Annotated in this window: 56 protein-coding genes and 1 tRNA gene (2 of these 57 only partly in view); 37 read left to right on the top strand and 20 right to left on the bottom strand. The window is 54.6% G+C overall.

Translation table 11 applies throughout. The features are described 5' to 3' along the window. Both ACP9M6_RS05405 and ACP9M6_RS05400 read right to left on the bottom strand, forming a co-directional pair. Positions 1-572, bottom strand: partial view of a TVP38/TMEM64 family protein gene (locus ACP9M6_RS05405; protein WP_427454198.1) — the 5' portion only. The gene continues 181 nt to the left of window position 1, outside the view; the window shows 572 of its 753 coding nt (coding positions 1-572); the start codon lies at positions 570-572; its stop codon lies beyond the left edge, outside the window. A 34-nt stretch (positions 573-606) separates the two neighbouring features. Then, positions 607-1,560, bottom strand: coding sequence for a DUF547 domain-containing protein (locus ACP9M6_RS05400; RefSeq protein ID WP_427454196.1), 954 nt, complete (start codon positions 1,558-1,560; stop codon positions 607-609). 237 nt (positions 1,561-1,797) lie between these two features. Here ACP9M6_RS05400 and rpmH point away from each other — a divergent pair, with 237 nt between their 5' ends. From rpmH to ACP9M6_RS05365, 7 genes are read left to right on the top strand one after another with little or no spacing between them, the layout of a single operon-like run. Further along, entirely contained in the window at positions 1,798-1,932 is a 135-nt protein-coding gene (gene rpmH / locus ACP9M6_RS05395) for a 50S ribosomal protein L34 (RefSeq protein ID WP_427454194.1), read from the top strand. Positions 1,933-1,951: 19 nt separating this feature from the next. Beyond that, the gene (gene rnpA, locus ACP9M6_RS05390) at positions 1,952-2,359 is read left to right on the top strand and encodes a ribonuclease P protein component (RefSeq protein ID WP_427454191.1); all 408 of its coding nucleotides are present in this window, start codon (positions 1,952-1,954) and stop codon (positions 2,357-2,359) included. A 14-nt stretch (positions 2,360-2,373) separates the two neighbouring features. Then, positions 2,374-4,215 carry a membrane protein insertase YidC gene (gene yidC, locus ACP9M6_RS05385; RefSeq protein WP_427454189.1) on the top strand — a complete coding sequence of 614 codons (1,842 nt, stop codon included), beginning with the start codon at positions 2,374-2,376 and terminating at the stop codon, positions 4,213-4,215. Continuing rightward, positions 4,212-4,904: a ribosome biogenesis GTP-binding protein YihA/YsxC gene (gene yihA, locus ACP9M6_RS05380; protein ID WP_427454187.1), complete on the top strand. Its 693-nt coding sequence runs from the start codon at positions 4,212-4,214 to the stop codon at positions 4,902-4,904. Before yidC ends, yihA begins: the two co-directional genes overlap by 4 nt. Positions 4,905-4,918: 14 nt before the next feature. Next, entirely contained in the window at positions 4,919-5,779 is an 861-nt protein-coding gene (gene argB, locus ACP9M6_RS05375; RefSeq protein ID WP_427454185.1) for an acetylglutamate kinase, read from the top strand. A gap of 1 nt (position 5,780) precedes the next feature. After that, positions 5,781-6,839, top strand: coding sequence for a DUF1036 domain-containing protein (locus tag ACP9M6_RS05370; protein WP_427454183.1), 1,059 nt, complete (start codon positions 5,781-5,783; stop codon positions 6,837-6,839). A 22-nt stretch (positions 6,840-6,861) separates the two neighbouring features. After that, positions 6,862-7,548, top strand: a complete 687-nt coding sequence (locus ACP9M6_RS05365) for a pyrimidine 5'-nucleotidase (protein ID WP_427454181.1) — start codon at positions 6,862-6,864, stop codon at positions 7,546-7,548. Here ACP9M6_RS05365 and ACP9M6_RS05360 read toward each other — a convergent pair. Next, on the bottom strand, positions 7,545-8,513 hold the full coding sequence (locus ACP9M6_RS05360) for a hypothetical protein (protein WP_427454179.1): 969 nt from the start codon (positions 8,511-8,513) through the stop codon (positions 7,545-7,547). The genes ACP9M6_RS05365 and ACP9M6_RS05360 overlap by 4 nt on opposite strands. A gap of 343 nt (positions 8,514-8,856) precedes the next feature. On the opposite strand from ACP9M6_RS05360, the gene def reads away from it, so the two are divergent. The 4 genes from def (at position 8,857) to truA (ending at position 11,746) form a co-directional block, all read left to right on the top strand. Next, positions 8,857-9,375 carry a peptide deformylase gene (gene def / locus ACP9M6_RS05355; protein WP_427454178.1) on the top strand — a complete coding sequence of 173 codons (519 nt, stop codon included), beginning with the start codon at positions 8,857-8,859 and terminating at the stop codon, positions 9,373-9,375. Between the two features lie 165 nt (positions 9,376-9,540). Next, the gene (gene fmt / locus ACP9M6_RS05350; protein ID WP_427454176.1) at positions 9,541-10,458 is read left to right on the top strand and encodes a methionyl-tRNA formyltransferase; all 918 of its coding nucleotides are present in this window, start codon (positions 9,541-9,543) and stop codon (positions 10,456-10,458) included. Between the two features lie 12 nt (positions 10,459-10,470). Further along, positions 10,471-10,995, top strand: coding sequence for a hypothetical protein (locus ACP9M6_RS05345; RefSeq protein WP_427454175.1), 525 nt, complete (start codon positions 10,471-10,473; stop codon positions 10,993-10,995). A 13-nt stretch (positions 10,996-11,008) separates the two neighbouring features. Next, complete coding sequence (gene truA / locus ACP9M6_RS05340) at positions 11,009-11,746, top strand: tRNA pseudouridine(38-40) synthase TruA (RefSeq protein ID WP_427454173.1); 738 nt, start codon at positions 11,009-11,011, stop codon at positions 11,744-11,746. On the opposite strand, the gene ACP9M6_RS05335 is transcribed toward truA, so the two are convergent. Next, positions 11,743-12,303 carry a hypothetical protein gene (locus ACP9M6_RS05335; protein WP_427454171.1) on the bottom strand — a complete coding sequence of 187 codons (561 nt, stop codon included), beginning with the start codon at positions 12,301-12,303 and terminating at the stop codon, positions 11,743-11,745. The two genes, truA and ACP9M6_RS05335, sit on opposite strands and share 4 nt — an antisense overlap. 45 nt (positions 12,304-12,348) lie before the next feature. Between ACP9M6_RS05335 and ACP9M6_RS05330 the strand changes: the two genes are divergently transcribed. Continuing rightward, the gene (locus tag ACP9M6_RS05330) at positions 12,349-12,822 is read left to right on the top strand and encodes a cupin domain-containing protein (RefSeq protein ID WP_427454169.1); all 474 of its coding nucleotides are present in this window, start codon (positions 12,349-12,351) and stop codon (positions 12,820-12,822) included. A gap of 830 nt (positions 12,823-13,652) precedes the next feature. Here ACP9M6_RS05330 and msrA read toward each other — a convergent pair. From msrA to ACP9M6_RS05315, 3 genes are all read right to left on the bottom strand, one after another. Next, complete coding sequence (gene msrA / locus ACP9M6_RS05325; protein ID WP_427454167.1) at positions 13,653-14,255, bottom strand: peptide-methionine (S)-S-oxide reductase MsrA; 603 nt, start codon at positions 14,253-14,255, stop codon at positions 13,653-13,655. 2 nt (positions 14,256-14,257) lie between these two features. Then, complete coding sequence (locus tag ACP9M6_RS05320) at positions 14,258-14,983, bottom strand: N-formylglutamate amidohydrolase (RefSeq protein ID WP_427454165.1); 726 nt, start codon at positions 14,981-14,983, stop codon at positions 14,258-14,260. A gap of 67 nt (positions 14,984-15,050) precedes the next feature. Then, positions 15,051-16,178, bottom strand: a complete 1,128-nt coding sequence (locus ACP9M6_RS05315) for a carboxylate-amine ligase (protein ID WP_427454163.1) — start codon at positions 16,176-16,178, stop codon at positions 15,051-15,053. Positions 16,179-16,308: 130 nt separating this feature from the next. On the opposite strand from ACP9M6_RS05315, the gene ACP9M6_RS05310 reads away from it, so the two are divergent. From ACP9M6_RS05310 to ACP9M6_RS05300, 3 genes are all read left to right on the top strand, one after another. Beyond that, positions 16,309-16,399, top strand: a tRNA-Ser gene (locus ACP9M6_RS05310). A 42-nt stretch (positions 16,400-16,441) separates the two neighbouring features. Then, positions 16,442-17,011 carry an NUDIX domain-containing protein gene (locus ACP9M6_RS05305; RefSeq protein WP_427454161.1) on the top strand — a complete coding sequence of 190 codons (570 nt, stop codon included), beginning with the start codon at positions 16,442-16,444 and terminating at the stop codon, positions 17,009-17,011. After that, positions 17,011-18,183: an NAD(P)/FAD-dependent oxidoreductase gene (locus ACP9M6_RS05300; protein ID WP_427454159.1), complete on the top strand. Its 1,173-nt coding sequence runs from the start codon at positions 17,011-17,013 to the stop codon at positions 18,181-18,183. Before ACP9M6_RS05305 ends, ACP9M6_RS05300 begins: the two co-directional genes overlap by 1 nt. On the opposite strand, the gene ACP9M6_RS05295 is transcribed toward ACP9M6_RS05300, so the two are convergent. Then, positions 18,180-18,941 (bottom strand): sulfite exporter TauE/SafE family protein, encoded by a 762-nt coding sequence (locus tag ACP9M6_RS05295; RefSeq protein WP_427454157.1) that lies wholly within the window; start codon positions 18,939-18,941, stop codon positions 18,180-18,182. The two genes, ACP9M6_RS05300 and ACP9M6_RS05295, sit on opposite strands and share 4 nt — an antisense overlap. Positions 18,942-18,971: 30 nt before the next feature. Between ACP9M6_RS05295 and ACP9M6_RS05290 the strand changes: the two genes are divergently transcribed. The 11 genes from ACP9M6_RS05290 to ACP9M6_RS05240 all read left to right on the top strand — a co-directional run bounded on the left by ACP9M6_RS05290 (position 18,972) and on the right by ACP9M6_RS05240 (position 30,591). After that, positions 18,972-19,742: a 5-oxoprolinase subunit PxpA gene (locus ACP9M6_RS05290; RefSeq protein ID WP_427454155.1), complete on the top strand. Its 771-nt coding sequence runs from the start codon at positions 18,972-18,974 to the stop codon at positions 19,740-19,742. Then, positions 19,739-20,383 (top strand): 5-oxoprolinase subunit PxpB, encoded by a 645-nt coding sequence (gene pxpB, locus ACP9M6_RS05285; RefSeq protein WP_427454153.1) that lies wholly within the window; start codon positions 19,739-19,741, stop codon positions 20,381-20,383. Before ACP9M6_RS05290 ends, pxpB begins: the two co-directional genes overlap by 4 nt. Further along, the gene (locus ACP9M6_RS05280) at positions 20,380-21,315 is read left to right on the top strand and encodes a biotin-dependent carboxyltransferase family protein (protein ID WP_427454151.1); all 936 of its coding nucleotides are present in this window, start codon (positions 20,380-20,382) and stop codon (positions 21,313-21,315) included. Before pxpB ends, ACP9M6_RS05280 begins: the two co-directional genes overlap by 4 nt. Before the next feature lie 2 nt (positions 21,316-21,317). After that, entirely contained in the window at positions 21,318-23,018 is a 1,701-nt protein-coding gene (locus ACP9M6_RS05275; protein ID WP_427454149.1) for an aminodeoxychorismate synthase component I, read from the top strand. Between the two features lie 95 nt (positions 23,019-23,113). Further along, entirely contained in the window at positions 23,114-24,082 is a 969-nt protein-coding gene (locus ACP9M6_RS05270) for a zinc transporter ZntB (protein WP_427454147.1), read from the top strand. A 7-nt stretch (positions 24,083-24,089) separates the two neighbouring features. Beyond that, the gene (locus ACP9M6_RS05265) at positions 24,090-24,869 is read left to right on the top strand and encodes a hypothetical protein (RefSeq protein ID WP_427454145.1); all 780 of its coding nucleotides are present in this window, start codon (positions 24,090-24,092) and stop codon (positions 24,867-24,869) included. Continuing rightward, positions 24,866-26,392, top strand: a complete 1,527-nt coding sequence (locus ACP9M6_RS05260) for a hypothetical protein (protein ID WP_427454143.1) — start codon at positions 24,866-24,868, stop codon at positions 26,390-26,392. Before ACP9M6_RS05265 ends, ACP9M6_RS05260 begins: the two co-directional genes overlap by 4 nt. Further along, positions 26,389-27,369 carry an AAA family ATPase gene (locus ACP9M6_RS05255; RefSeq protein ID WP_427454141.1) on the top strand — a complete coding sequence of 327 codons (981 nt, stop codon included), beginning with the start codon at positions 26,389-26,391 and terminating at the stop codon, positions 27,367-27,369. Before ACP9M6_RS05260 ends, ACP9M6_RS05255 begins: the two co-directional genes overlap by 4 nt. 9 nt (positions 27,370-27,378) lie before the next feature. Continuing rightward, positions 27,379-28,725 (top strand): DUF58 domain-containing protein, encoded by a 1,347-nt coding sequence (locus ACP9M6_RS05250; RefSeq protein ID WP_427454139.1) that lies wholly within the window; start codon positions 27,379-27,381, stop codon positions 28,723-28,725. Then, positions 28,715-29,728: a stage II sporulation protein M gene (locus ACP9M6_RS05245; RefSeq protein WP_427454137.1), complete on the top strand. Its 1,014-nt coding sequence runs from the start codon at positions 28,715-28,717 to the stop codon at positions 29,726-29,728. Before ACP9M6_RS05250 ends, ACP9M6_RS05245 begins: the two co-directional genes overlap by 11 nt. After that, complete coding sequence (locus ACP9M6_RS05240; protein ID WP_427454135.1) at positions 29,725-30,591, top strand: RDD family protein; 867 nt, start codon at positions 29,725-29,727, stop codon at positions 30,589-30,591. The genes ACP9M6_RS05245 and ACP9M6_RS05240 overlap by 4 nt, the downstream gene beginning before the upstream one ends. 5 nt (positions 30,592-30,596) lie before the next feature. Here the strand turns inward: ACP9M6_RS05240 and ACP9M6_RS05235 are convergent, their stop codons facing one another. After that, positions 30,597-31,979, bottom strand: a complete 1,383-nt coding sequence (locus ACP9M6_RS05235; protein ID WP_427454133.1) for an L-serine ammonia-lyase — start codon at positions 31,977-31,979, stop codon at positions 30,597-30,599. Between the two features lie 35 nt (positions 31,980-32,014). Here ACP9M6_RS05235 and ACP9M6_RS05230 point away from each other — a divergent pair, with 35 nt between their 5' ends. After that, a complete protein-coding gene (locus tag ACP9M6_RS05230) occupies positions 32,015-33,025 on the top strand; it encodes a DNA topoisomerase IB (RefSeq protein ID WP_427454131.1) in 1,011 nt (336 codons plus the stop codon). Here ACP9M6_RS05230 and ACP9M6_RS05225 read toward each other — a convergent pair whose 3' ends face one another. The 3 genes from ACP9M6_RS05225 to ACP9M6_RS05215 form a co-directional block, all read right to left on the bottom strand. Next, a complete protein-coding gene (locus ACP9M6_RS05225) occupies positions 33,026-34,432 on the bottom strand; it encodes an AMP nucleosidase (RefSeq protein WP_427454757.1) in 1,407 nt (468 codons plus the stop codon). 140 nt (positions 34,433-34,572) lie between these two features. Further along, the gene (locus tag ACP9M6_RS05220) at positions 34,573-35,820 is read right to left on the bottom strand and encodes a NupC/NupG family nucleoside CNT transporter (RefSeq protein ID WP_427454129.1); all 1,248 of its coding nucleotides are present in this window, start codon (positions 35,818-35,820) and stop codon (positions 34,573-34,575) included. 127 nt (positions 35,821-35,947) lie between these two features. Continuing rightward, positions 35,948-39,265, bottom strand: a complete 3,318-nt coding sequence (locus ACP9M6_RS05215) for a TonB-dependent receptor (protein ID WP_427454127.1) — start codon at positions 39,263-39,265, stop codon at positions 35,948-35,950. A 276-nt stretch (positions 39,266-39,541) separates the two neighbouring features. Here ACP9M6_RS05215 and ACP9M6_RS05210 point away from each other — a divergent pair, with 276 nt between their 5' ends. Together ACP9M6_RS05210 and ACP9M6_RS05205 are read left to right on the top strand one after the other, a co-directional pair. Then, positions 39,542-40,180, top strand: coding sequence for a uridine kinase family protein (locus ACP9M6_RS05210; protein ID WP_427454125.1), 639 nt, complete (start codon positions 39,542-39,544; stop codon positions 40,178-40,180). Between the two features lie 32 nt (positions 40,181-40,212). After that, the gene (locus tag ACP9M6_RS05205) at positions 40,213-41,454 is read left to right on the top strand and encodes a NupC/NupG family nucleoside CNT transporter (protein WP_427454123.1); all 1,242 of its coding nucleotides are present in this window, start codon (positions 40,213-40,215) and stop codon (positions 41,452-41,454) included. Here the strand turns inward: ACP9M6_RS05205 and ACP9M6_RS05200 are convergent. From ACP9M6_RS05200 to purE, 4 genes are all read right to left on the bottom strand, one after another. Beyond that, a complete protein-coding gene (locus tag ACP9M6_RS05200) occupies positions 41,451-41,879 on the bottom strand; it encodes a hypothetical protein (protein ID WP_427454121.1) in 429 nt (142 codons plus the stop codon). The two genes, ACP9M6_RS05205 and ACP9M6_RS05200, sit on opposite strands and share 4 nt — an antisense overlap. A gap of 9 nt (positions 41,880-41,888) precedes the next feature. Then, complete coding sequence (locus ACP9M6_RS05195) at positions 41,889-42,932, bottom strand: hypothetical protein (protein WP_427454119.1); 1,044 nt, start codon at positions 42,930-42,932, stop codon at positions 41,889-41,891. Positions 42,933-43,402: 470 nt separating this feature from the next. Continuing rightward, positions 43,403-44,476: a 5-(carboxyamino)imidazole ribonucleotide synthase gene (locus ACP9M6_RS05190; RefSeq protein WP_427454117.1), complete on the bottom strand. Its 1,074-nt coding sequence runs from the start codon at positions 44,474-44,476 to the stop codon at positions 43,403-43,405. 6 nt (positions 44,477-44,482) lie between these two features. Then, on the bottom strand, positions 44,483-44,965 hold the full coding sequence (gene purE / locus ACP9M6_RS05185) for a 5-(carboxyamino)imidazole ribonucleotide mutase (protein WP_427454116.1): 483 nt from the start codon (positions 44,963-44,965) through the stop codon (positions 44,483-44,485). 141 nt (positions 44,966-45,106) lie between these two features. Here purE and ACP9M6_RS05180 point away from each other — a divergent pair, with 141 nt between their 5' ends. The 4 genes from ACP9M6_RS05180 to ACP9M6_RS05165 all read left to right on the top strand — a co-directional run bounded on the left by ACP9M6_RS05180 (position 45,107) and on the right by ACP9M6_RS05165 (position 48,261). Then, a complete protein-coding gene (locus tag ACP9M6_RS05180) occupies positions 45,107-45,730 on the top strand; it encodes a GGDEF domain-containing protein (RefSeq protein ID WP_427454115.1) in 624 nt (207 codons plus the stop codon). Between the two features lie 57 nt (positions 45,731-45,787). Next, entirely contained in the window at positions 45,788-46,858 is a 1,071-nt protein-coding gene (locus tag ACP9M6_RS05175) for a glutathione S-transferase family protein (RefSeq protein WP_427454114.1), read from the top strand. A 61-nt stretch (positions 46,859-46,919) separates the two neighbouring features. After that, positions 46,920-47,579 (top strand): glutathione S-transferase N-terminal domain-containing protein, encoded by a 660-nt coding sequence (locus tag ACP9M6_RS05170; protein ID WP_427454113.1) that lies wholly within the window; start codon positions 46,920-46,922, stop codon positions 47,577-47,579. Between the two features lie 160 nt (positions 47,580-47,739). Beyond that, the gene (locus tag ACP9M6_RS05165; RefSeq protein ID WP_427454112.1) at positions 47,740-48,261 is read left to right on the top strand and encodes a CIA30 family protein; all 522 of its coding nucleotides are present in this window, start codon (positions 47,740-47,742) and stop codon (positions 48,259-48,261) included. On the opposite strand, the gene ACP9M6_RS05160 is transcribed toward ACP9M6_RS05165, so the two are convergent. From ACP9M6_RS05160 to ACP9M6_RS05145, 4 genes are read right to left on the bottom strand one after another with little or no spacing between them, the layout of a single operon-like run. After that, positions 48,258-49,667, bottom strand: a complete 1,410-nt coding sequence (locus tag ACP9M6_RS05160) for an NAD(P)(+) transhydrogenase (Re/Si-specific) subunit beta (protein WP_427454111.1) — start codon at positions 49,665-49,667, stop codon at positions 48,258-48,260. The genes ACP9M6_RS05165 and ACP9M6_RS05160 overlap by 4 nt on opposite strands. Beyond that, complete coding sequence (locus tag ACP9M6_RS05155) at positions 49,667-49,996, bottom strand: proton-translocating transhydrogenase family protein (RefSeq protein WP_427454110.1); 330 nt, start codon at positions 49,994-49,996, stop codon at positions 49,667-49,669. Before ACP9M6_RS05155 ends, ACP9M6_RS05160 begins: the two co-directional genes overlap by 1 nt. Further along, positions 49,993-51,135 (bottom strand): Re/Si-specific NAD(P)(+) transhydrogenase subunit alpha, encoded by a 1,143-nt coding sequence (locus ACP9M6_RS05150; RefSeq protein ID WP_427454109.1) that lies wholly within the window; start codon positions 51,133-51,135, stop codon positions 49,993-49,995. The genes ACP9M6_RS05155 and ACP9M6_RS05150 overlap by 4 nt, the downstream gene beginning before the upstream one ends. Before the next feature lie 28 nt (positions 51,136-51,163). Beyond that, positions 51,164-51,466, bottom strand: coding sequence for an aa3-type cytochrome c oxidase subunit IV (locus ACP9M6_RS05145; protein WP_427454108.1), 303 nt, complete (start codon positions 51,464-51,466; stop codon positions 51,164-51,166). Between the two features lie 278 nt (positions 51,467-51,744). Between ACP9M6_RS05145 and ACP9M6_RS05140 the strand changes: the two genes are divergently transcribed. The 4 genes from ACP9M6_RS05140 to ACP9M6_RS05125 all read left to right on the top strand — a co-directional run. Further along, on the top strand, positions 51,745-53,214 hold the full coding sequence (locus ACP9M6_RS05140; RefSeq protein WP_427454106.1) for a sigma-54-dependent transcriptional regulator: 1,470 nt from the start codon (positions 51,745-51,747) through the stop codon (positions 53,212-53,214). Positions 53,215-53,236: 22 nt separating this feature from the next. Then, the gene (locus ACP9M6_RS05135) at positions 53,237-54,955 is read left to right on the top strand and encodes a hypothetical protein (protein ID WP_427454104.1); all 1,719 of its coding nucleotides are present in this window, start codon (positions 53,237-53,239) and stop codon (positions 54,953-54,955) included. 206 nt (positions 54,956-55,161) lie between these two features. After that, positions 55,162-56,361, top strand: a complete 1,200-nt coding sequence (locus ACP9M6_RS05130) for an endo-1,4-beta-xylanase (protein ID WP_427454102.1) — start codon at positions 55,162-55,164, stop codon at positions 56,359-56,361. 119 nt (positions 56,362-56,480) lie between these two features. Further along, positions 56,481-56,761: the 5' portion of a hypothetical protein gene (locus ACP9M6_RS05125; protein ID WP_427454100.1), read on the top strand. Its footprint extends 349 nt past the window's final position; 281 of the gene's 630 nt are visible here — the first part of the coding sequence; its start codon is at positions 56,481-56,483; its stop codon lies beyond the right edge, outside the window.

Raw genomic sequence — 56,761 nt, 5'->3', positions numbered from 1 at the left:
ATCCACGTATAGGCCACTGTGCCCGGAATAATCCCAAAGAGCGTGGAAATTAAATAGTCACGGAATTTCGCACCGAGGATAGCCGGCGCAATATTCACCACGGCAAAGGGGAAAATCGGAATGAGCCGAAGTGTGAAAAGATAGGACAACGGGCTTTCATTAAATCCGGCTTCCATCTTGCCAACAAAAGGACCCGCAATGCTCTTGAGGGCTTCCCCCACAGATGTCTTCGCCGCTGTAAACAGAATACAAGCACCAATCGTGGCGCCAATCACTGTCGCGGGCGCACCGACACCGAGGCCAAACAGGAATCCGCCGCCAATCGTCAGTGCACTGGCGGGGACCATGAAGGTCGTCGCCAGAATATAGATCACAATGAAAGCCAGCAGAACAAGAATGAAGTTTTCCTGCACCAGCGTGTTCAGATAGACGGCATTTTCCGCCAGCGAGGTCGGCGACAGATAGGTGTGCCATCCCTGCGAGATGGCGAGGCCGAGGCCTGCCAGAATAATGTAAATCGGCCAGAGTTTAATCCAGATCGGTTTGTCTTGTTTGACGTCTGTTTCGGACATGTCGGTATCTCTCTTCTTAGTCTTCTCTGACGGCTTACTGGTTCAGCGACCAGTTATAATCGTGACCGTCAATTTTGGCACCCGCATCAATGGCGGCGGCGAGGTCCGGTCCTGCGAATTCGCGAAGATGTTTCAGGGTCTCAGATTTCGATCCGCCGAAATCTCCCTTGAACCATTGATAGATGGACGAGACTTCCAGCGTATCGCCTTTTATTTTCACGCCGCGCGGGGAATTAATGAAATCACGAGCCGCTTGCTCACGATCCGTTTCCAGTGTTGCACCCGTCCAAAGTTTATCTGCCAAATTCGGGCAACCGATAGAGGCGCAATTCACCATATAATGGACATAGGATGGGTTCGGGTATTTCTTCCGTAAAATATCATGCTCAATATTATTAAGCGTCAATGTCTCACCATTAACAACCGTCGCATCACGGTCCCACGGCCCGATGGACAGAAGACCAGATTTAATCTTGCGGATGGATTTGACCGGATAATTCTCCAGCACGACCTTCAGGGTCAGCGCATTATAAAGATTAGCCCAATATGCAATTTGGTCATTCTCTGACATGGCATCCGGGTTCTGAGACGAAAGGTAATCCGTGTAAGCCGTAACCGTCGCCAGTTCTCCAGCATTATGCGCGGCTTCATAGTCAAACAAGTTCAAACCGCCCTCACCGCGCGAAATACGATTTTTGAGCAAGTCAGCGTAAGCGGCAACAGGTGCGGCGGTTTTCATCATCTTGTCTTGAGTTTTTTCGACCATCTTCACGTCTTCCACTTGGGCTGTCTTCACGACATCCACTGTTTGAACGTTTTGCGTCTCCACAACAACCGGAGCTTCTATACGTGATGCGGCCTGTTCGGGAGTCTTGATAGTATAGACAGCCTCTGCCGTTTTAAGGGGCGGGTTGCCACAATCCGCACCTGCAAAGGCGACGACGGGCATGAAAGCAGTGGACAATGTTAAAACTGTGAATGAGCGCATGATGCGATCTCCTATGTTAATCTTGTCCGTCTCCTATACACTGAATATGGCGGCGTCATTGAAAGCCTTGCTCACGCATCGTCACGTTTTTGTGCCTGCCCCGAGACCCGCGCGTGAGGTCGGTCAGAGTCTGAGAACACGGCTTGACAGTTTTAGACATCACGCGTAATTGCCGCCGCTTGAGATACCCAGCGGCATCTTTCGATTCCGTCTGACCGAAGATAAAAGAGAAAACCGATGAAACGTACGTTCCAGCCGTCCAACCTTGTCCGCGCCCGTCGCCACGGTTTCCGTGCCCGTATGGCCACGAAAAACGGCCGTGCTGTCTTGGCCCGTCGTCGTGCCAAAGGCCGTAAGCGCCTTTCCGCATAAATTCAGTTATCGCGCGGTTATGACCGCCGTGACGACGCCTAACACCAAACTCGGAATGCTGAAGAAGCGTTCCGAGTTTTTACATGTGCGGGAAGGGTTTTATTCCGCCAAAGGCGGCGTCGTCATCCAGATGCGCCAACACCCCACCCGAACAGACGGTATTCACGTCGGATTTACTGCCACAAAGAAGATTGGCAATGCCGTCAGCCGCAACCGCGCCAAGAGACGGCTTCGCGAAGTCGCCCGCGCGCTGCTCCCCGAATTAGGGATTTGTGGATATGATTATGTTTTTATCGCCCGAAGCTCCCATATGGGGAGAGATGGGACGACTGTGCGGATTTGGGATGACCTCCTTGACGACGCGCGCAAAGCCCTCATAACCCTCTCGCGCCGCGCGGAAAACGCGGCACGAGACACAAAAAAGTAAGAGACGGCCTCACAATGAACGAGCAGAAGAACCTGATCTGGGCAATGATATTGTCAGCCATTGTCGTGCTGCTCTATTTCACCTTCATCGAAGGCCCGACACAACAGGCCGCCCGTCTGGACGCGCAAGCCGAAATGGAGCGCCTCAATGCGGAATCCGTCGGTGAAACCAGCACGATGGTCATCACCGAGCCGAAATCCCGCGAGGAGATTATCTCCTCCGGCGATGCCGTGCGCATCAAGATCGACTCGCCCGGGATTACGGGGTCATTCTTGACAACAGGCTCACGCCTGGATGATCTCTCGCTTAAGCGTTATAATGAGACGCTCGACCCGGAAGACGGGCTCGTCAATTTGCTAAACCCGGAAGGGTCAGAGCGCGGCGCCTATATCGCCGATAACTGGACCGCCGTGGATGGTGGCTCCGGCACGCAGACGGCCTGGAATTTGATCGCAGGCGAAACCCTAACACCGACATCTCCCGTGACCCTGCGCAAATCCGTCGGGCCCGTCGAAATTGACCGCGTGATGAGCGTCGATGACAATTACCTCATCACCCTAACGGATACGCTGACCAATAAAGGCTCTGCCAATTTCAATCTGGAACGTAAAGGCGTCGCCCGCCAATATGGATTGTCTGATGACCTGACGAATTTCTTCATTATCCAAGAAGGTCCAATCTCCGTCATTGATGGCAAATATCACGAGCAGAAATATAAGAAGGTCAAGAAAAAAGGTGGCCGCACGGATACGGGCGAAGGCGGCTGGGTCGGCCTGACCGATAAATATTGGTTGCAATCCGCCATCGCCCCGCAAGGTAAATTGGTCACATCCGAGACGGGCTTTAAACTTCTCAATGATCAGGAAATCTATGAGGCGTCTTATACGACTTCCGCTCTGACCCTCACACCCGGTGCGAGCGTCACTTCCACGGGTCACATGTTTGCGGGACCGAAAGATTACGGCCTGCTGAAATCCTATGAGGATGCGGGAATCATGGACTTCACCAATGCGATTGGTTGGGGCCTGATGCGCGTTCTGGTCAAACCGATCAGTCGCGTTCTGTCCTGGCTGGGTGAGAAACTCGGCAATTACGGCTACGGCATTCTCGCGCTCACACTACTCATCAAAATCCTGATGTTCCCACTTTATAACAAGCAATATGCGTCACAGGCCAAGATGAAAAAGGTCCAGCCGATGATGAAAAAGCTTCAAACGCGGTACAAAGATGACCGGATGAAGTTGCAGAAGGAAATGATGGCCCTTTACAAAAAAGAGGGCGTTAATCCGGCGGCGGGCTGCCTCCCGATCATTCCAACGATCTTCGTGTTCTTCGCGCTCTACAAGGCCGTATTCATCAATATTGACCTTCGCCATGAAGGGTTCCTCGGCTATATTCAGGATCTCTCCGCGCGGGACCCGCTTTCCATCCTGAACGGTTTCGGTCTGCTGCCTTGGGGCATGAATCCAATTGGTATTGAGTTCCTCGCCATTGGTCCGCTCGCCATCCTCTACGGTGCCTCCATGAGCTTGATGTACACGCTCCAACCCGCACCAGGCATGGGCGCGTCCGAGCAAGCGGCGATGCAGGCGAAGATCTTCAAATTTTTGCCCTGGATGTTTATGTTCATCCTCGCGGGTTTCCCGGCTGGCCTCCTGATCTACTGGATCTGGAACAATATCCTGTCCTTCGGCCAGCAATATTACATCACCCGCAAGAATGGCGTGGACACACCCGTGGATGCCTTCTTCCGCAAGATTACGGGCAAACCCGACCCGATCGTGGCAGGCGAAGCGATTGAGGTTGAGCCCAATAAGGTGAAAAAGAACAAGAAAAAGAAAGCCGATAAGGAATGAGCGAGCGCGAAAACACGCCCGCCCCCAGTTCTGCACCTTTGGCCTCCGCGCCGGACTTTACAAAAGCGCAGATCGAGGAAGGCCGTTTGCTTTTCGCGCGGGATGTCGACTTCATGTTATCGGTCGTCAATCTTGAGTCACTCCCACCTGCGAACCGGCCGGAGATTTGTTTTGCCGGACGGTCCAATGTCGGGAAGTCCTCCCTCATCAATGCATTGACCAACCGCAAAGGTCTCGCGCGCGCTTCCAACACGCCGGGCCGGACGCGGGAATTGAACTATTTCAACGTCCATGACCGCCTGAACCTCGTCGACCTGCCGGGCTATGGATATGCGAAAGCGTCGAAATCAGACATTAAGAACTGGACCCAACTCACGCGGGCTTTCCTGCGCGGGCGCGCGGGATTACGGCGCGTCTTCCTGCTGGTCGACAGTCGCCATGGCGTGAAGGACTCTGACCTCGAGCTTATGTCCATGCTCGACGAAACGGCGGTCACCTATCAGGTCGTCCTGACAAAAGTCGACAAGAAAAAATCCGTCGATCTGGACAAAACCATGCGCAAGACATCGCGCATTATCGCCAAGCGCCCAGCGGCCCATCCCATCCTCATGGTGACCTCGTCCGAGAAGAAAACGGGGCTCGACATGCTCCGCGCTGAAATTGCGACCTTGGCGCTTCCCGCAAACTGATTATAACGCGTCTTATGCAACGCCGAAAAAATGAATCCGGATGGACCAGCGCGCAAGTGCTCTCCGAAGCCCTGCCTTTCATCCAACGCCATGCGGGACGCTGGGTTGTTGTTAAATTTGGCGGCCATGCCATGGGTGATGCGGATCTGACCGCAGCCTTTGCCAGAGACATTGTCATGCTGCGCCAGACGGGACTGCGTCCGGTCGTGGTGCATGGCGGCGGACCGCAAATCGGATCCATGCTGGAACGGCTTCAAATCAAGACCGAGTTTAAAGACGGCCTTCGCGTCTCTGACATGGAAACAGTCGGCGTCGCGGAAATGGTGCTGTCCGGGGCCATCAACAAATCCATCGTCAGCGCGATCAATGTCGCGGGCGGGAAAGCCGTCGGGATTTCAGGCCGCGATGCGCGTCTCATCACAGCTAAACCCGTCAATGCGGATCTCGGCTTTACGGGCGAACCCGTCAATATTGACGTGAGTGTTATCCAAACGCTCGCCCATCAGGATGCAGGCTTTATCCCCGTCATATCCCCCATCAGTGCGGACGCGAATGGCGACGGTTACAACATCAATGCCGACACCGCCGCAGGTGTCATTGCCAGCGCCCTCGGGGCCAGCCGCCTGATGCTGCTGACGGATATAGAAGGCGTCATGGACAAAGATAAAAACCTGCTCACCGACCTCTCCGTTGCAGATGCCAAGTCCCTGATTGCGGACGGTACAGCCATTGGTGGGATGATCCCGAAACTGACCACCGCCATTGATGCCGTTGAAACGGGTGTGGAAGCCGTTGTTATATTAGATGGACGGCGGGCCCATGGTCTCCTCGTCGAACTCTTCACCGATGTCGGTGCCGGGACGTTGATTCACTAATATGCGCGCGTTTGGTTTCATCTTTCTGTTTTGGCTCTGTGCAGGCCCTGCCTTTGCGCAAGAAGCCGAGGCCCCAATACCCGCGCCGCTGACGGGGCAAACGGCGGATTGGGATGTTTGCAACGAGACGAGCTTCGTCCTGCGATTTGCCTCGGCCTTTATCCGGTCAGACCGGATGCAAACAGTCGGCTGGACGACCGTTCAACCCGGAGCCTGCGTCGCCGTGGAAACACCCGTCTCCAGCCCGCGCTTTCTCTATGCAGAGAGCTTACCTGTCCATCGTGGCGGTATTCGCGAATGGAAGGGGAGTGTTGAACTCTGCGCCTCGGAGGAAGACTTCATCTCCGATTCCACGGATAATTGCGCGCTCAGCAATTTCGAAACGCGCGATTACTTCGCCGTCAAACCGACAGAACGCACAACCGCCTTTATCGAAGCGTCTGATTACGGCGTAAATGCGGAGGTCGCGGGCGTACAACGTATTTTACAGGATGCCGGCTATAACATCACCCGCGTGGACGGATTAACGGGGCGCCGAACCTTACGAACAATCGCGGAGGCCAAAGCGGATTTAAGTCTCGATAAAAACGCGACGACACAAAGCCTGATCGACGCGCTCATCCCCGTGGCGCAGAAAGCCCGTGAGGATGTTGGACTTGATATTTGCAATGATAGCTCCGCTCGTATTTTCGGCGCAATCGCTATTGAGGAAGACGGCAATTGGACATCGCGCGGTTGGTGGCCTGTGGAGATCGGGCAATGCGTCAAACCCTATGACAAAACCCTGACGGGCACACAGGCCCATGTCTTTGCCCTGCAGGAAGCTGAGAACGAGGACGGAACGGCGGCCCCCGATAAACGCCTCCGGTCTGAGACGGTTGTGCCAGCGCAGTTCTGTATTGCCGAGTCCCGCTTTTCGGCCTTGGGTCGTGAAAATTGTCAGGATAAGGGATATGCCGTTGCAGATTTCAGACCAGTTCCGACCGAGCTGGATGGGCAAATTCTACGTGTGACGGATGCCGACTTCACGATTGCTGACGGGGATGGGTTGCGGCGCTAATCAATTCGTCTATGCCCCCGCTATGAATAAAAAACTCGACCATATTGAAAATTGGATTTTCGATCTCGACAACACGCTCTATCCGGCGGATGTCGAATTTTTCGACCAAATCGTGAAAAAAATGAACGGTTTTGTGTCCCGCTATCTTTCGCTGGAGTCTGAGGCCGCGCTACATCTTCAGAAAGAATATCTGGCGGAATACGGGACGACCCTGTCCGGTATGATGGCCGTGCACGGTATGGATCCTGCAGCCTTCCTCGATTACGTTCATGATGTCGATTTGAAATTTCTAAAGCCCAATCCGACCTTGCGCGAAAATATCGCCGCCCTGCCCGGCCGGAAATTTATCTATACCAATGGATCGAAGGGTCATGCCCGCAATGTTGCGACGCATCTGAACCTGTTCGACCTCTTTGACGGTCATTTCGGGATTGAGGACGGGGATTACGTGCCCAAGCCCAAGCGGGCACCCTATGAGACGTTCCTCAAGGTCTTTGACATCGACTCGACAAAATCCGCCTTTTTCGAAGACAACCTCCGCAATCTAAAAGTCCCCAAAGATATGGGCATGGCGACTATCCTCGTCACGTCCAATGAGGATTGGAGCCACGAACCCGAAGCCGCCCGTCCGGCGGGGGCGGACTCGAAAGCCGATTTTGTCGACTATATCACCGATGATCTGGCGGGATGGCTGGGCGAGAACACCTAGCGGCTCAGATCCGCCTCGGTCAGCGTACCTGCTGAGATCAGAACCTCTGTCGGCAAGGTATAGACCTGCAATAGCCCGCCCTCACGCGTTGAGGTAAAAACAATATCGGATTTATCCGATGTCATCTTTGCCGCAATATCGGATGCGGGTCCGTTGAGATGCGGGCCGAGATTTTCCGGCTCCGTCCAAGTCCCGTCAATCTTGCGCGAGACAAATATATCCGCTCTGCCCTCTCCGCCACGTTCATTATAAGTGATGAACATCAGCTCGCCTGCGGGCGAGACCCAAGCATGGTTATCACGGCCCGTCGAGTTGATGGGCGCGGGCAGCGGTTTTGCAATGTCGTAATTCCCGTCATCTTCCTGAGGCAGGATAAATATGTCCCGCTCTCCCACAGCATCGAACCGTTCCGTCCAAAAATAGAGGTCACCGTCCAGCGTCATTTGGGGCGATGTCTCGTTATGCACATAACGCAACCGTTTGATCGCGCCCGAACGGGGACGGTTTATATCCCCGGCCTCTCCGTAAATAATATCCAGAGGTTCGGGCACGGCGTCTGCTTTGGTGAGGTCCAAACGATAGAGATCAAAGTCCTCTTCCACGTCTAAATCCGCATATTTCGCCCGGTCCGCCGACCATGAGATCAAGAGATATTTTCCATCCGGCGTAATACTCGGCCAGTCAATGCGGCCCATTTGCGGGAGGGGGAAGGCTTCTGAAACTTGCCAGACGCCGTCGATCTTTTGCGAGATGCGCAAGGTCTGTGGACAGGGGCTAATCTGCGCGCATTCACTTTGCGGGAAATAAGCCGTCAAACCATCGGGCGTGAAAGCCGGGGTGAGCGTAATCTGTCCCGGTTGATTGATCGCACCGGGCGCCAGTTTCACGGGCTGTGCCTGTCCCCCACTGGCGACCGCATGGGGCGCGAAAAGGAGCGAGGCTGAGAATGCGAGTAAATGTTTCATGGTCTGGCTACGCGGCGGCGCGTTAAAAAGTGTGTCGCCTCACCGTTTTGTCATCTTAATGAACGGCGCTGCGACGCCTTGACTATTGACCACAAGCTCCGCCCTCCCCATTTGTAAATCATGAAAGACCGCACAAAATCCGCGATTGCCGTAAATCTGAACGCTGTAAACTGCCCGCGTTGCAACACGCGTCAGCCAAAGTTTCGTTTTCCAAAAAATCTGCGCCAGTTCTTTTTTGGCGGCTGGACGTGCGAGCGTTGCCAGACGGAAATGGACAGTTTCGGGCGACCCGTTTTTAATCACTGAATTTGACTAATGGGCGTGGGGTTACTATCTCCCCACAATGACCATTCGACCCATTCTCACTGTTCCCAATCCTATTCTTAAGCAGGTCTCCAAACCTGTAGAGGCCGTCACAGACGAAACCCGTGCGCTGATGGATGATATGTTGGAAACGATGTATGCCGCGCCCGGTATCGGGTTGGCCGCCGTGCAAATCGGCGTTCCCGTCAATGTCATTGTGATGGACCTTGCCCGTGAAGGCGAAGATCCAAATCCACAATATTTCGTCAATCCGGAAATTCTGGAATCGGTTGAGGAGACCCAACCCTATCAGGAAGGCTGCCTCTCCATTCCCGATGTCTATGATGATGTGGACCGCCCCGAGCGCGTTAAGCTGACCTATCTGGATTATAATGGCGAACGCGTAACGGAATGGGCAGAAGGCCTTTATGCCGTGTGTATCCAACACGAGATGGACCACCTCAAAGGCGTCGTCTTTATCGACTACCTCTCGCGTCTGAAGCGCGAACGGGCCGTGAAGAAGGTCATGAAGGCTGAGAAATTACGGGCGGCGGGATAATGCGTAAAATTGCTACATGGTCCTTAGCCCTCTCTCAATTCATTGTTGGGTCAAGTTACGCTCTAAGCGATACTATTTTCCCTTGGATGGGCAGCAATGATTTCTTCGTTTGGGGCTGCATGATATCCGATTACGGATATACAGGATTATTTTTCCCTTTCTGATATGGCCCTCAACATCGTTTTCATGGGCACGCCGGATTTTGCCGTACCGTCCCTCGCCGAGATCATATCCTCCGGCCATAATATCATCCGCGTCTACACGCAGCCGCCTCGTCGGGCGGGACGCGGGAAACAACTGACCAAATCGACCGTTCATCAATTTGCCGAACTCATGGGTCTTCCGGTCGCGACGCCGGAGAGCTTTCGCAAATCGAAAGTCATTGACGAATTGGAAGAGCTAAACGCCGATGTCGCCTGCGTTGTGGCCTATGGTCAAATCCTACCACAGCGGGCCTTGGATGCACCGGAATATGGATGCTTGAACCTTCACGGCTCCCTCCTCCCGCGCTGGCGGGGGGCCGCACCCGTGCAACGTGCCATTATGGCGGGGGATGCGCAGACGGGTGTGCAGATCATGCAAATGGCTAAGGGCTTGGACACGGGCGACATCCTGCTCTCCGAAGCGACAGATATCCGCCCAACAGATACGGCAGAGACGCTTTCACAGCGCCTTTCCCAACTCGGTTCCCAAATGTGGCCGCGGGCACTTGGTGCCATTGAACGGGGCGCGCTGACTCCGACACCGCAATCCGGCGAGGCGACTTATGCCCATAAAATAGAGAAATCCGAGGCGAGACTTGACTGGAGCCGCCCGGCGCGCGACCTTGAGTGCCACATTCGCGGTCTTGCGCCCTTCCCGGGCGCGTGGTGCGACATCGCGGGCAAGCGAGTGAAAGTCCATTTCGCGACGGTCGAAGACGCGCAGGGTGACCCCGGCGAAGTGCTGGATGACCGTCTTTTGATTGGATGCGGAGAACAGGCGCTTCGCCTGACCTCCATACAGCCTGCGGGGAAATCCCGCATGACAGCGGATGACTATTTACGCGGTACGACCCTCGCGGTCGGAACGCGACTGGATTGAAAGAGAGATGACATGAAAATTCACGAAGAGGTCTATGAAGGCCACCTGATCCGCGCGAATGATACCGCCGCGATGGTATTTATTGACGGGTCCAAAAATCTGGAAACGAAATTCCGGGCGATTTCGCTCGAAGACGCCCTGACACAATCCAAGGCTTGGATTGACGAAAAAACGCAGGAACGCAAAGCGGACCGTCGCCAAGCTCATATCGGGACGGTCGAGGGCTATACCGAAATTCTGGGCATTACAAAGATGAGCAAGGCCCGTCGCCTGATGCTCGTCGCCCATCGCCGCGCAGAAGACCGCAAGATGACTCCGGCGGAATTAGCCGAAGCCGCGGGCTGGAAAACACAGGCCTCTGCCAATACGCATTATGCCAAATTAGGTAAGGAAGTGGCCGAACATCTCGGCCTTGAAATTGATGGCACGGACAAGGAAACTTGGACCTCCGCGCTTGCAAAACTCGACGAAGAAACGGGCGCGTTGCAAATGCACGAAGAAGTCGCCGAAGCCATGGATCGCCTGAATATCGGCTAATCCCAACTGCCCCATGGCCCGTTTCAAACTAAAAATCGAATATGATGGCGGGCCGTTTCAGGGCTGGCAGCGGCAGGACCATGCACCCACAGTGCAGGGCGAACTGGAAGCTGCGGGGGCCAAAATCAATGGCGGCCCCGTCACCGTCTATGGTTCCGGCCGAACGGATAGCGGCGTCCACGCCCTCGCCCAGATTGCGCATGTCGATTTCGACAAGGCCCTGCGCGCGGATCAGGTTCGCGACGCTTTGAACTTTCATTTGGGCAAAGCGCCAATCTCCGTGCTGGCGGCAGAAGAGGTCGACGACGAATTCCACGCGCGGTTCGATGCGATCGAGCGACGCTATCTTTTCCGGATCGTGGATCGCCGCCCCCGCCTTGCGCTGGATCGCGGGCGTGTCTGGCGTGTTCCGGTCAAATTGGATGTCGACGCGATGGAAGAAGCGGCGCAGGAACTCATCGGGCAACATGATTTCACGACATTCCGCGACCAACAATGCCAAGCCAAAAGCCCCGTCAAAACACTGGACGAAGCGCGGGTCATTCGCGCGGGTCATGAAGTCCACCTGCATTTCCGCGCACGATCCTTCCTGCACAAACAAGTTCGCAGCTTTACAGGCAGCCTCGTCGAAGTCGGGCTGGGGAAATGGGATGCGGAAGATATGCGACTGGCACTGGAGGCCCGTGACCGCAGAGAATGCGGGCCGGTCTCCCCACCGGACGGGCTCTACCTTGTCGAGGTCGTCTATTAGCGGCTGATTGACAATTGCACGAAGGTTAGACCGACCGCGACGATCACGCAGGCAATGAGAATGGCCGTGCCCCAATTAAATCCGGCGACCTTTTGTGTCAGGCGGATATCGATTGCCAAGAGACCGAGATAGGCCGAAAATGCGACGCCATTGGCCGCTGCAAAAGGCAGAATGTCCAAAACGACCAATCCAAAACAGGCGCCTGTTAGAACGGACAACCAGAACACCGCCCAGTTCCGCGTGATGATCCAAGGCCGCGTGCGGTCCATTTTCTCCAAAATCATCGCAATGAGATAGGCCATGGCGGGGAAAGAAAAGAGCCAGAGCCCGACCGTTATGACGAAAGGTAAGAGCTGCGGCGAGGCGACTTCGGCGTCCAGCACCCTCGCCCGTTCAATCTGGATACCTTGCGCGACCATCCAGAGCGGGAGCAGACTACCCGCCAGACAGATAAAACTGACCTTCAATCCCTTACGCGAGAGATCGAAATAACTTTCCCAATCCGGCCAGGTGCCGAGAACGGCAAAGGTGCCGAGGAGAGACTTGAACGGGTTCATGCCCGCCGTTTAAGGGAGGGACGGAACCACATCAAGGAGGGCGACATGCCGAAACTGGACTTGAACACAATTGAGCCACGCATTGGCAGTGATTATCCCGCGCCCTTTGACGCCCCTTGCAAAATTAGATCAGGCCTGCGCCTGTCTGATGCGGGCGGGCTGACGCAATTCGGGGCGAACCTCATCACGCTGCCGCCCGATGCGTGGAGTTCGCAACGGCATCATCATTCGGCAGAGGACGAAGTCGTCTATATTATCTCCGGGCGGCCAACCCTCTATGAAGGCGCCGAAGGCATACCCCTCTCCCCCGGTGACGTGACCGTTCACCCGATGGGCGACGGGATCGGACACCATATGAAGAACGAGACGGAGGCTGATGTCACCTTCCTCGTCATCGGTGGCCGCAATCCGGAAACGGATCATGCGGTCTATCCGGATATCGACCTGGACCTGCCCGCGAACGGAACGGCGAAACGGGTTTATCAGCGAAAAGGTGGGGCGGTTTATGAAGGTGGGTGAGATTGATGCTGTTTTTCGTCAATCCACTATTGCGGCAAACTTAATCCCCACCTTCGGCTTTACCACCAAACTGTCACCCCGGCCCCCGAGCCGGGGCCTTTGTAGAATGAGATGAATGCGGAGATCGCGTGTTAATGGGACTTTGCGCCGAGCGCAAAGCTAAAGGTCCCGGCTCAAGGCCGGGATGACATGGGAGAGTGGCGCAAAGACTGGGCCGTCAGTCCCCAATTATAAAGAGAATAATTCCCACCTGTAAAAGCTATGTCATATTAACTCTCGTTCTTTCAGACACGGGACAGATTAGCGCTTTCTGATCGGTCTGGAGGACGGTGGGGTTGAGCAGCTTGGATTTAAGTCCCAAGCCTGTGCCGGGCCTATCACTGTTCGAGAGCCGACCGGCAGGTCGGGCTGAATATTTCGTATTTACAACACGATCTGTTCAGTCAGGCACTGACTCCGGGGGCATAATACGGGCCGTCGTGATATAAACCACCGCCGCAGGGTCACACCCGCGTAAAACAGAGTTATTATCTTCGGTACTCCGTCGCGAGTGCTGACCCTGCGGGCCGTCCCGCTTAATAATTGAAGGCCTCGCTGACCCCCAGATGGGCAGTCGCAGATTATGCTTGGCTAAAGATTATCACTGTAAGTTTAGTTTTGTCATTGTCCGACTTGTTCGGACGACCCACTCGCATAGACTATCGTAAACTGACGAAGTTTTAGATCGCATCCGCCACTCGAATGCGAATGGATCCCCCCGGTCGAGCCGGAGGATAACAAAAAGAAACAGAGATAGGAGTCTTATTTAATTAAACACTCGCAGTGTCCAATTACTCCGCAGCTGCAACTTTCTCCGGCAACGCGCAGAAAATACCCGTTGGACCGTGCATGCAATAGCCTTGCGGGTTCTTGGCAAGATATTGCTGATGGCTGTCTTCCGCCGCATAATAGACATCCGGCACGGTGCGGAGTTCCGTTGTGATCGGGCGACCATAGGCCTCGCCGTAACGCGCGACTGCGTCTTTTGCCGCGCTCATCTGGGCGTCGGAATAGGTGTAGATCGCACTGCGATATTGCGGGCCGACATCATTGCCCTGACGATTGCCCTGCGTGGGGTCGTGATGTTCAAAAAAGGCTTTGAGCAATTCTTCGTAACTGACCACGGAGGGATCAAAGACGACATGGCACATTTCCGCATGACCCGTCCGGCCCGTGCAGACAGCGCGGTAATCCGGGTCCGCCGTGTGACCGCCGGAATAACCGACGCTTGTCACATGCACGCCGTCCAGTTTCCACAGGATGCGTTCCGCGCCCCAGAAACAACCAAAGCCGAATTGGGCTTCTTCCATCCCGTCCGGAACAGCCGCGAACATGTCGCGACCATTGACGAAGTGCTTGGAATTTTTGCAAAGGCGGGTGTTCATCGTGACCATTATCAGGCTCCCATCATCGGTTCGAGCGCGTCGCCCAGAATGGAGACCATTCGCGCAACACCCTGTTGATCACCGATGTGGTCCTGTCTTATCTCGATTGCAAGATGCGGCAGATCGCGCGGGGAAACATGCGTATCGACCGTATGGTTGAGGTCATAGGCGGAATAAGGTTTGTTCACGCCAATAGACAATTCGGGCGCCAGCTCGCTCAGCCGCGTCTGAAAAACCTCTGCTGTTTCAATATCATCTTTGACAAGCAAGCCAAAATTTACGGCGCGGAAGTCCCCCAAATTAGGCTTGGGTGTGAAGGAATGCACGGAAATGGTCAGCGGGTTGTCCTGCTGATCCAGTGCCGCGCTCAAGGCATTGTGATAGGGGCGGTACAGCGTCTCAATCCGTTCTTCCCTCACCGCCGCGGTGACGTTCGCATTGCTGGGAATGTCGGTGCCGTCGGAAAATTCGGGAATCAGGCTCTCATTCTCGAGGCCTCTATTCGGGTCAATCAGAAGGCGCGAGAAGCCCGCGACGATACCGGTATTTCCGAAACGTGCGCAAAGCCCGCGAATGACGGCTTCCGTACCGATATCCCACGCAATGTGCCGCGTCAGGTCATCGCCCGACAGGCCAAGATTATCGTAGCGCGCGGGAATAAACTTCGACGCATGATCCCCGAAAAGAAAGAGCGGCACGGATGTGTCGCCCGGAATGTGATGGAAAGGTTCGGACATAGAGGAGGCGGTTTAGTCGGGATTGTAACGAATGGCTAGTCACGGAATTGCATCGGATACAGAGGCGTTAAAATCCCATTTTCGTCTCTGCGACCAGCATATCGACGACTGCATTAAACGCATCGCGTTTGCGGAGGCCCGCCGTTCGGGCCTGCTCATAGGTTGCGAGCTGGCGGCAGGCGGAACTGCCACGTTCGAGAATATTGCGCGCGTTCTCGACCTCGGTCAGACAGCCCAGCGCATCCGCATCCTCGGATATCCACGCGATCAATTCTTCGAGAATTTCAGAATAGGGCACGGCCTTGCCGCTACCGAAATCGATGAGGTCCCCTGTCACACCATGCCGTTGCGCCATCCAGCGGTTTTCGGAAATCAGGAAAGCCGGATAGACTCGCCATTTCATATTATCTTCCTTCAGCCGCAGCAGCCTGCGCGTCAGGGATTGGTAAATCGCCGTCACGGTCATGGCATCATCCAGACGCGTGCAGACATCGCAGACACGCATTTCCAGCGTCGGGAATTTTGCGCTGGGACGGATGTCCCACCAAATTTTGGACGAATCCTCGATCGCGCCCGTCATAACGATGGCATCGATGAGGCGCTGATATTCGGCAAAGCTGTCAATCGCTTCGGGAATGCCCGTGCGCGGCATGCCGTCAAAGACCGAAAGACGGTAGGACTTCATCCCCATGGGCTGGCTCTCCCAAAAGGGCGAGCTGGTCGTCAGGGCGAGCATATGGGGCAGGAAATAGCGGATCTGGTTCTGCACATCGATCCGGTGTTCGGGATTTTCCAAACCGACATGGACGTGCATGCCGCAAATCATCATGCGGCGGATGGCCCCCTGCATATCATTATCGAGCTGCTCATAACGTTCGCCTTCCGTGGGGCGCTGACGCTTCCACGGGGTGAAGGGATGGGTCGACGCCGCCATGAGCGCCATGCCCATATCCTCGGCAATGCGCGAAATCTCGCCGCGCATATTCGCGATTTGATCTTTTGCATCGGCAACGGTGTCGCAAATATCGGTCGCGATTTCGATCTGACAGCGCAGAAATTCCGGTGTGACACGCTCGCCAATTGCGGCTTTGCAGGCTTTGAAAAAGCCCTTGGGCGGATTGCCCATCACATTCCGCGTAACGGGATTGACGAGGAGATATTCTTCTTCAACGCCAAGTGTGAGCTTATCAACCATAGTCCTGTCGGTAACAGGGAGTCAGAACCTATGTAAAGGGCGGACGAAAAGGGTTGCGCCCGACGCGGGGTGCGCTATATCGCGGCCCTTATCGGATACCGCTCATTCGATAGAACGTTTTGCCTGCTAGGGTGAGGTGGCCGAGTGGTTTAAGGCGCACGCTTGGAAAGCGTGTTTAGGTTTGTAGCCTAACGTGGGTTCGAATCCCATCCTCACCTCCAGTGGCCCTTCCCCCGACACAGTCAGACTGCTAACGGCGCAATATGAAACTCCCCCGCAAACCCTTCGCTTGGACGCTGCGTGAGCGTCGCTCGGCTTTTGAAAATCCGTGGATGGATGTGCAGGTCATCGACTCGTTGGACCCAAACGGTAAGCCTGCGGATTATGCGCTCGTCCATTTTAAAAATCTGGCGGTCGGCATCGTGCCTTATGAGGACGATCACATCTGGATTGTCGGGCAGAGCCGTGTTGGGTTCAAGAGTTATAGCTGGGAGATTGCCGCGGGTGGCGGGAGTTTTGATGACCCGCCGGAACTGGCGGCGGCGCGGGAATTGAAAGAGGAAACGGGATTTACGGCCAAAACATTCACGCCGATCATCAAGATGGAAACGTCTAATTCTGTCACGGATGAGCGCGCGATAATCTTCCTCGCGACAGGCCTCACCCCCGGCGAGACGGAGCATGAGAGCAGCGAGGATATTTCAGTGATGAAGATCAGTCTGGACGATGCTATTGCCGCCGTGGAAGCAGGCGAAATCCGGCATTCGCTCGGCGTAGCAGCGATTTACAAACTGGCGCTGATGCGGGCGGCGGGCGAGCTTGACGGTCTGTAATGGATTATGATGTCGTCATTATCGGCGCAGGTGCGGCGGGCATGATGTGCGGCGCAGTTGCCGGACGACGCGGGAAGTCGGTTGTCCTGTTGGACCATGCGAAAAAACCGGGTGAGAAAATCCGGATTAGTGGTGGTGGGCGCTGCAACTTCACCAATCTCTATTGCGGGCCGGAGAATTTCATTTCCGAGAATGAACATTTCGCGAAATCCGCCCTCGCCCGTTATACCCAATGGGACTTCATCGGGCTGGTCGAGAAATACGACATCAAATGGCACGAGAAAACCAAGGGCCAGCTCTTCTGCGATAACAGTTCCCAACAGATTATCGATATGCTCGTCGAGGAATGTGAAGACGCGGGCAATGAATTCCGCCTCGACACAGAGGTCATGGGCGTGGAAAAATTGGGCGATGGATTTGCTGTCACAACCCCCACACAGACAATCGCTTGCGCCAATGTGGTCATGGCCTGTGGTGGCCCCTCCATTCCAAAAATGGGCGCGACGGGATTTGGGTATAAGATCGCCGAACAATTCGGATTGAACATAGTCAGGACCGAACCCGCTCTCGTCCCGCTGACCTTTACCGATCAACTCAAGGAACCGATTGCCGCGCTCTCCGGCATGAGTGTTGACGCGCGGATTACCAATGACCGCGCGACATTTGATGAAGCGCTGCTATTCACCCATCGCGGATTATCAGGCCCCGCAGTCTTACAAATCAGCTCATACTGGCGGTCGGGCGAAGCCATTACAGTTGACATGAATCCGGGACGCGACACGCTGACAGAATTGCGAGAGGCGAAAGACACGACGCCCAAACTCTCGCCGGAAAAATGGCTCAACTCTCATATTCCCGCACGCCTCGCCGCGCATTTGGCGCAGGGCATTAATTACACACGTCTTGCTGATATGCCGGATCGCGAAATCCAGAACCTCGCGCTGCAAGTCTCAGCCTGGCACATCCGCCCTGCCGGAACGGAGGGCTACCGCAAGGCCGAAGTCACGCGCGGCGGTGTGGATACGGATGAGCTGTCCTCCAAAACGATGGAAGCAAAATCGGTGAGCGGGCTCTATTTCATCGGCGAGGTTGTTGATGTGACGGGCCATCTCGGCGGGCACAATTTCCAATGGGCCTGGGCCAGTGGGGTGGCGTGTGGGGAAGCGATTTAAATCAACCCATCCCAAAGCAGCTTCACGCCTGTCACAAAAATCAGGGCATACATGACGCGGTAAAAAGTCTGCTGGTCGATCCGTTTCACGAGCCAGACGCCGATTAACACGCCAATCGGCGCAAGCGGGATTAGGGCCGCCGATATGGTCAGATTTGTACGGTCGAACTGGCCCAGCATGGCATAGGGGATGAGTTTCACCGCGTTCACAACCATGAAGAACATGACCGCTGTGCCAGCATAAATGCGTTTATCAAGGCCTTGCGGCAGGGCGTAAGTCTGAAAAGGAGGTCCCCCCGCATGGGCGACAAAGCTCGTAAAGCCTGCCGCGATACCAGACGCCCACGCCATGGGGCGGTTGCCCTTGAGCCAATCTCCGCCCGTGCGAAATTTTGGCCCAAGGACGGCATAAACTGGAAAGGCTACGGCAATAAAGCCCACACAGACCCGTACGAAATCTTCACTGACGCGATCTGCCAGCAACCCACCAATGGCGATGCCAATCATCGCGCCGGGTAGCATCAGGAGGAGCAACCGCTTGTCCCAATGTTTCCGGTATGCCCAGATACTCACCCAATCCATGACGATCAATATCGGCAGGAGAATACCAGCTGCCTGAACAGGTGAAATACTGAGCGAAAGAATCGGTACCGCAAACAGCGCTAAGCCACCAAAGCCACCTTTGGAAATACCTGTAATGATGACGGCGAAAACAGCACTGATGAGGAATATCGGATCGGATAACATTTCGGGCTTCATGCCGTGTGCGGAAGCGGATAGGAAGCCCTTATGAAGAGTATTGATCTCAATGCGGATATTGGCGAGGCGGATAATCCCGATTGGGCGGAGTCTGAGTCTCAAATCCTGACCGCGATTAGCAGCGCCAATATTGCCTGCGGCGGACATGCGGGCGACACGGCCTCCATGCGTCGGACCGTGCGCAATGCCAGAGCTGAAGGCGTGACCATCGGGGCACATCCGGCTTATCCCGACCGCGTCAATTTCGGACGGACGAGTCTGGTCATTGGCGAGGATATTGACGCAAAAGCTCTCATTGAAACGCTCCGCGCTCAAATCCTGGATTTGACCGAAATTTGTACGGCGGAGGGCGCGGTCCTCAAATATGTGAAACCCCATGGCGCGCTCTATAACGACGCCGTCAGTGATGATTACAAATCCAAATTGATTTGCGACGTGATGGCCCGGTTGGAGATGAACCTTATCCTACTCGGTGGACCAAATTCGGAAATGACAAAGGCGGCCAAAGCCTTTGACCTACGCTTTGTCGCAGAAGGGTTTATTGATCGTCGCTATACGGATGATGGGCATTTAATATCCCGTAAAGTCAAAGGTGCCGTGATTGAGAATCAGGACGAACGGCTAGCCCAAGCCAAAAACCTTGCGACAACAGGTAGAGTTCAGACGGCATCGGGCAATTTTCTGACGCTGCAAACCGGGTCTCTCTGCGTGCATGGGGACAGTGCGGGTGCGGTGGAGACGGCAAAACAAGCCCGCGCCGTTATTGAAGCGGCGGGCCTCACCATAAAGGCCTTCGCATGACCCCTACGATTTCAAATTACGGGGATCACGCGCTTCTAATCCGGTGGCCGACAGATGGATTCTCAGAGCCCGTCAATGATGCGGTCCACCACCTCGCCGCGCATTTGCGGGAGAGCGGAAGATATATCGAGGTCGTGCCAGGATATGATTCCATCGTCTGCGTCTTTGATCTTGGGCTGCGTTCAATGAGTAGCGCAAAACGTCATGTCGAAGATGGCCTTGCGCGACACATCTCGAAAACAACCACAGCCGGCAAACTCGTTGAAATTCCGGTGAATTATGGCGGGACCTATGGTCCGGATATGCCAACAATCTGCGCGACGGCAAAACTGACAGAGGACGCCGTGATCGCTTTACATAGCGGGCAGATCTACCGCGTCTGCATGATGGGATTTATTCCGGGATTTAGTTTTCTCTCGCCCGCCCCAATAGCCCTCCACCATCCGCGCCACGCGACCCCTCGTGCCAAGGTTCCTGCCGGCAGTCTTGGGATTGCGAACTGGCAGACGGGCATCTACGGATTGGAAAGTCCCGGCGGCTGGCAGATAATTGGCCGCACGTCCTTCTCCATTTTCGATCCCGAACGGGAGGCGCCCTTCCTCCTCAATGCGGGTGATCGCGTGAGGTTTATACCACAATGAGTTTGACAGTCTTACATTCCGGAACGCAGACTCTGGTCATGGATGCGGGGCGTCCCGGGCACAGACATCAGGGCATTCCGGGTGGCGGTGCGGCGGATAGACTCTCCTTCGCAATTGCGAACCATCTTGTGGGTAACAGATGGGATACACCTACGCTGGAATGTGCGCTGGGGGGATTGCATATCCGCTTCGAACGGACGGCGACCATCGCGATTTCAGGCGCGCAGATGTGGGCGCAAAATCAGGGTATGAACCTGCCGATGAATAAGGCGGTGGATGTCGAAAAAGGCGACATCCTGACGATGAGTTTCACCCGCGCGGGCTGCCGCGCCTATCTCGCCATTGCGGGCGGTGTGGAAGCCACAACCTTTATGGACTCCGTCTCGACCTATCTTCCTGCCAGCCTCGGCGGGTTGGATGGTGGTGCGTTGAAAACAGGAGATATTGTTCGGGTTGGTGAGAAACAGGGCGAGCCGAACAGCCTGCCCAAAGGTCATGTGCCCGCCTTGTCCAATCATGTCGTCCTCCGCGCCGGCGCGGGACCCGAATGGGACACGCTCTCGGATGCGGGCAAACGCTACCTCTTCACGACACCCTTTTACGCGACGACTGCGACCGACCGGATGGGTACGCGGTTAAAGGGCGATAAAATTGCGCTTAATGCCCCCTTAAATATGACGAGCAGCCCGCTCCTGCCCGGTACACTGCAAGTGCCGCCCGACGGACAGCCCATCTTAGCGCTGGCCGATGGGCATTGTACCGGCGGCTATGCGCGGGCCCTGCAAGTCATTCAGGCGGACCTTTGGCTTTTAGGACAAATCGCGCCCGGCGCGGCCGTCAGTTTCCGGCGAAGTCTGGCGGAGGAAAGCTCGGCCATTCTGAAGGCCAAAAACTCCTATTATGCGGACCTGATTCCGGGTTTCCGCTTCTAATCATGCCATTCGTTTATCTCGACGATCAGGGCAGCGGGAAACAAATGGTTTTCCAAGACCCCAGCGCCATAATTCTAGCCGAGACACGAGACGAGCTCCCCACCGCCTTCGCCGAGATCAAAGCCGCACAGGCGAGCGGTAAATGGCTGGCCGGGTCGCTGGCTTATGAATTGGGTCACGCGCTGGAATATAAATTTGCGCCGCCTGAAAGTGCTCCCCTCATTCAACTCGGCGTGTTTGAAGCCCCGAAAGATCACGCACCAATAGAGTGGCTCTACACGCGGGATGTGCCCACCCTGTCCTTCAGACCTGACTGGTCGGAAGCGGATTATTTATCCCGCTTTGAGCGCGTCCAAAAATACCTTCGCGCTGGAGACTGCTATCAGGTTAATCTGACATTTCCGATGCGGGCGGAAAGCGACATTTCGCCGACACAGCTCTATGCAGCCTTCCGACGGCGGCAACCCGGACGCTATGGCGCCATTGTCAAATTGGGAAGTTCCGCCAGCGTAAGTTTTTCACCGGAACTCTTCTTCGAAAAACGCGGCCGGGAGATGCGGATGCGACCGATGAAGGGCACGCGACCGCGCGGACAGGATGATGCCGCGATCCTCGCCGAAATGCGGGCCGAGCCGAAATCACAAGCCGAGAACCTGATGATTGTGGATCTCTTGCGGAATGATCTTTCGCGGCTTTGCGAGGCAGGAAGTGTCAAAGTCCCCGAATTATTTGCGCTGGAAACCTATCCGACCCTGCACCAGATGACGTCGCAGGTGACAGGTCAGCTTCGCCATGATGTGGGATGGAACGAGATATTTGAGGGTTTGTTTCCGTGCGGCTCTGTCACGGGTGCACCCAAGATCCGGGCGATGGAAATTATCGAAGAATTGGAAAGCAGCTCGCGCGGAAATTATTGCGGCTCCGTCGGATATATCGCGCCCAATGGCGATGCCAGTTTTTCCGTCGCCATTCGGACCGTGCAGATGTCGAACGGAGAATTACGTTATGACGTAGGCTCCGGCGTTGTCTTGGATAGCGACGGGCAGGATGAATATCGGGAATGTTTATTAAAAGCGCAAATCTTCAAGCCACAAGACGAGGGCGCGATTGAGACATTTCGGCGATTACCGAGCGGCAAAATTCCCAGACGGGAGAGACATATCGCGCGTCTGTCAGACATCGTCGGGCATGATGTGACGCGGGAATTTCAAAAAGTGGAAACGCTTCAACCTAAATCGGATTTGAGAGTAAAACTGCAAGCTGAGTCCGGACGAATAGACATCACGGCGACCCCTTATGAAAGTCTGGAAACGCCCCTCCCCCTTGCGCTCTCCCGTTACCCTCTGACATCTGACGTTCAGAATACGCGTTTCAAAACAAGTTTTCGGGATTTTTACGACGGAGAACGCGCCCGCATTTCAGCGATAACAGAGGCTGCGGAGGTCATTTTTTTAAATGCAGCGGGATTAGTTTGTGAAGGCAGCTTCACATCTCTCTTCATTGAAAAAGACGGACGACTTCTGACCCCGGAATTATCCTCCGGACTGCTTCCGGGTGTTCTGCGCGCGGAGCTTGTGGAGACCGGAAAAGCGCATGAAACCTCCCTCACAATCGATGACTTAAAATCAGCAGACGCCGTTTATGTCGGAAACTCCCTGCGCGGACTCATACTCGCGACATTCATAGATTATTTGGAACATTGACCCATGCGCATTGACGCCTTCCTGTTGCACGTTAAGGTGACACTATCGACCCCTTCCACGAAGGTGGAACCTAGGGAAAGGGACGTCTGAACACCGTGGCATTCATACTCCATGCTTTTCATATTTCATCCGAGGGCAAAGCCGTCGCGCTTCCCAAAACGGAAATGGGCTTGCCGCGTGAAGCCGGAGATGGTTATGATTGGTACCATATCAACCGGAATGACAGCTCCATCCAGACCGTTTTTGAGGCGGATGAATGTCTTGATAAAATTGCGGAAATCACACTGCTGGCAGAAGATTCCCGGCCACGGACAATCCTGCGGGACCATGACGTCCTCATCAATCTGCGCGGCGTCAATCTGAATCCGGGCGCTGAACCTGAGGATATGATTGGGATTCGTTTTTTCATTCAACCGACACGCATTGTCTCGGTTGAAAAACGCCCGCTAAAAGCCACAGGTGACATCGCCGAACGGCTCCTCACGCAACCTCCCCCCGCGACGCCGGGCGGTTTCTTAGCCAATTTCGCACAGAGCATGATTGATCGGATGATCCCGACCATTACCGCCCTTAATGAACAAGTGGATGATCTGGAAGACAAAATAGAGACGGGAGATACAGAAACGGCGCGGCCGCTCGTCTCGGAACTCCGGCGGACGGCGATTATGCTGCGCCGTTATCTCGCGCCGCAGCGTGATGCGCTGAACTCACTCTCCCAGCAAAAACTGCCTTGGATTACGCAGGATGACCAATTGCGATTGCGTGATAGCGCGGACCAAGCGACACGTGTGACCGAAGAATTGGACGCTGTACGGGAACGCTGCGCCATTGTGAAAGATCAGCTGACCGATCTTCGCGCGGAACAGATGAATAATAATATGATGATTCTCGCAGTCCTGTCCGCCGTGTTTCTCCCGCTCGGTCTCGTTTCTGGCATGATGGGCATTAACGTTGGCGGGATGCCTTGGGTAGAAAATGGTATGGGGTTCTGGTTCGTAACCGCCATTGTCGTCGGAATTGGGGCATTACAATTATTGATCTTTCGTCTGATGAAATGGATATAGATCAGACGTGAGGTTCTTTCTTTCATTCTGGCTCGTTCTCGCGACGACTTGGCTGGTCCTCTCCAGCCCCGCTTTTGCGCAATCCACTACGCCGGTCGAAACGGGTGAAACGGTAACTGAAGACTATAATCCCTATCCGACTTATGACGAGGTCGTCATTCAAGACGGGTTCCGTGACGTCAAACGTGATGAGGCCTATCAGTTCGAATTGGCAGATCCCATTCCGCCCAAGCCTCAATCCGCTTTCTCCAAATGGTTATCAAAAGTGTTTGGCACCATATTTAGATTTCTCGCACCGCTACTGGAAATCGCGTTCTGGCTCGGATTGGGGGCCTTGGTCCTGGGGGCGCTCTACCTGATTGGCCGGGCGGTCTATGAGACACGCTTTGCGAAGCCGACCTCTAAGAAGAAAGACGAGACACCCGAAATTCCGCTTTATGAACCCGCCAAAGCCCAAGCCCGCATCCTGTTAGATGAGGTTGATCGACTGGCCGCAGAAGGCCGCTACGGCGAAGCCGTTCATACACTGCTCTTCCGTTCCATTCAGGATATTGATCGCAACCGTCCCAATGTTGTGCGCCGCTCACTGACGGCGCGAGAAATCGGGAAACTCCCCGTCCTGACCCAGAATTCGCGTCAGGCTTTCTCGACGATTGCGGGCGTATCTGAGCTCTCGCATTTTGGGGGCACGCCGATCGGTCAATCCGGATTTGAGGTCGCGCGAAAGGCCTATGCGGACCTGACCGGACAAACGCATGAGACCGCGGCGCGGAGGCGCAGACGGTGAATGCGCGCAGTAAACATCTGGCGCAAAGCCTGCCAGGTCGTCAGACGGGCCGGAAACGGCAGGGCCTGTCAAATGTCCTCTTTAAGCCGATGACGCTCTTCGCGCTCATGGCGATTGGCCTCTTCTCCTTTGGTGCATTTTTCGTCTTGGGTGGATTTGCGGATGATTTGCGGAAAACACCGCCCGGGCAAGCGACGCCGCGCTCCGTCTCCGCCGTCGGCTATAAGGCTCTGCAGGACTATATGAACCAAGTTGGCTATATCGCGCATGAAACGCGTGATGACCGCGATTATTATGCGCGACAAAGCCAGCTTGTCATTTATACGCCGTCCCGCACCTATTCCCGCCTATCCTCGACTCTCGAAAAAAATACGAATGAGATACGTTTGGTCGTCCTACCCAAATGGTCCGTCCGGCAATTTATTCCGCAGGAAAATGAACAAGGATCGACAGACTGGGCACGCAAGAACGGCGAGGACGGCTTATCCGGTTTGGGCGAATTTAATTATTTATTCGAGGATATCCCCGTCATCCGACGTGTCGACGATATCTCGCAAAATATTGACGTCAAATTCACAATGAATTTCCAGCGGAACCTACCGGACCTCTCCAATCTGGATGTTGAAGCTCTCCAATATTTTGATTTGGACACGCGCTGGTCCGAGCGCCAGGCAGAGTTAATGCGCATTCGAATGGAAGAAATTGAAGAATTCCGGAAACAACGCGCCGAGGAACGCGGCGAAGATTATATTCCCCTGTCAGAAGAAGAAGAAGCTGAGACAGAAGAAGATGAAGGCAAGGAAAATGAGGAAGAGGTTTCTGAACCAGACCCCCTTCCTGATTATACAGTGCTGATGCGCATTGACGAAAAGCCGGTCCTCATCCGGTTGGAAAATAGCCAGACCTATATCCTGTCGGAACCTGACCTGATCAACACAATGGCGTTTCAGACCCAGACGGGCGCGCGCTTTGCATTAGGTGTGATTGACGAGGTTCTCGTCGCGTCAGAGGCCGAGCTCTATCACGCCGATTTTGATGTCAGCCTGCACGGAATTGAGAATGGCCGGAACCTGATTAAACTTATGGTCACGCCACCTTTCCTCGCCGCTACGCTCTGTCTGCTGCTCGCGGGGGGGCTTGTCGCGTGGCAGGGCTTTAACCGCTTTGGCGATCCTGCGCGGGTCAGACCCGATTATGCGCAAGGCCCCGTCAGCCTGGCTGAGACCGCGGCGGAATTTATGGACGTCGCCAATCGCACGCATAAGACAGGCGAGAATTATGCGGCTCTCATCCGACGGCAAGTCGTGGACGAGTTGGGCTTTAAGGGCCGGACCGAGGCCGCGACGGATAAATTATTGGACGGACGCGAGAAACGCCGCGCGCTGTCTCCAACTTACGCAGAATTAAAAACGAAGATCAGCACAGCCACGCCTCAAAGCTATGGCCAATATGCCAAAGCCCTGACGGTTTGGCGCGAAAAGATGATCGACACAGGCACATTGCAAGAGGACCCGAAATCATGAGCGATTCCACTGTCACAGAGACCCAACTGGCCGAGGTTCAAAAACTCGCCGATAATATCCGCACGGAAGTAGCAAAAGTCATTATCGGCCAGACCGATACGGTAGACCTCCTCCTGACCGCGCTGCTCTCGCGTGGGCATATCCTATTGGAGGGTGTTCCCGGAACCGCGAAAACTTTTCTCGCGCAAGTTTTCGCCCATGTCACAAAGCTGGATTTCGGACGGATACAATTCACGCCGGACCTGTTGCCGGGTGATTTGCTTGGAACGAACCTGTTCTCCTTCCAGACGAATGAGTTCAGCCTTGTGAAGGGTCCAATCTTTTGTGACATGCTCTTGGCAGACGAAATCAATCGGACCCCACCTAAAACGCAATCCGCCCTGCTCGAAGCCATGCAGGAACGCCAAGTGACGATTGACGGGCAACGTTTCCCACTCGGTGAGAACTTCATGGTCGTCGCGACCCAGAACCCAATTGAACAACAGGGGACCTACCCCCTGCCCGAGGCGCAACTCGATCGTTTCCTGTTCAAACACATCCTGTCCTATCCCTCCCGTGACGAGGAAATCAAAATCGTCGAACAACATGGTCAGCGCAGCGGCACACCGGGCATGGCCGATCTCGGTCTGAAATCCGTGATGACAAAAGCGGCCCTCGCCAAAGTGCGTAAGGCGATTTCCGCGATCCACCTGAACGACGAAGTCACACATTATGTTGTCGACCTCGTACGCGGCACACGCGACAATCCTCTGTTTGAAACGGGCGCCTCGCCCCGTGCCGCAGCGATGATTGCCAGTTCCGCCCGCGCCTATGCCGCGTTACAAGGCCGCAATTACGTCATCCCCGATGATGTCAAAGCGATTGCCCTCCCCGCCCTGCGTCACCGCGCCGTACTCTCCCCGGCAGCAGAGATTGAAGGCCGGACAGCAGATGAGGTTATCACGGCCGTCATCGAACAAACCCACGCACCGCGTTAAGCCCAACAGTTGAAATTCCGTACCCAGACATATCCCACAAGACGGGCCGTTTTTACGGCAGCGCTTGGTTTGCCGGCGACACTTATTCTGGCGCTTGTCGTGCCAGACCTTTGGGTTTTGGGTGCGGGATGGGTCGCGGCCATTTTGGGATTGGTCGCGCTGGATGCGCTTCTCGCAACATCGGTCCCGCGCATGGAACCGTCCATTGATGCGCCTGGGTCCGGATATGTCGGGCATGACTATGATGTGCGTATCACGACGGAATTCGCAGCAGGCGTCCCGCCGCGTAAACCGGAATTACGCCTGACAGCTAATGACCGCCTGAGTGTAAGCCCCTCAACGGCACAGGCCGGATTGGGCGATGGCGGAATGTTGGCGCTCTTCAACATTCGTACGGAATTACGCGGCACGGCGGAATTGGAACGCCTATGGACGCGGTGGCAGGGCCCGCTCGGTCTCGTCTGGCGACAACGGATTGACCCGCTTTTGCGAGAATTTCCCGTCACGTCTGATACAAAAATGGTCCGCGATACGGCGGCGGAAATCTTCACGAAAGACGCGAATATCGGTCAAAAGCTCCAGCGCATGCGCGGCGACGGCACGGAATTTGACGGACTGACAGAATTTATGCCCGGCATGGATAAGCGCTCCATTGATTGGAAACATTCCGCCCGTCACGGCACGCTGCTCTCGCGCGAGTTTCGCACCGAACGTAATCATAATATCGTCTTCGCCTTCGACACGGGCCATATTATGGCCGAAGCGGCTGAAGATGTGGAGACGGGCGAGTCCATGACAAAACTCGACCGCGCCTTAAACGCAGCGCTGCTCATGAGCTTTGTCAGTCTGAAAATCGGCGATAAAGTCGGGCTCTATGCCTTTGACGAAAAGCCCTATCTCTATGCTCCCGCCATCGGGAATACGCGCAGTTTCTCGCAAATTCGTCGTGTTTCTGCCAAGATAGATTATTCCAATGCGGAAACAAATTTCACGCTCGGTCTTTCGCAACTCGCGCAGAATTTGCAGCGCCGGACCCTGATTGTTGTCTTCACAGATTTCGTCGATTCCACCCAAGCGGAATTAATGGTCGAGAACATGGCGCGTCTTCTAAAACGGCATATCGTCATCTTCGTCGCCTTCCGGAATTCCGCGCTGGACCAACTCATCGAACGCCCCGCCAAGACACCTGAGGAAGCGGCGGCGAGCCTGATCGGTGACGGATTGATGCGCGAACGCGATCTGGTCCTCCGCCGCCTGATGCGGATGGGCGTCAATGTCATTGATGCCGATGCCGACACGCTGAATATGAAAGTTCTGAACACCTATATGATGCTGAAAGCGCGCAATGCGATCTGATATTGTTCTAAAATCCAAACGTTTCCGCGAGGAGCGCCAAGCGGATTGGAAGGAGATGGAACGTCTTCTTTCGCGCATTGAGGCGTCATCCGTGCGTGGCCTGTCGGATGAGGAATTAATCGCATTGCCCCGTATGTATCGCGCGACACTCTCTTCGCTTTCCGTGGCCCGCGCGACGTCACTGGACCAAAGCGTCGTGAACTATTTGGAGAGTCTGTCCACCCGCGCCTATTACGTCATTTACGGCTCCCAGAAACGTCTGCGGGATCGTATCATCAGTTTCTTTGCCCGCGACTGGCCACTGGCCGTACAGAGCGCGTGGAAGGATACGCTCGCCTCCTCCCTGATTTTCTTTCTCGGCGGTTTAGTCGGCTTCGTCCTTGTCGCGAATAATCCGGATTGGTTCTACGCTTTTATGGATGAAAGCATGGCGTCCGGTCGCACACCCGACGCGTCGGAAGAATTCTTGCGGGACACGATTTACGGGGATCACGATACGGGCGGGTTGGCCGCTTTCGCCGCCTATCTGTTTTCAAATAATAGTCGCGTCTCAATTCTGGCCTTTGCGCTGGGTTTTGCCTTTGCACTGCCGACAGTGGCTCTGCTTCTTTATAACGGCTTATCAATCGGGGCTTTCATCGCGGTCTTTACCGAAAAAGATCTCGGGTTCGAAATTGGTGGCTGGCTCTCCATTCACGGCACAACGGAGTTATTTGCGATTGCCCTCGCCGGTGCGGGTGGTTTCATGATTGGACGGGCCGTCGCCTTCCCCGGCGATATGAGCCGGATGGAGTCGCTGCGGTCCAAATCTGAAGAAGCCTCCATCATGTTGGGCGGTGTCGTTGTCATGCTACTCGTCGCCGGATTGCTGGAAGGATTCGGGCGGCAGCTCATTCAAAATGATTGGGTGCGTTACGGTATTGGGGGCGGAATGTTGCTCTTCTGGCTGCTCTATTTCTTCCTGCCCCGCAAAAGCTTTCACCCGCTGGAGGAAGAGTCGTGAGCAGCGCGACGTTTCAAACAGAACTGCCGCCCGGACGCCGCCATTTGGTCACACCGGAGGGCGTGGACCTTCAGGTTGAACTGGCCGATGTCGGCACACGGATCGGGGCCTTTGCACTCGACCTGATCATTATCGTTGTCGTGTTCATTGCTGCGGCTTGGACGCTCACACTCATGTGGACCGAGAGCGCCTTTACGCTTCTCATCCTGATCGCCTTCTTTCTACGCAGTTTCTATTTCACCTTGTTTGAGTTAGGTCGACGCGCCGCCACACCAGGAAAAATGATGATGAAAATCCGCGTCGCCGCACGCGGCAAAGCCCGTCTATCTGCGGCCTCCGTCTTTGCCCGCAATGCTCTCCGGGAGATTGGATTTTTCCTCCCCATCGGATTTATCTTTGGCATTGGCAATGGCGGTGTCGATGGCTGGATGAGTTTATTGGCGGCAATATGGGCCGGTGTTTTTCTGTTTTTCCCGCTCTTTAATAAAGATAGATTGCGGGTCGGAGACCTCGTCGCGGGCACCTGGGTTGTACGGTCGCCGCGCCCCCTTCTCGCGGCGGATTTGGTTGAGACTAAGCTTTCTGACGCGCCAAGTGCTTCGGATAAATTCGTCTTCACGCCCGCACAAATTGACGCTTACGGCATTAAGGAGTTGCACGTCTTAGAGGATGTTCTCCGCGCCCGTGACCCCCAAGTCGTCGCCGATGTCGCAATGCGCATCAGGACGAAAATCGGCTGGGTTTGGGAAATGGGCGAGAGCGATTACGGCTTTCTCAAAGCCTATTACGCCGCGCTACGCGGACGGCTGGAGAGCCAAATGTTGATGGGTGTACGACGCAAGGATAAGTTCGATACGCGGTAATACGTTCAACACTCAATCACATTGACCGCCAAGCCGCCCTGGCTGGTTTCTTTATACTTGCTGCTCATATCAAGACCCGTTTGGCGCATGGTTTCAATCACCTGATCCAGACTGACTTTGCCGTGTCCCGTCCCGTGGAGGGCGAGCCGTGCGGCATTGGCCGCCTTGACCGCGCCAATCGCATTGCGTTCAATACAGGGGATTTGGACCAGACCGCCCACGGGATCGCAGGTCAGGCCGAGATTATGTTCCATCCCGATTTCCGCGGCACTGGCCACCTGTAGCGGCGTAGCACCCCAAACTGCCGCGAGACCACCCGCCGCCATGGAACACGCCACCCCGACCTCGCCCTGACACCCCATCTCCGCGCCGGAGATTGACGCGCGTTGTTTATAGAGCAAGCCAATGCCCCCGGCCGTGATAAGAAATAAGCGTATCTTTTCACGGTTCGGTTGGCCATTTTCATCACAACAATAGTGACGGATAACCGCCGGAATAATCCCGGCTGCGCCATTGGTGGGCGCCGTTACAATCTGCCCCCCCGCAGCATTTTCCTCATTCACCGCCATGGCGTAGACATTGAGCCAATCGAAAAGCGTTTCACGCTCATTCGCGCCCGGATTGCCTCGCAATTTTGCCCAGATATCCGGCGCACGACGCGCGACCTTTAAGCCACCCGGTAGAATGCCCTGCGTAGATAAACCTCTCTCAATTCCCGCCAGCATCACATCCGTGACGCGGTCGAGTTTCTTTTCCGTCGCAGCCCGTGGTCGGCGCACATCCTCATTTGTCAGGATGATATCTGCAATGGACGCAGATTGCGCATCGCAGAATTTAAGGAGCTCTGACGCAGAACCAAAATTAAACGGCACGGCCTCATCGCCCACGCTAATCATATCATCTTTCACAGGGCGGGAGAGTTGCGCATGAGTTGCAACGAACCCGCCGCCCGTCGAATAATAGGTCCGCTTATAAAGACGTTCGCCATTGGCGCGGAAGGCCTGCATTTCCATCTCATTCGGATGAAGCTCAGCCGCCTGTTCATAATCAGTAATCAGGTCCGTCGCCGGATCAAACCGCAGGTCCTGTCCCCTGAATTGAAACTGACCCGTTTGATGTAAACGGTCTAAGGCAGCCTTGGCCGCATCCAGATCGATGGTCTCTGGTTTGAACCCCAACAGCCCCAACATACCCGCTCGCGGGGTGCCGTGACCGACACCCGTAAAGGCGAGCGACCCCCGATAGATAATCTGAATGCGATGGGCCTCTGTCAGATGCCCGCGCCGGTCCAAACGCCGCAAAAACCGAGCCGCAATCCGCATTGGTCCGACCGTATGGGAACTGGACGGACCAATACCGATTCTGAAGATATCGAGAACGGATAACATGTCATGAGCCTAGTCCTGATGGGGGTGGGCTGGCAATGCTCTTGAAACAAGATCCCGTGCTCGCGCGTATAGATGACATGTCCAACCTGCCGCATACACTCAGACATAGTTCTGACCGTGAACCCGGAATTTCCCGTAAAGCGCGAGGAACCGGATTTGCCTATTACGCGCCGGACGGGACACATATTCGCAATCAGGACGAGCTGATGCGGATTGAAACATTGGGCCTGCCGCCCGCCTATTCCGACGTTTGGATTTGTGTGGACGAGCGCGGCCATATCCAAGCCACAGGTCGTGATGATAAGACCCGCAAACAATATCGTTATCACGATTTGTGGCGGGATTTCCGTGACAAAAATAAATATGCGCGACTCGCAGAATTTGGCGAAGATCTGCCGCGTATCAGAGCCAAAGTCTCTCGCGACCTTCGTCGTGACATACCCGACTTTCGGTTTGTCTGTGCCGCCCTGACACGGTTGATTGATCAGGGCGCCTTACGCATTGGCAGTCAGTCCTATGCGGGCGATAGTTACGGCGCGACGACATTGCGGACACGGCATCTGAAACTCACCGATGACGGGTTTAAACTGGATTTCAAAGCCAAGGGCGGGAAGCGAGTTCGGAAGACTATTCGCGACAAAACTTTAGCCAGAACGCTCGAGCAAATCGATGACCTTCCGGGACGGGATTTGTTTAACTTTATCGATGAAAACGGAGCCCTTCGAAAAATCGATAGCGCCGATGTGAATGCGTATATTCACGACGATTTCACAGCCAAAACATTCCGGACTTGGCACGGCACGGTTGCCGCCTTTGAGGCCGCGCATGAGGAGAGCCCAACCATTAAATCCTTGAGCGAAAGGGCGGCCAAAAGACTTCACAATACGCCGGCTATTTGTCGGTCCAGCTATATCCATCCCAAAGTCATCGACCTTGTAAGGATGGAAGGAAAAGACAGACAAGCTCTGCTGGAGAGCTTGAAGACCGAGCCCGAGCGCGGATTGGTACAGGCCGAGAGAGCCTGCCTCAAACTCATCTCAGCGTAATTATCTAAAGACCGGATCGTCCAGACTGCGAAGTTTCCGGGAATGGAGCGTCCCTGATTCCGCGCCCGCTTTCATAATCCGCATAGCCTCCAACCCGATATTCAGGTGTTGCGCCACGCGGGAGCGGTAGAACGCCGCCGCTGTGCCGGGGAGTTTAATTTCGCCGTGGAGCGGACGGTCAGAGACGCAGAGGAGCGTTCCATATGGCACGCGGAAACGGTAGCCATTCGCGGCAATTGTCGCAGACTCCATATCAATCGCAATCGCGCGGGATTGGTTCAGGCGCGGGCGAAGGGCCTCATAGCGCATTTCCCAGTTCCGGTCGTCCGTCGTCACAACTGTGCCCGTCCGCACATGTTTTTTCATCTGCTGTCCCGACAGGTCCATGACGTCCCCAATGGCATCTGTCAGTGCAATCTGGACCTCGGCAATCGTTGGCAGCGGAATGTCCGGCGGCAGGACATCATCCAGTACCTGATCATCGCGCAAATAGGCGTGGGCGAGGACGAAATCGCCAAGGATTTGCGAACTCCGCAACCCACCGCAATGGCCCAACATCAACCAACAATGGCTGCGCAGAACTGCAATATGATCAGTAATCGTTTTCGCGTTAGACGGCCCCACGCCAATATTGATCAGCGTAATCCCCATCCCGTCTTCGGACATGAGATGGTAGGCCGGCATTTGTGGGAGCTTGTAATCCGGATCGGCGACATAATCTTTACTATCCGTGATCACGCCCTGCCCCGGGGAACAGAAACCCGTAAATTCGTCAGATTCAACGACGCTGAGCGCGTGTTCAACAAACTCATCCACATAGCGCTGGTAATTCGTGAAAATCACGAATTGTTGGAAACAGGCGGGATTTGTTCCAGAATAATGTTTCAAACGCTGAAGCGAATAATCCGTCCGCAAAGCAGAGAACAACGCAAGCGGCAGGGGGGCGTCTGTCGGACGTTCCGTCACACCGTCAGCCAGATCATCATGGATCAGTGTGAGATTCGGGAGGGCAAAATTTTGACCAATCGCGGCCTGGCGCTCCGCCGTTAATTCATAGGCGGATGGATCAATCGCAAAGACGAGCGGAATTTCCGTTTCCGAATATCCGACATAATATTCGACCTCATTGACGGTCTCGATCCGTCCCAGTTGATCTAAAAGATAGCCTTCGAAAATATCAGGATGTGTAATTGTGGCACCATACCACCCCGCTCCGCGAATGGACACAAAGCTGGAAAATTTGAGATCGCCAGCGCGGCGTTGACCAATCCGCAAGAGCAAATAGGGATAGGTTGGACGCGGAGCGGAGGGCGATATTCCGTCCTTTGCATAGGCTTCGAAAGCCTCATTCAAGGCTTCAACCGCGCCGTTATAGAGCTTGCCCAGTTCCCGCACCGCATCCTGCATATTTTCGCAGGGCGAGAGGTCGTTAAAGAAAGAGGGAATGTGGCCGAGCAAGTTCAATGGGGTCTCCGTGAGGTTTGAAATTTTTCAGGACCTATAGTTTTTATAATGCTTTGGCTAGAAATTTTTATGACAACCCGCAGTTATAGCGGGGACATGCCAAAAGAGACGGCAATTGCGACCACGACGGAGGCGATGGCGGCGCTCATAAAATTGGAGAGATTGCCCGCCAACACAGTCTTCAGTCCAAGCTTTGAAATTTCCGTTTTCCGTTCCGGTACGACGGCGGAGAGCCCCGCAATCAGGATGGCAAGACCCCCGAAATTGGCAAAGCCGCACAGCGCCAATGTAATGGCGACCTGCCCCTGCGCACTGAAATCCTCTTTCACGCCAACAAAATTAAAATAGGCGAGGAATTCATTCAGAATGACTTTCTCTCCGAGGAACCGTCCGGCCACCGCGCTCTCATCCCAAGGCACACCGATCATCCACGCTATCGGGCGGAAGAGGATGGAGAAGATGCCTTCCAGCGACAGGTCTGGATGGCCGAACCATCCACCAACGCCACCAAGGATACCATTCAGCAACGCAATCACAGACAGGACCGCAATCAGTAGCGCCATCACGGCCAGCATGATTTGCAACCCGATCATCGCCCCATTAGTCAGGGCTTCGATGAGGGAACCCGCGCGATCCGTCGTCATCTCCTTGGCTTCCGCGCTGTCAATATCAAAGGGTGTTTCCGTTTCCGGCACGAGGATACGCCCCATCAACAAGCCGCCCGGCACGGCCATCAGCGCGGCTGTAATCAGGAGTTTTGGGTCAATCCCTATGGCGGAATAGGCGACGAGGACCGTGCCCGCGACGGAAGACAAGCCGAGGCTCATCATCACGAAAAGCTGGGCGCGCGTGATCTTGGGCAGGTAGGGCAAAATGGTCAGCGGCGCTTCCGCCATGCCAACAAATATATTCGCGGCGGCGCAGGTGCTTTCCAGACGAGATGCCCCTGTCACCCAGCGCACAGCAGAGCCGATAATGCGAATAATCCACGTCATGACGCGCAGGTGGAAGAGTACGGAAAACAGAGCTGCGATGAAAATGATAATGGGCAGGATTTGGAAGAAGAAGATGACATTCGTGCCGCCCTTCTCATCCCCCAACTCGCCAAACATGAAGGTCGTACCCTGTTTGACATAGGCCTGCATCGCTTCGACGCCGGAGGACATCACACCCAGTACGACGTCGCCAACGGGTGTCAGGAGCGCGAAAACGGCAATCGCAATTTGCAGCGCGAGTGTCCGCGCCGCGAGGTCAAAGCGTATCTTGCTCTTGGCCTCGGAAAACAGCCACGCCAGCGCCAGAAGCACGACAATTCCAATTAATCCGGTCACACGCGATTCCCCTCATGGATATAACTCAATCTGTTCCACGCCCCTCCGCACAATGCAATCGGCCCACAAATGAAAACGGGGAGCACAAGGCCCCCCGTTCGGATTTTAGTGATGTCAGTTGCGTGACTTAGAATGTGTAACGCAGACCCACACGAATTTGATAAACAGATGCAATGTTGTTCTGGAACGAGATTGGATCTGTATCAAGTTGGTTGAAGCGATAGACACAATCCGTTGCGCTCACGCAAGCCGTGCGGGCATCGTCACCCGTCAGAGCAGACGCGCCATCAACGCCATTCGCAGCAACATCCGCAGCTGTCACAAGATCAGCCTCGACGAGGTTAATAGCATCAAACCCGGCGCCGGACCGTTGCTTGCCCCAATCGCTATCGATCAAGTTTGCAACGTTGAAAATGTCCAATTCAAACTGAAGGCTGTTCTCGCCAACGAATTTCTCAAGCTTATCGTTAATGAAAGGCAGTTCCTGTGCGAAACGGAAGTCAAAACGACGGTTCCAAGCAGAGCTATCTGAATGGCGGTCAAGCGTTGTTCCGGTATCGAGGCCCTGATCGTTCACATAATCAATGAACTCCTGCTCTTGGAAGTCCGAACCTACAACGACGAGCGGATCATTAATCGCGCCACCTGAAATTGTTGGGACATAGAGCAAGTCATTATCAAATGGGCTCTCTCCGTCACCTGAACGACCAAACAAAGCATTGTTGCGGTCTGTTGAGAACGTGTAGGAGAAAGGCTCACCCGATGTGATTTGACCAAAGAGGTTCATCCGTGTTGTCAGGTCACCAATGATCTCATCTTCATAGTTCAAATTAATCTTGAAAGCATGTTCCGTCTCGAAAGGCGATCGACCTGCGGAAGGGTTATTCCGATCAATATCGAAAATACCGCGGAAGTTGGACACACCACGCGAGCTGCCACCCTCTGTGACAGTTTCAACGTCTTGGTTTGTATAGGAGAGATCCATGCTCAAGCCATTATCCCAAGCCTTGGAGAGGCTCGCAGATAATGTAAGCGACTCGCCTTGATCAAAATTGGTCAATGCAATCGCGTTGTTGATGTCCAAAGCATCCAAATCCGCATAAATTGGACGGCCATCAGGCGCTGTTCCAACTGGTAATGCGTCTGAGAGTTGGGTCTGAGACAGGTTTTCCCAACGGAAGCCGTTATTTGTCGCCGCATAAAGCGCCTGAAGTGACAAACGCCAATCGGAGCCGAGGTCAAGACCGCCGATTTTTGCATCAAAATTTTGATCAATTCTGATGGAGGCTTTCCAATCTGTTGGTGTTTCAAAGTCCGGGCTGATGACATCAATTGGACCCGGTGCATTTGCGTCATTCGCTGTGATGCTATTCAGCAACTCTTGTGGCGTGCCATTGGCCGGGTTTGCATTTTCAACATCAAAGGCCTGCTCAAAGAAAACGGGAGGCGTGAACGCATTGGACACCCAAACCTGCGGAGCGCCACCACCGAAGAGGCCAAAGCCACCGGTGATGCTTGTGTTCTCAAGCGGCTGCCAGTTGAATGATGCCCGTGGCATCAAGACGTCCAAACCATCCAAGTTTTCAGAGTTTGAGAAACCAAAACGGTCATTGAAGAAAGAGCGTTCCTGAGGCTCGTCATCCTGCATAATAGTCTCATAGCGCAGACCCGCATCCAACCGGAAAGTTGGAGAGATTTGCCAGCTATCGCCGACGAAGAGCGCGAGTGTATCAAAACCCCAAACGGCACGGATATCTTCACGATTACCTGTGTCCGGCAATTGAACCTGTACGCGGTCTGCAGTTTGGTTGGCTAAGTCCTCAATCGTATCATAACGGAAGAGACCGACTGAACGCTGCGCAAAGAGGTTATCAAGATTATAGTTTTGGAATTCTGCACCAAAGCTGATGGAATGGTCGCCAACATTATAATTTGCCTGACCAAAGACCTGCAAGCGCTCATCGGCAAATGTGTTGCCTTGACGGAAACGATCACAACCACCGGAGAGGAAGAGTGAATCGCGAGTGTCAACAACACCGTCACCATCATCAATGAAACCTTCGAAATCGGTCCCGACCAAATCAGCTTCTGAGAGTTGGATATCAAATGCGCCGACACCGTCGCCTGCAAGACAGTTTTGACCACGCTCATTTTCTTTAAAGTTCACACGGAAATTCGTTGAAAGACGGTCCGTCCAATCAGAGAAAAGCTGACCTGTATAGGTCTTGATTTCCTGCGGTGTCTGATAATAAGCGGATTGGAAAGTTGTTCCGCCTACGCCTGAGAAACCATTCTCAGTTGTATCTTGGTAAGTGAAAGATGCCCGGTGATTATTGCTGATTTCCCAGTCAATTTTACCCAGGAAACGTTCGGTTTCCTCCGGCAGTGAGACTGTCAGAGGACGTCCGCCAAGGTCAAAACCGTAATTATCCAAAACAAGTTGGTTGATACCGTCAAAAATAGCGGGGTTAACGTCGTTATTACGATCAGATTCAGTAAAATCGCGGGCTGAACCCGTTTCGAACTTGTCATAGTTCACGAAGAAGAAGAGCTTATCTTTTACAATGGGCCCACCAAGTGAGAAGCCGTATTCTTCTTCTTTGAAATCGGCGACAGTGATGTCTTGATTAAAGGCGCGGTCACCAAAATAGTTATCCTGTTGTCTGTAATAATAAAGCGAGCCGTCAAAGTCGTTTGTACCGGATTTCGTCACGACGTTAATCAAGCCGCCTGTGAAGCCGGAAACAGCCGGATCATATTCAGATGCGACAACAGAGGCACTTTCAATCGCATCAAGCGAGATGGGTGAGCGCTGTGTCGCATATGCAGATGAAGACAGACCGAAATCATCACCCTGTAAAGAACCATCAATGGCAAGGCCCGTAAAGCGTGGGTTCGCACCCGCGATTGACAGAATACCTTCGCCGGAAGAGTTAGAGAGCGGATCGCGAACAAGTGTTCCGATCAAGTCACGGTTTGTAGAAGCATTGTTAAGAATATCATCCTCAGAAAATGCCGTCCCGACACCGTCGCCAATATCCGCACCGGATGTTTGTTGGCCTGTGACGATCATAATGTCTTCGACCTGTGGCGCGAGGGACAATCTGATATTGTTGGACGATGGCGTCAGGCGGATATTTTCCTCGATGAGGTTACCGGCTGCGGAGGAAACTGTGATTGTGTAGGGGCCACCAACGCGAAGACCGGAGGCAAAGAAAACACCGTTGCCGGATGTTGTTGCCGTCCGGGCGGAACCCGTTGGGCCGTATACGATTGTGATATTGGCATTTGAAACGGCATTGCCATTCGCATCTGTCACAGTGCCGGAAATGGCAGAGGATGTCAGCTGAGCATGTGCGACGCCGGATGTGGCGGCCATTGTCAGGGCGAGGGCCGAAGCCGACATAATGGCGCGATAGCCAAAGGATGTGATAATCTTATTCATGATTAAGACTCGGAAAGGTTGGTTAGAATTGGGGGCCCTTTATGGGCAGAAGTTAACGATTTTGTGACAAGACTGTGAGTCTTTCAGTCGCGCAAGGGGACGATTCCCATGACTCCCCCTCCATAGGAGGTGGTTTCGCGCCCGAAACATAGTTTAAAATATTGTTTTTAAAGAACTTTATATCAAAATCGGATGTTAACAGTGATTCACATAAACCTTCTGATAACTTACAAATAGACCTATATTTCATCGCAGGTGTCACCTATTTGTCACGCTATGTTGAAATTGGACCCCATTCCTGAAACGCCCCTGATTCTCGCTATTGCGGGGGGGAGTTGTTCGGGCAAGTCCACGCTGGCGGCCTATTTGCGGGACTATATTGGTGCGGATAATTGCCGCCTGGTGCGCCAAGACGATTATTACCACGATATTCGCGAACGGGGCGGATCCCCCATGGTGAACTTTGATGTGCCGGAAGCCCTGGATTTTGACCTTCTGCGCGACAATCTCCTCGCGTTTAAGCGCGGCGAGTCCGTCGCCCTGCCCAGCTATGATTTCACAACACATCAAAGACGCACACCAACAGAACCGCGAACGCCACGACCTGTCATCATTATAGAAGGTATATTGTTACTGGATCAGCCCGACCTTCGTGAAGTCTTCGATCACAGCGTCTACATGCGCTGTGCCCCGGAACTTCGCCTCTCCCGCCGGCTCGAGCGCGACACGACGGAACGTGGCCGCACACGGGAAGATGTCCTGCGCCAATTTCACGGGCAGGTCGAACCCGCGCACCAAGCCTATGTCAGCCCGTCACAGGTCCATGCCGATCTGGCCATCGACCAAACGGAATATATCAGTGATATGACCGGAGTCGTGGAATCCGTCGTGGCGCTCGTCAATAAAGGCTCCTAAGGACAAAGTTGGATTTTTCGGGGAACCCTCACATGGACCATCGCGCTTTCGGCCTTGTCGGCATCGCCCTTATATTGCTCGTCGCTTGGTTGGCCTCTGAAAACCGTCGCGCCATTCGCCTGCGCACTGTCGGCGTTTGTTTTGCCCTGCAGGTCGCAATTGCGGTACTCGTACTCTACGTCCCCGCCGGGAAAACCGCTCTGGCGTTTCTCGCGACAAAGGCGACGACACTGCTCTCTTATGCGAATTTCGGGATCGAGTTTATCTTCGGGAACCTCGCGACGGGCGTGGACGGGTTTTCTTTCCTCGTGCGCGTGCTGCCCGTTATCATCTTCTTCGCCTCATTGATGGAGATACTCTATCACCTGAAAGTCATGCAATTCATCGTGCGCTATCTGGGTTCGGGCATTCGCAAGCTGACCGATACGCGCCCCGTCGAAAGCCTGAATGTCATCGCCAATGTTTTTGTCGGGCAAACGGAAGCGCCGCTCTCACTCAAACCTTATCTGCCCGGTATTTCAAAGCCGGAGCTCTTTACAATCATGGTCTCGGGACTCGCCTCGATCTCCGGCACAGTGCTGGCGGGCTATATTCAGCTCGGTATCCCGCCTGAATATTTGATTGCCGCCTGTTTCATGTCCGCACCCGCCGGATTGTTGATGGCGAAGATCATCATGCCTGATGTGAATGCCGGCACGAAAGCGGAAAAGAAAGCGGCCGCCAAAGCGACTTACGCGATGGGCGATGACCGTAAACATGCCAATGTCATCATGGCCGCCGCTGTCGGAGCACAAAATGGCGTCACGCTGGCCGTGGCGATTGGGGCCATGCTGATTGCGTTTGTCTCCCTCATTGCCCTTACAAATGGATTGCTAGGCTGGACCGGAGCTTGGTTTGGGGTGGATGATCTGACCCTGCAAATGATCCTGGGCTGGATCTTCTCCCCCATCATGTGGGCCATTGGCGTGCCGTGGTCAGAAGCCCAAGTCGCAGGTGGCATATTTGGCGAAAAACTCGTGCTGAACGAGTTCATTGCCTATCTCTCGCTCGTCAATATTCAGGGTGACCTGTCCCCGCGCACCTCTGTCATTCTAACGTTTGCGCTCTGTGGCTTTGCCAATCTAAGTTCCATCGCCATTCTTTTGGGCGGTTTGGGTGCTCTCATCCCTGACCGGATGCCGGATATGGCAAAGATGGGTGTTAAAGCCGTCTTTGCGGCCAGCTTGGCAAACCTGATGAGTGCCGCGCTGGCCGGATTATTAGTTGCCGTTTAGTCTTCTTCCGTCGCGTCTCGATCAATCACGAGCGGGATTCCATCGACCACGCGGATAGCGCCGCTTTCGACCTTCATTTCGTAACGCGGTTTATTCATGTCGGCCTCTGATTGACCGAATGAGGGACGTGACCGACGTGGTGTCTCCAGTCGCTTATTCGTCGTGCCACTAATCCGCCAGCGATAGGTCCCATCGGGTAACGTGCTCAACCCTTCCATCAAATTGACCGAAAGCGAGCCGGTCCCGCGTGGAACCCGAACGGCATAGCCATCAGGCCCCGTTACGGTCAGAGATATATTTTTAAGACCGGGCGTTGGCGTCACACGCAGCGTTCCACCACTAATATAGGCATCCGCCGCTAAGACAGGCGAAGCTGACATGGCCGCTAGAGCGAGTCCGGTCAGAATAATTTTCGTTTTCGACATGAGACTCTCCTATTGTCCGACTTTGGCTTCGAGCGCTTCCAAACGCGCAGCCAGAGCTTTCTTCTCTTCGTTTAATTCCGCGATATATATGTGGGCTTTTTCCAACTCATTGAGCATGGTCAGCATTTTCTGCGTGATATCTATTTGGCCGGACTCCGTCGGCCCGACGGTGGGCAGGTGCTTCTTTTCGAACATTTCAGCGGCATGTTCCTCAATGCTCGGAAGATCGTAATCTGCATCAAAAACAGCATCACAGCCCATAGAACACGACCCTGTTGTCACGACTTTGCCATTAATAAACAGACCGGCCCCGTCCGGATCATTTGTGATCGAACTGCGGAAGATAAAATCTGCCGCCCCCGTTGTGCGGCGGTCATCTATCGCGAAGTCGCCATCGGATCCGCGCGTTTCCATATCCCACCGTGCGCCACGCGTCGGATTGAAGATCGAAATCGCCGTACTACCATTAACTTGATCGGACGGCCCGGTGAAGATGAAATCCCCACCCGGCGTATCGGCATCATTAATTGCAAACTCACCATCGGCCTTGCGCATGACGAATTCCCAACGTCCGTCGCCGGCGCCGCCGACGCCGATATTTTCCAGCATGAAGGATGTGCTCTCACCGGTATTACCGCGAACATGGACGGACTCCTCGGGGTTTTGAAGACCGAAACCGACGCGACTCTCCTCATCAATTACGAATGAATATGTCCGCATATCTTCATCAAAAAGAAAGGTTGGAATCGTGATAAAACCTGCGTCGCGGGTTAAATTTGAAAGCCCTACCCCGGTAGGCCCCGCAAAAAAGCTCCATTCCTGCGCCCCAAAACCCGTATCCGGTGCGTCAAAAACAATGCCCGGAAAATCATCGACAATATGAAGAGCGCTTGTAGGCGTATCCGTTCCCAGACCAATTCGCCCGTCCTCATCAATAAAGAGCGCATCCTGCCGTGCCCCCGCCGAAACTGTAAAAGGTGTCAAACCTGCGGTAATATCCATAATTGAAAAATATTCATCAGTGCCGGCGGCTCCACCTGAATCATTAATCATGATCGCAAAGTCGTTGTCAGGGAAACTACTCGTTGAACTATCATCAAAAATTATTCCCGTATTACTCCACCGGAGTGTCAGAGGCTCTTGTGAAAAACTGGGCAACGTATCGCACGCATTCCCAATACACGCTCGCGCGTCAATGATACCATTCGTATCATGAAACACTGCCTGTGCGGCCGCCGTGCATGGTAACGCACCCAAACCAGTTAGACAGACAGCCGTTAAAAAGTGATATTTTAGTTTATTTCGCATCATGGGCTCCCATACCGATAAATCGGACCGGAGAGCCGTTTGAGTATTTACTCATGACCGCCCCGGTCACAAATTAGACCGCAGGCATTATATTAAGGTTAGATATCGCGCCCCGATCTCTGTCACGACCATAGAGCGTGCGTTAACAAAACGTCAAGGCATGGGTGAGCGCAGTTTGATTGAAGATAAATTCACACAATTGATAATAAATCGTATCAGATGATCCGGTTCACATGCCCCATCTTCCGATCCGCGCGAATTTCCCGCTTTCCATAAAGGTGGATGTGCGTGCCGGGTTCTGCGGCGAGTGTTTGCCACGTTTCAACATCCGTCCCGATCAGGTTCGTCATCACCACGCCCTGTTTGGGTGTTACCTCACCCAGCGGCCAGCCCGCGACGGCGCGAATATGTTGTTCAAACTGGTCCGTGCAGCCCGCATTTTGCGTCCAGTGACCGGAATTATGAACACGCGGCGCGATCTCATTCACGATGAGGGCCCCATCTGCCATTTGGAAAAATTCGACGCCCATGACACCGACATAATCCAGATGATCGAGAATACGCGCAGCAATGGATTGTGCCGTGCCGTTATCATTTGAGGCCGGAGCGCTGCTGGTATGTAAGATGTGATTACGGTGGACATTTTCAGTCAGGGGATAGGCGGCGACTTGCCCGTCCAACCCGCGTGCCGCCACGACCGAAACTTCACGTTCAAACGGCACAAAGGCTTCGAGAATACAGGGCAGTGGTGCGACGACTTCCCAGGCTTGATCGACCTCGGATTCGGTCTTGATAATAACCTGTCCCTTGCCGTCATAGCCGAAACGGCGTGTTTTCAAAACGGCAGGCAGGCCCAAGCGTTTCACCGCACGGCGCAGATCATGCACGCTGGTAATGTCTTCAAATCCCGCAACGTCCACGCCGACCTGCGCCCGCAAAAAAGATTTCTCGACAAGGCGGTCCTGACTGACATCCAATGCCCTTGCCCCGGGACGCAGCGGCGCGACAGATGCGGCCGCTTTAGCCGTCACGGCCGGGACATTTTCAAATTCATATGTCACGGCATCGCAGGTCTTGGCAAAGGCCAGAACGGATTTCGCGTCATCATAGGCCCCGACGCTCAATCGCTCGGACACACTTGCGGCGGGACAATCAGAGGTCGGAGAATAGATGTGCGCGTTCAGGCCGAGCCGGGACGCCGCGACCGAGAGCATGCGGGCCAATTGACCACCGCCCAAAATTCCAACCGTATCGCCCGGTTTCAGGATTGTTTGCGCTCCGCGTTCCATGTCTATTTATCCCTTTGGGTCGTGACCGATGGAGTCAGTCTGCGCCGCTCGCCAATCCTGCAAGCGTGTCGAGAGACCGGAATCCGAGAGCGCCAGAATAGATGCGGCCATCAGGCCCGCATTCTTTGCCCCCGCCTTGCCAATCGCGAGCGTGCCGACGGGAATACCACCCGGCATTTGCACAATCGACAAAAGGCTGTCGAGTCCCGAAAGCGTCGAGGATTGAACAGGGACCCCGAGCACGGGCAGATGGGTCATGGACGCGCACATACCGGGCAGATGTGCCGCACCGCCCGCGCCCGCGATAATGACTTTAAATCCTTCAGAGGCGGCTGATTTGGAGAAGTCGACGAGGCGATCCGGCGTACGGTGCGCGGAGATGACTTTGGCTTCATAGCTGACGCCCAAATCATCGAGCACAACCGCCGCATGTTCCATTGTCGGCCAGTCACTGGTCGAACCCATAATGATCGCAATATCAGATGCCATGATGCCTCCTCACCCCTTACTGGGAAGCCCCGCACCATACTCACCACACTGCATGCGTCAAACCCGCATTGGCGTTTTCTTAACGGCCCTGACGATAAGATTGGGATGAATTGATTCGCTTTTGATAAGATACCCAGTTTTATGAGTTCAAACCGTCTCACACGCGTCCTGCAAGACTCTGCTACGCCCCTGCATCAACGCAGTCCGGGCGCGGATGACGCCTTGGTACAAGCCAATGCGGACCTATCGACAGAAATCGCGCGGTTGCGCCTGCGCGTTTTGGAATTGGAGCAAGCGGCGGATACCGACCCGCTCGTCCCCGTTTATAACCGCCGCGCGTTTTTACGCGAAGTCGGACGCGCGCAAACCGTTATGGAACGGTACAACATGCTCTCTACGGTGCTGTTCTTTGATCTGGATGATTTCAAATGCGTGAATGATCGTTTCGGTCACAAGACCGGCGATATCCTGCTCAAGAAAATTGGCACTGTTTTAAAATCCGGCGTTCGGGATTGTGATATGGTCGCGCGATTGGGCGGCGATGAATTCGGTGTACTCCTGTTCAAAACCGACCTGACGGTCGCAAAATTAAAAGCCACCGCCCTGTCCTGCCGGATTTCAGAACAGCATGTGATCCTGCCCGAAGGCCGCGTCTCCGTCTCTGCCGCTTGGGGCGTTGCCCCTTGCGAACCGGGTGATCCCGTCGAACATATCCTCGATCGCGCGGACCGCGCTATGTATATGGCCAAACGCGCGGCGGGCTAAATCACTCTCGCAAAACCGTGTCTTGAAGTCGGGCGCGTCCAACGTTTAATCCGCTCCATGACCTATATTCTCTACGCCGCCGCCGTAAGCCTCTTCTCCGGAAAGGCGCGATCTTATCTCCGCTGGAAAGGTGTCGATTTTCAAGAGATCTCGCCGACACCGGAGGTCATGAAAACCAAACTCCTGCCCGTGATTGGCTGGCCCGTCATTCCGGTTTTGGAAACACCTGATTGCGAGCTGATCCAAGACACGGGGGATATCATCGCCCATATTGAGGCGGCCTATGGCGGCCCGTCTGTTTATCCGGACGGTCCCATTCAGCGCTTTGTCACAGAACTCCTCCATACTTACGCGGACCAATGGTTGACCTTGCCCGCCATGCATTACCGCTGGAATCATAATGAGGCCTGGGTCCTGGAAGAATTCGGCAAGCTCGCCGCACCCGACGCGGACCGCGAAACACAGATCGCCATCGGGACGAAACGCGGGGCGATGTTTAAAGGCATGGTTCCGATGCTGGGCGTCACCCCAGACACCGCACCCGCGATTGAAACCAGCTATGAATCGTTTCTCGATGAGTTCTCGGCCCATCTAACAGAGCATGATTTCATTTTCGGCGGGCGGCCAACCCTTGCGGATTTCGCGCTTTACGGTCCGCTCTACGCCCATCTCTATCGTGATCCCGCGAGTGGCGCGCTTATGAAATCCCGCGCGCCGTTAGTTGCGAAATGGGTCGAGCGTTTGCGGGATGGAAATCATGGTGAAGGGCAATTAATTGCGGATGATATGATTCCTGATACGCTGCTGCCGCTTCTGCGCCGAAACAATATTGAACACCTGCCCGTCCTCTCGGCGACCAATGATTTACTCGCTGCATTTAACGGAGATGATCTCCCCCGCGCATTAGGGATGGTACCCTTTGCACTCGGTCATACGACAGGCCAGACTCTCGCCCGCCCGTTTTCGCTCTTCCGGTTACAGGCCGGTTTAGAAATTTACAAAAGTATGACACCTGATGAAAGAACGAAAGCGGATGAGGTTTTGGACGCGACGGACGGGCAAATCTTGAAAGACTTCACGATCGCCAAATCACTGATCAGACGGAATTACAAATTGACGCTGGCCTGAAAGCAGTGGAACGGTCCGGGCAGTTTCGCGTAATCAATATAAGCGAATAGAAAGACCGATCATGAAACTCTACACCCTCCCCGGCACATGCGCCCTCGCGCCAAACATCGCGATTGCCTGGTCCGGCGCGCCGATTGAGGTCATCTGCCTCGACCGCAAGCAACTCAAAGAAAAGGCCTATCTCGCGATTAACCCGAGAGGCCAAGTTCCCGCGCTGGTCTTTGATGATGGAGATGTCCTGACCGAAGCCACGGCCATTTTAGACTATATCGGCGCGGCCCATGGCGGCGAGGGCCATGCCGCCTATACACGCGATAAGAAGTTGGGACGCAAGGAAGCGGAAACGCTCTCCTATCTCTCGTCAGAAGTTCACGCGACTTTTAAATGTCATTTCGCGCCAAACCTCTTTGCCAATAGTCCGAAGACGGAAAAGCAAACACGCCACAAAGCCTATTGGCGGTTAGATTCTCAATTTGAAAAACTGGACGCGCAAATCGCAGAGACAGACGGCCCGTGGCTACTCGAACGGAAATCCTATGCCGATGCCTATCTCTATACTATCGGGCGGTGGGTCGAGAAAACTCCGATGGCATTAGAGGATTATCCGAACCTGTTGGCCCATCAATTGGAAATGGAGAAGGATGCGGGCGTTCTATTGGCGTTGGAACGGCAGGGCATGACGCCGCGCGGTTTTGTTCCGAAAGGAAATGAAGAAGAATGAAAGTGAAAGGCGTCAAAACCTGACTCCCCTCTTCGACCCACGAGCTTTTGACGCAGTCTGCTGATTGGTTACATCCGTAACTAGAGGTATGATAAAACATGCGATCTTAATCTCAGCTTTCACCCTGTTCGGGTGTTCAGCCAATGCGGGGACAACAGACATGACCGATGCAAGTACGAGCTCATGCACGATGAAAATGGATTTCTCGGAAGAAACAGAAGTCTCGCAATGGCGCACCGTGTTGGACGGCGTGATGGGCGGGCGGTCTTCGGGCGTACGTTTTGCAGAAGACAATCACATGGTGTTCCAAGGCACGATCAATACGAATGGCGGCGGGTTCTCCTCAATCCGACGGTCAATGAGTTCGGGTGATATGGCGGGCGCGGACAGCTTGCGCCTTCGCGTGAAACAGGATGACCGCGATTATAAACTGACCTTCCGGACGTCGGAACGGTTCCGCGGGCGCTCTGTGAGCTATCAACTGGCTATTCCGTCAACCCGGTCAGGCGAATGGGAAGAGGTAAAGATCCATTTGGAAAATTTCTCAACTTCGGTCTTCGGGTGCAGCGTTTCCGCCGCCCCGTTCGACGCTAGTGATGTCCGCGAAATGGGTATCATCCTCGCCGACGGCATTGACGGCGACTTCCGCTTGGAAGTCGCGGAGATCGCCTGCGCGAGTTAAAGCGCCTTGATGATATCCTCGACCATCTTCTTGGCATCCGCCAGCAACATCATTGTCTTATCTTCATAGAAGAGATCATTGTCGATTCCGGCATAGCCGGCAGAGAGTGACCGTTTAACGAAGAGGACGGTAGAAGCCTTATCGACATCAAGGATAGGCATCCCGAAGATCGGACTTTGCGGATCCGTTTTTGCGGCGGGATTGGTCACGTCATTCGCGCCAATAACAAACGCCACATCCGCGTTGGAGAACTCGGAATTAATATCTTCCAGCTCGAACACTTCGTCATAGGGGACGTTGGCTTCGGCGAGGAGCACATTCATGTGGCCCGGCATCCGGCCGGCGACGGGATGGATGGCGTAGACGACATCGACGCCTTCTTCCTTCAACGTATCGGCCATTTCACGGATGGCATGTTGCGCCTGCGCGACGGCGAGACCGTAGCCCGGCACGATGATGACCTTAGAGGCATTCTTCATGATGAAGGCCGCATCTTCTGCGGAGCCACGCTTGACGGGCCGTTGTTCACGGTCACCGTCTTGTGCCGATGCGCTATCGCCACCGAACCCGCCGAGAATAACCGAGATGAAGCTGCGGTTCATCGCCTTACACATGATGTAGGAGAGAATTGCGCCCGAGGACCCAACCAAAGCACCAACAATAATCAGGGCCAAGTTACCCAATGTGAAGCCCAGTGCCGCTGCAGCCCAACCGGAATAGGAGTTCAGCATGGACACCACGACGGGCATATCCGCACCGCCAATGGGGATGATGAGCAGGAAGCCGATGAGGAACGTCGCGGCCAGCAGCGCCCAGATAATCCAAGGCTCCGTCCCGCCGGATTTCATCATCATACCGATGAGAACCGCAATCCCGAGACCCAGCGCCAAGTTAATGAAATGACGCCCCGGAATCATGATCGGCGACCCGCTCATATTGCCGTTCAGTTTCGCGAAAGCTATGACCGAGCCGGAGAAAGTAATCGCGCCAATCGCGGCACCGAGGCCGAGTTCCAGCAAAGAGCCGGCTTTGATGCGGCCCTCGGACAGAATGCCAAAATCCTCTGGCGAGAAGAACGCGGCAACCGCGACAAGCACCGCCGCCAGACCGACGAGCGAATGAAAGGCCGCGACGAGTTGGGGCATATCCGTCATTGGGATTTTCTTCGCAATGACCGCGCCAATGACGCCGCCAAGCGCAAGACCGCCCAAAGCGAGGAGCAGGCCAAATCCGCTCATGCCTGAGACCAGAAGCGTCGTGACAATCGCAATCGCGATACCAATCATCCCAAAAGTATTACCCCGGCGGGATGTTTCAGGAGACGACAATCCGCGCAGGGCGAGGATGAAGAGAACAGCGGAAACCGTATAGAGAATCGCCGCGAGATCAGGGGAGAGTACGGGCATTATTTCGCCTTCTTCTTATACATGGCGAGCATCCGCTGGGTCACCAAGAACCCGCCAAAGATGTTCACAGCGCAAAGCGCGACGGCGGCAAAGCCTGTCCATGTGGAAATATCTGACCCACCGCGCACACCCGCGGCAACCGCAACGAGCGCGCCCACTATGATCACAGAGGAAATCGCATTGGTAACAGCCATGAGCGGCGTATGCAGCGCGGGCGTAACCGACCAAACGACATAATAGCCAACAAAAATCGCCATGACGAAAACGGCAAATTGAAACACGATGGGCGAAACGGCCGCGCCGCCCGCCATGATGAGGAAAGCGCTCATGATGTTAGCCTTTCATGTACAACCGCGCCGTCTTTGGTCAGGGCGCAGCCTTTGATAATCTCGTCTTCCCAATCGGGTGAATAGGCACCGTCGTCGGCCGTGACCAGCGGGAGGAAGTTTTTGATATTCCGTGCGAACATATTGGACGCATCAGACGCCATGCGGGACGGCCAATTCAGGTGACCGACAATATGGACCCCGTTTTTCGTCGTGACGATTTCGCCGGGCTTTGCGCCTTCGACATTTCCGCCGCGTTCCACCGCCAAGTCAACAAGGACGGAGCCGGGCTTCATCGTGTCGAGCATGGCTTTCGTCACAAGGATCGGCGCGGCGCGGCCGGGGATAAGTGCGGTTGTGATGACAATGTCCTGCTTCGCGATATGCGACGCGGTGAGGTCCGCTTGCAGCGCCTGATATTCCGCACTCATCTGTTTGGCGTAACCGCCCGCCGTTTCCGCCGCTTTAAATTCTTCATTCTCGACCGCGATGAATTTCGCGCCGAGGGAGGCAACTTGTTCTTTCGTCGCCGGACGCACATCTGTCGCTGTTGTAACCGCGCCGAGACGCCGGGCCGTTGCAATCGCTTGCAGGCCCGCGACACCGACACCCATGATAAAACATTTGGCAGGCGCGATTGTGCCCGCCGCCGTCATCATCATCGGGAATGCCCGTCCGTAAATCCCGCCTGCCTCAACCACAGAACGATAACCTGCAAGGTTGGATTGGCTGGACAGCACATCCATGGACTGCGCGCGGGAAATGCGCGGGATGTAATCGAGGGCGAAAGCCGTCACACCCGCTTTGGCACAGGCCTCGGCGAATTTCGGATTGTCTGTGGCCGACATGACGCCCGTAATGCCGGCGCCTTTTTTCATACCAACGACGAGTTTTTCGTTGCCGCCCGTGATCGACAGAACGAGGTCTGCCGTTTTCACGCCTGCCGTGTTGGTCGCCGCGATTTTCGCGCCCGCATCGGTATAGAGCTTATCCGCAAAGTCGGCTTTCGCGCCCGCATCTTTGACGACGGTGACATCGTGACCGGCTTTCACATAGCCCGCGACCGTGTCAGGCGTGGCGGCAACGCGGGCTTCTGCGCCACCTTTGATTAGGGCCACATCATTTAGAACTGTTAATTTCACGTCTTAATGGCCCTTATGGAAAAATAATTTACGCAGCGAAAAGAGAGAGAATGGCGCAGACAATAGCGGTGAAAATCGCCGCGGCCACAATGCTGACATACCAAGCGCCTTTGAGTTTCAAGGCCATGCCCAAAACGAAACCAAGAATGACCGTCGCCACGAGCGCCGGTAGCCAATGCATCCCAACGGCAAAAACGAGGGTCGGCATAATGACGACCAGCGCGACCGCTGCTCCGCCATAAACTGTGCCGCTCATAAAGCCCGAGAAAGTGCCGCTTTGTGCGCCCACTTCCATCGTGCCGCGTTGATAATCGGAGTTTCCGCCTGCCATTGTTTTGTCCTGTAAAGTCAGTGCCTAAAAGTTGACGCGTGACTATCATGGGTCGTTTCAGCCGACAAGCGGCATGAACGGAGCGGTTAAAACGATTTCGCCGGCAATGAAAAGCAAAATTTTGCGTGACATCGCTGTCATGGCCATTTTTGAGGTTTAGTCTTTCTTAATCATATCTCCGAACCCGAAATTCACCTCCCTGCGTCATATTCCGGTTCGAAATGGGAGACGGGCGAATCGCACGGACATCCTGAAATTTGACGATGATGGTGAGAGACATGGGCAAGACAGTTCTGATTGTGGATGATGATCCGACGCAACGTCGTCTGTTACAGGCCGTCGTAGAGAAATCCGGTTTTTCAACACTGCAAGCCGGAGACGGCGATGCCGCGCTGAATATGGCGCTGGGCGCGGAATCGGATAAAATTCACATCATGCTGCTCGACCTTGTCATGCCCGGCCGTGACGGGATGGAGGTTCTCGCTGAGCTGGCTGTGAAGCGTCCTGAACTACCCGTCATCGTCCTGACAGGCAAAGGCTCCATTGAAGCCGTCGTCAATGCCATGAAGGGCGGCGCACGTGATTTCGTTGTGAAACCCGCCGCGCCGGAACGGATTATTGTCTCCATCCGCAATGCGCTGGATGTCGGCAATCTGGTCGGCGAAGTTAAACGCCTCAAGAAAACGGCGGAAGGCGGGCTATCTTTCGATGACCTGATCGGCAATGCTTCCTCTATGCGCTCCGTCGTGGCCATGGGCGAACGCGGGGCTCGCGCCAATATTCCGATCCTCATCACGGGTGAGTCGGGTGTTGGTAAAGAAGTCATCGCCCGCGCGATTCAAAGCGCGAGTGAGCGATCAGATAAACCCTTTATAACCGTCAATTGCGGTGCCATCTCGGAAAACCTGGTGGAGTCCATTCTGTTCGGCCATGAAAAAGGCAGTTTCACAGGCGCAAATTCTAAGCATCTTGGTAAGTTCCAAGAGGCCCATTCCGGTACGCTCTTCCTCGACGAAGTGGGTGAATTGCCGCTCGACATGCAGGTCAAATTGCTGCGCGTGCTGCAAGAGGGCGAAGTCGATCCCATCGGGTCGAAGCGTACTGTGCCCGTCGATGTCCGCATTATCAGCGCGACGAACCGCGATCTGGCCGAAGCCGTTAAAGAAGGGACTTTCCGCGAGGATCTCTTCTACCGCCTCAATGTTTTCCCGATTGCCGTCCCGCCCCTGCGAGAGCGCCGTGAAGACATCCCTGCACTGACCGACCACTTCATTCGCCGCATCAATGCCGCGGAACGGATGAGCGTAGCGGGCATAACAGCCGCGACGCTGGACTTGCTGAAATCGCACGACTGGAAAGGCAATGTCCGCCAGTTGGAAAATACGATTTTCCGCGCCATGATCCTGTCCGATGGCAATAAGTTACGCCCGCAGGATTTCCCGCAAATTTCCGGCCTGACACCGGGTCTGCCCGCCCTTGAAGCGGAAGATGACAATCCAATGGACAGCCTCATCCCCGTGGAATTGCGTCCCGAACCCGTGTCGCCGGATTCAGCTGTTACCGTTTTGGACCGCGATGGTCATCTGCGTACGCTCGAAGACATCGAACGCGATCTCATCGAATTCGCAATTAATAATTATTCCGGTCACATGTCCGAAGTCGCTAGACGCCTCGGGATTGGCCGATCGACGCTTTACCGCAAAGTCCGCGAACATGAGTTGGACGTCGATGACGTCCGCTCCGCCTAGAAATCCTGTGGGGGATAGACCAATGACAAAACGTTTTTATCTGGGCGGTGCCGCCGCGCTTGCGCTCATCATCGCTATACCAGTTGCCGCGACCCATCAGGGCCATGGTTTACGCGGGACTTTCTCCGGCGCAGGCGTCGCGGCGCAGGACTATGTGCCCGCCGGGTCCTGGCAGCAACAAAGATTACAGGCGCAAGTCAATGCGATGTATGGACAAAACAATTATGGCCCGACGGGCTATCAGGTCGTTCCCTCGTCACACGGCTACACGGCCGCCCCACAATATGCGGGGACAATGCAGCAGGGTTATGCGCCCGAATATGTGACGGTAGAGCAGAACTCTCTCGCCTCTTACGAAGGCCTTCGCGGCCTCTCCGCCCCGCGTGCCGTTCGGTATAATGCGGCAGATGGCGCAAGGTTTAATCGCGACCACAATGTTGGCGGCGTCACCGTTCGAACGAATGCACTCCACACCCGCGATATGTTGGATTGGCAGGAAAACACGACGGGCAAGACCATGACCCTACTCGCTAATCGCGCCAATGGGACGCTCAAACCCAACTCCGTTTATCTCGGTGCAGGTTTCCAAGGCGGTCTGAAATATCAGAAAACGTCTGTGGACGGGCAATTCCCGATCCTGTCGCGCTTCCCGTTCTTCAGTGACCGCACGGATGACAGTGCAGGTGTCTTTGCCATTGACCATGCTGCCCTCGCCTTCACCTCGACTTTCGGGGATTGGACGACAGTTTATTTGCAGCCCGAATATTCTGAGACTGAATATGGCCGCGATCAGGACGAGTTCCAACTGCGCAAGGCCTTCGTCGTTTTTGGTAATTTAGAGAAGACGCCCTTCTACGCCGCCTTTGGTCGCAAGACGATCGATTTCGGTAATTTCGACAGCTATAATGCGTTCACCCATAATGAGGGCGCGCATTATTTCCATGCCGTCTCAGACCAACCTGTCCTCGAAGTCGGGATGTACTCCAATGGGTTTAAATTGACAGGCTCGGCCTTTTCGGCCGGACGTCAGCTTCGCGTCGCCCTCGCCGGTGAAGAAAATAATCTCGGAAATTACGCCTTTAATGCGGAGAAAGAATTCCGCTTTGGCCGCGAGGGCCGCAATGCGTTCACCGTGGGCGGGGGCTATCTTCACGATACGATCTATCGTGACAATTTCACGGCGCACACCTTCCAAGGCCGCATCGATGGTACCCAGCCTGCTAATTTCATCGAATACCGAAATAGTGCGGTGAACGGATTCGCGGAATATAATAGTCCGTTCTTTGACGCGATGGTGGAGTATACGACGACATTGGAGCCTTGGGGTGCCGCCATTCCACAGACTGTTGACGGGACACCGCTACCGCAATTCCTCATCGATCCATTGGGGTCCACAACAGACATTGACAATATCGACTTTGATGAAAAGCTCTCTGTTTTGGTGGCACAAGCCCGGATCAAACCGATGGTAAATGGACGTCGCATGTCGATTTCAGCCGTCGGCAGCTGGGGGAATATCAGCGATGACACTGGAAATATCGGGCTGTTCGGGCAACCTACAAGCTTCGAGAAAAACCAACAACATGCCCTCTCAGTCGAATATCCAATCAATGATTATCTCGAGTTTGGTGCTGAGTATGTATACAATAAAGGTTTCATTCCCTTCGTCGCACCGCAGCAGGTGTCCAATGACGAAACCGAAGCCCACGCTATCAATATAGGTTTTAAGGCGCGGTTCTAGACCGACCCGTCTGACACAGTGTAGGGGGCAACCTACCCCTGACTCCCGCGGCGTCTTGAGACGCGTGCGGACAGGCCACGCATTCGGGGGAGTGCGTGGCCATTTTGTGTTTTATGTAGCCCCCGCTTGACAACGTTGTCAGCCCTGCTCTACCCATGAGAAAAATGACAACGCTGTCATAAGAACGGCGATCGGGATCTTTAATTATGGCACATAAGTTGACCTTTACGGCGCGAGACCGTTTGAAATTGCTCCTCGGGGGGTCAGCTTTTGCGCTTGTCGGATGTGGCGGCGGGGGCGGCGGCAATAGTGGTGTCACACCCCCTTTGGTCGTCACACCCCCCCCAACCCCACCAACTCCCCCTGCCGCCTTTGAGCCGACAGTTGGCCAGTTTAAAAACGCCTTCGCTGCCAATTTCGAAATCGGTGCTGCCATTCAGGAGGACCAAACGCTGGATGCCGATCAAGATTCGCAAATCCTGAAAGACCAGTTTAATTCCATCACAGCGGAATTTCAGATGAAACCGGAAATCATCGCGCCGACGGAAGGTGTGTTTGATTGGACCGTGCCGGACGCCCTCGTCCAATTTGCCGAAGATAATAATATGGTTATTCGGGGACATGCCCTGCTCTGGCATCAGGCGACGCCGGATTATTTCTTCGCCGGAACGCCCGCGGAAGTCCGCACACGATTGGAATCTTACATCACCGAAGTCGTCACGCGCTATAAAGACCGCGTCTTTGCCTGGGATGTCGTCAATGAAGTTATCACGGATGATAATAGTGCATCCGACCCCTATCGCCGGTCCAATTGGTGGGACGCCTCAGGCGGCAATGCGGATTATATTGATTGGGCGTTCAATGCCGCGCGGGCGGCAGATCCGAACTGTCAGCTTTTCATCAATGATTATAATACCGAGTTACCCGGTAAGCGCGGCCGCTATGTCACCGTCATCAAAGACTTGGTAGACCGAGGTGTCCCCGTGGACGGTGTCGGGCATCAAATGCATCTTCATGTCGAAACACCACTGGCTGAGGCCTTAGCTGCGATTGATGCCATTGATGATGAATTTATGGGCCTAATCCAACATGTTACGGAACTCGACATCTCGCTTTATAATGATCCGGGCAGTTGTTTTGGCGACCAGACCGGGTGCCGTGCCGACTATGGTGACAACATCCCCGCCAGCGTCATCACGCAACAGGCGGAGCTTTACCGGGATCTCTTTGAAGGGTTTGCGGCGCGATCTTCTGTGACTTCCGTGACACTCTGGGGCGTCTCGGACGCGCAGAGCTGGCTCAATAATTTCCCGATCACGCGGACCAATGCGCCGCTGCTCTGGGACCGGGACCGTAATGCGAAATCCGCCCTGCAAGCCATCCTCGATCCTGATTTCACGCCTTAACACCGCGTGAGCGCATCGTAACATCGCGGCGCATCATCGCCCGATTATCGGCATAATCGGAACACATTTGCTCGCTCTCCTATCGGTTCATATCGAACCCAACCCAGAGGAGAGATGATATGACTATGATGAAAACCACGATTTCCGCACTGGCCCTGACCGCAATTGCAGGCACGGCCAGCGCCGGAGACTTCGCTACGCTCGACACCAATACGGACGGGCAAGTCAGCTTTACCGAATATAGCGCCCATGCCGTCGCGGAAGGTAAAACGGTCACCCTCGCCGCGCAGGAATTTACGCGGATCGCCCAAGGCGACGCGATTGTGACCGAGGATGAAATGCTGATGGCGAGCGCCTTTGCAAACCAGCCCTATGTCTTGCAGAATGACGCCTTTATCAC

It is taken from the genome of Litorimonas sp. WD9-15 (genome assembly GCF_050271975.1).
Taxonomy (GTDB): domain Bacteria; phylum Pseudomonadota; class Alphaproteobacteria; order Caulobacterales; family Maricaulaceae; genus Litorimonas.
The sequence above is the reverse complement of the archived record's forward strand: the minus strand, read 5'-3'. Positions and strand labels throughout refer to the sequence as shown.

Excerpts from the sequence above, each read along its gene's own strand:
- ACP9M6_RS05400 (WP_427454196.1), bottom strand. The coding sequence starts at position 1,560 with ATGCGCTCATTCACAGTTTTAACATTGTCCACTGCTTTCATGCCCGTC.
- rpmH (WP_427454194.1), top strand. The coding sequence starts at position 1,798 with ATGAAACGTACGTTCCAGCCGTCCAACCTTGTCCGCGCCCGTCGCCAC.
- rnpA (WP_427454191.1), top strand. The coding sequence starts at position 1,952 with ATGACCGCCGTGACGACGCCTAACACCAAACTCGGAATGCTGAAGAAG.
- yidC (WP_427454189.1), top strand. The coding sequence starts at position 2,374 with ATGAACGAGCAGAAGAACCTGATCTGGGCAATGATATTGTCAGCCATT.
- yihA (WP_427454187.1), top strand. The coding sequence starts at position 4,212 with ATGAGCGAGCGCGAAAACACGCCCGCCCCCAGTTCTGCACCTTTGGCC.
- argB (WP_427454185.1), top strand. The coding sequence starts at position 4,919 with ATGCAACGCCGAAAAAATGAATCCGGATGGACCAGCGCGCAAGTGCTC.
- ACP9M6_RS05370 (WP_427454183.1), top strand. The coding sequence starts at position 5,781 with ATGCGCGCGTTTGGTTTCATCTTTCTGTTTTGGCTCTGTGCAGGCCCT.
- ACP9M6_RS05365 (WP_427454181.1), top strand. The coding sequence starts at position 6,862 with ATGAATAAAAAACTCGACCATATTGAAAATTGGATTTTCGATCTCGAC.
- ACP9M6_RS05360 (WP_427454179.1), bottom strand. The coding sequence starts at position 8,513 with ATGAAACATTTACTCGCATTCTCAGCCTCGCTCCTTTTCGCGCCCCAT.
- def (WP_427454178.1), top strand. The coding sequence starts at position 8,857 with ATGACCATTCGACCCATTCTCACTGTTCCCAATCCTATTCTTAAGCAG.
- fmt (WP_427454176.1), top strand. The coding sequence starts at position 9,541 with ATGGCCCTCAACATCGTTTTCATGGGCACGCCGGATTTTGCCGTACCG.
- ACP9M6_RS05345 (WP_427454175.1), top strand. The coding sequence starts at position 10,471 with ATGAAAATTCACGAAGAGGTCTATGAAGGCCACCTGATCCGCGCGAAT.
- truA (WP_427454173.1), top strand. The coding sequence starts at position 11,009 with ATGGCCCGTTTCAAACTAAAAATCGAATATGATGGCGGGCCGTTTCAG.
- ACP9M6_RS05335 (WP_427454171.1), bottom strand. The coding sequence starts at position 12,303 with ATGAACCCGTTCAAGTCTCTCCTCGGCACCTTTGCCGTTCTCGGCACC.
- ACP9M6_RS05330 (WP_427454169.1), top strand. The coding sequence starts at position 12,349 with ATGCCGAAACTGGACTTGAACACAATTGAGCCACGCATTGGCAGTGAT.
- msrA (WP_427454167.1), bottom strand. The coding sequence starts at position 14,255 with ATGGTCACGATGAACACCCGCCTTTGCAAAAATTCCAAGCACTTCGTC.
- ACP9M6_RS05320 (WP_427454165.1), bottom strand. The coding sequence starts at position 14,983 with ATGTCCGAACCTTTCCATCACATTCCGGGCGACACATCCGTGCCGCTC.
- ACP9M6_RS05315 (WP_427454163.1), bottom strand. The coding sequence starts at position 16,178 with ATGGTTGATAAGCTCACACTTGGCGTTGAAGAAGAATATCTCCTCGTC.
- ACP9M6_RS05305 (WP_427454161.1), top strand. The coding sequence starts at position 16,442 with ATGAAACTCCCCCGCAAACCCTTCGCTTGGACGCTGCGTGAGCGTCGC.
- ACP9M6_RS05300 (WP_427454159.1), top strand. The coding sequence starts at position 17,011 with ATGGATTATGATGTCGTCATTATCGGCGCAGGTGCGGCGGGCATGATG.
- ACP9M6_RS05295 (WP_427454157.1), bottom strand. The coding sequence starts at position 18,941 with ATGAAGCCCGAAATGTTATCCGATCCGATATTCCTCATCAGTGCTGTT.
- ACP9M6_RS05290 (WP_427454155.1), top strand. The coding sequence starts at position 18,972 with ATGAAGAGTATTGATCTCAATGCGGATATTGGCGAGGCGGATAATCCC.
- pxpB (WP_427454153.1), top strand. The coding sequence starts at position 19,739 with ATGACCCCTACGATTTCAAATTACGGGGATCACGCGCTTCTAATCCGG.
- ACP9M6_RS05280 (WP_427454151.1), top strand. The coding sequence starts at position 20,380 with ATGAGTTTGACAGTCTTACATTCCGGAACGCAGACTCTGGTCATGGAT.
- ACP9M6_RS05275 (WP_427454149.1), top strand. The coding sequence starts at position 21,318 with ATGCCATTCGTTTATCTCGACGATCAGGGCAGCGGGAAACAAATGGTT.
- ACP9M6_RS05255 (WP_427454141.1), top strand. The coding sequence starts at position 26,389 with ATGAGCGATTCCACTGTCACAGAGACCCAACTGGCCGAGGTTCAAAAA.
- ACP9M6_RS05245 (WP_427454137.1), top strand. The coding sequence starts at position 28,715 with ATGCGATCTGATATTGTTCTAAAATCCAAACGTTTCCGCGAGGAGCGC.
- ACP9M6_RS05235 (WP_427454133.1), bottom strand. The coding sequence starts at position 31,979 with ATGTTATCCGTTCTCGATATCTTCAGAATCGGTATTGGTCCGTCCAGT.
- ACP9M6_RS05230 (WP_427454131.1), top strand. The coding sequence starts at position 32,015 with ATGCTCTTGAAACAAGATCCCGTGCTCGCGCGTATAGATGACATGTCC.
- ACP9M6_RS05225 (WP_427454757.1), bottom strand. The coding sequence starts at position 34,432 with ATGCAGGATGCGGTGCGGGAACTGGGCAAGCTCTATAACGGCGCGGTT.
- ACP9M6_RS05215 (WP_427454127.1), bottom strand. The coding sequence starts at position 39,265 with ATGAATAAGATTATCACATCCTTTGGCTATCGCGCCATTATGTCGGCT.
- ACP9M6_RS05210 (WP_427454125.1), top strand. The coding sequence starts at position 39,542 with ATGTTGAAATTGGACCCCATTCCTGAAACGCCCCTGATTCTCGCTATT.
- ACP9M6_RS05205 (WP_427454123.1), top strand. The coding sequence starts at position 40,213 with ATGGACCATCGCGCTTTCGGCCTTGTCGGCATCGCCCTTATATTGCTC.
- ACP9M6_RS05200 (WP_427454121.1), bottom strand. The coding sequence starts at position 41,879 with ATGTCGAAAACGAAAATTATTCTGACCGGACTCGCTCTAGCGGCCATG.
- ACP9M6_RS05195 (WP_427454119.1), bottom strand. The coding sequence starts at position 42,932 with ATGATTAATGATTCAGGTGGAGCCGCCGGCACTGATGAATATTTTTCA.
- ACP9M6_RS05190 (WP_427454117.1), bottom strand. The coding sequence starts at position 44,476 with ATGGAACGCGGAGCGCAAACAATCCTGAAACCGGGCGATACGGTTGGA.
- purE (WP_427454116.1), bottom strand. The coding sequence starts at position 44,965 with ATGGCATCTGATATTGCGATCATTATGGGTTCGACCAGTGACTGGCCG.
- ACP9M6_RS05180 (WP_427454115.1), top strand. The coding sequence starts at position 45,107 with ATGAGTTCAAACCGTCTCACACGCGTCCTGCAAGACTCTGCTACGCCC.
- ACP9M6_RS05175 (WP_427454114.1), top strand. The coding sequence starts at position 45,788 with ATGACCTATATTCTCTACGCCGCCGCCGTAAGCCTCTTCTCCGGAAAG.
- ACP9M6_RS05170 (WP_427454113.1), top strand. The coding sequence starts at position 46,920 with ATGAAACTCTACACCCTCCCCGGCACATGCGCCCTCGCGCCAAACATC.
- ACP9M6_RS05165 (WP_427454112.1), top strand. The coding sequence starts at position 47,740 with ATGACCGATGCAAGTACGAGCTCATGCACGATGAAAATGGATTTCTCG.
- ACP9M6_RS05160 (WP_427454111.1), bottom strand. The coding sequence starts at position 49,667 with ATGCCCGTACTCTCCCCTGATCTCGCGGCGATTCTCTATACGGTTTCC.
- ACP9M6_RS05155 (WP_427454110.1), bottom strand. The coding sequence starts at position 49,996 with ATGAGCGCTTTCCTCATCATGGCGGGCGGCGCGGCCGTTTCGCCCATC.
- ACP9M6_RS05145 (WP_427454108.1), bottom strand. The coding sequence starts at position 51,466 with ATGGCAGGCGGAAACTCCGATTATCAACGCGGCACGATGGAAGTGGGC.
- ACP9M6_RS05140 (WP_427454106.1), top strand. The coding sequence starts at position 51,745 with ATGGGCAAGACAGTTCTGATTGTGGATGATGATCCGACGCAACGTCGT.
- ACP9M6_RS05135 (WP_427454104.1), top strand. The coding sequence starts at position 53,237 with ATGACAAAACGTTTTTATCTGGGCGGTGCCGCCGCGCTTGCGCTCATC.
- ACP9M6_RS05130 (WP_427454102.1), top strand. The coding sequence starts at position 55,162 with ATGGCACATAAGTTGACCTTTACGGCGCGAGACCGTTTGAAATTGCTC.